The sequence below is a fragment of the Mycolicibacterium mageritense genome (genome assembly GCF_010727475.1).
Lineage (GTDB): Bacteria > Actinomycetota > Actinomycetes > Mycobacteriales > Mycobacteriaceae > Mycobacterium > Mycobacterium mageritense.
The window spans coordinates 6,187,162-6,244,204 of sequence record NZ_AP022567.1; the positions used below are offsets into that span (position 1 = coordinate 6,187,162).

The 57,043-nt window shown below is 68.5% G+C and carries 54 protein-coding genes (2 of these 54 running past the window's edge); 39 read left to right on the forward strand and 15 right to left on the reverse strand.

Features of this window, described 5'->3' with window-relative positions; genetic code table 11:
• Positions 1–98, forward strand: the 3' end of a protein-coding gene (carB, locus tag G6N67_RS29850) for a carbamoyl-phosphate synthase large subunit (RefSeq protein WP_036441427.1). It extends 3,244 nt beyond the left edge of the window; only the last 98 of its 3,342 coding nucleotides appear in the window; the start codon falls outside the window, past its left edge; it ends in the stop codon at positions 96–98.
• Positions 99–100: 2 nt separating this feature from the next.
• A complete protein-coding gene (gene pyrF, locus G6N67_RS29855) occupies positions 101–910 on the forward strand; it encodes an orotidine-5'-phosphate decarboxylase (RefSeq protein WP_036441430.1) in 810 nt (269 codons plus the stop codon).
• On the opposite strand, the gene G6N67_RS29860 is transcribed toward pyrF, so the two are convergent.
• Together G6N67_RS29860 and G6N67_RS29865 are read right to left on the reverse strand one after the other, a co-directional pair.
• On the reverse strand, positions 898–1,950 hold the full coding sequence (locus G6N67_RS29860; RefSeq protein ID WP_163642334.1) for a DUF2330 domain-containing protein: 1,053 nt from the start codon (positions 1,948–1,950) through the stop codon (positions 898–900). The two genes, pyrF and G6N67_RS29860, sit on opposite strands and share 13 nt — an antisense overlap.
• Before the next feature lie 135 nt (positions 1,951–2,085).
• Positions 2,086–2,601, reverse strand: coding sequence for a hypothetical protein (locus G6N67_RS29865; protein WP_163642336.1), 516 nt, complete (start codon positions 2,599–2,601; stop codon positions 2,086–2,088).
• Between the two features lie 547 nt (positions 2,602–3,148).
• On the opposite strand from G6N67_RS29865, the gene mihF reads away from it, so the two are divergent.
• The 5 genes from mihF (at position 3,149) to metK (ending at position 7,070) form a co-directional block, all read left to right on the forward strand.
• Positions 3,149–3,466: an integration host factor, actinobacterial type gene (mihF, locus tag G6N67_RS29870; RefSeq protein WP_003894434.1), complete on the forward strand. Its 318-nt coding sequence runs from the start codon at positions 3,149–3,151 to the stop codon at positions 3,464–3,466.
• Positions 3,467–3,476: 10 nt separating this feature from the next.
• On the forward strand, positions 3,477–4,061 hold the full coding sequence (gmk, locus tag G6N67_RS29875) for a guanylate kinase (RefSeq protein WP_036441441.1): 585 nt from the start codon (positions 3,477–3,479) through the stop codon (positions 4,059–4,061).
• Between the two features lie 95 nt (positions 4,062–4,156).
• Positions 4,157–4,480, forward strand: a complete 324-nt coding sequence (rpoZ, locus tag G6N67_RS29880) for a DNA-directed RNA polymerase subunit omega (RefSeq protein ID WP_036441443.1) — start codon at positions 4,157–4,159, stop codon at positions 4,478–4,480.
• 16 nt (positions 4,481–4,496) lie between these two features.
• Complete coding sequence (coaBC, locus tag G6N67_RS29885) at positions 4,497–5,741, forward strand: bifunctional phosphopantothenoylcysteine decarboxylase/phosphopantothenate--cysteine ligase CoaBC (protein WP_036441445.1); 1,245 nt, start codon at positions 4,497–4,499, stop codon at positions 5,739–5,741.
• Between the two features lie 129 nt (positions 5,742–5,870).
• Positions 5,871–7,070 (forward strand): methionine adenosyltransferase, encoded by a 1,200-nt coding sequence (gene metK / locus G6N67_RS29890; RefSeq protein WP_036442228.1) that lies wholly within the window; start codon positions 5,871–5,873, stop codon positions 7,068–7,070.
• Positions 7,071–7,160: 90 nt separating this feature from the next.
• Here metK and G6N67_RS29895 read toward each other — a convergent pair whose 3' ends face one another.
• A complete protein-coding gene (locus G6N67_RS29895) occupies positions 7,161–7,763 on the reverse strand; it encodes a TetR/AcrR family transcriptional regulator (protein ID WP_036441448.1) in 603 nt (200 codons plus the stop codon).
• A 99-nt stretch (positions 7,764–7,862) separates the two neighbouring features.
• Here G6N67_RS29895 and G6N67_RS29900 point away from each other — a divergent pair, with 99 nt between their 5' ends.
• The gene (locus tag G6N67_RS29900; RefSeq protein WP_036441451.1) at positions 7,863–8,336 is read left to right on the forward strand and encodes an SRPBCC family protein; all 474 of its coding nucleotides are present in this window, start codon (positions 7,863–7,865) and stop codon (positions 8,334–8,336) included.
• Positions 8,337–8,340: 4 nt separating this feature from the next.
• Here G6N67_RS29900 and G6N67_RS29905 read toward each other — a convergent pair whose 3' ends face one another.
• Positions 8,341–9,816: a flavin-containing monooxygenase gene (locus G6N67_RS29905; protein WP_230023631.1), complete on the reverse strand. Its 1,476-nt coding sequence runs from the start codon at positions 9,814–9,816 to the stop codon at positions 8,341–8,343.
• Complete coding sequence (locus tag G6N67_RS29910) at positions 9,813–11,201, reverse strand: cytochrome P450 (protein ID WP_036441457.1); 1,389 nt, start codon at positions 11,199–11,201, stop codon at positions 9,813–9,815. Before G6N67_RS29910 ends, G6N67_RS29905 begins: the two co-directional genes overlap by 4 nt.
• Positions 11,202–11,271: 70 nt before the next feature.
• Here G6N67_RS29910 and G6N67_RS29915 point away from each other — a divergent pair, with 70 nt between their 5' ends.
• From G6N67_RS29915 to G6N67_RS29925, 3 genes are all read left to right on the forward strand, one after another.
• On the forward strand, positions 11,272–12,312 hold the full coding sequence (locus tag G6N67_RS29915; RefSeq protein ID WP_036441459.1) for an AraC family transcriptional regulator: 1,041 nt from the start codon (positions 11,272–11,274) through the stop codon (positions 12,310–12,312).
• 102 nt (positions 12,313–12,414) lie between these two features.
• Positions 12,415–13,503, forward strand: coding sequence for a catalase family peroxidase (locus tag G6N67_RS29920; protein WP_081812822.1), 1,089 nt, complete (start codon positions 12,415–12,417; stop codon positions 13,501–13,503).
• Positions 13,500–14,066 carry a cytochrome b gene (locus G6N67_RS29925; protein ID WP_036441462.1) on the forward strand — a complete coding sequence of 189 codons (567 nt, stop codon included), beginning with the start codon at positions 13,500–13,502 and terminating at the stop codon, positions 14,064–14,066. The genes G6N67_RS29920 and G6N67_RS29925 overlap by 4 nt, the downstream gene beginning before the upstream one ends.
• Here G6N67_RS29925 and G6N67_RS29930 read toward each other — a convergent pair.
• A complete protein-coding gene (locus G6N67_RS29930; protein ID WP_036441464.1) occupies positions 14,055–14,996 on the reverse strand; it encodes an alpha/beta hydrolase in 942 nt (313 codons plus the stop codon). The two genes, G6N67_RS29925 and G6N67_RS29930, sit on opposite strands and share 12 nt — an antisense overlap.
• Between G6N67_RS29930 and G6N67_RS29935 the strand changes: the two genes are divergently transcribed.
• From G6N67_RS29935 to ribD, 8 genes are read left to right on the forward strand one after another with little or no spacing between them, the layout of a single operon-like run.
• Positions 14,965–15,717: a lysoplasmalogenase gene (locus G6N67_RS29935; protein WP_081812851.1), complete on the forward strand. Its 753-nt coding sequence runs from the start codon at positions 14,965–14,967 to the stop codon at positions 15,715–15,717. The two genes, G6N67_RS29930 and G6N67_RS29935, sit on opposite strands and share 32 nt — an antisense overlap.
• Positions 15,714–17,714, forward strand: coding sequence for a primosomal protein N' (locus G6N67_RS29940; RefSeq protein ID WP_036441467.1), 2,001 nt, complete (start codon positions 15,714–15,716; stop codon positions 17,712–17,714). Before G6N67_RS29935 ends, G6N67_RS29940 begins: the two co-directional genes overlap by 4 nt.
• 46 nt (positions 17,715–17,760) lie before the next feature.
• A complete protein-coding gene (locus G6N67_RS29945) occupies positions 17,761–19,569 on the forward strand; it encodes a DUF2207 domain-containing protein (protein WP_163642338.1) in 1,809 nt (602 codons plus the stop codon).
• The gene (locus G6N67_RS29950; RefSeq protein WP_036441474.1) at positions 19,563–20,099 is read left to right on the forward strand and encodes a LemA family protein; all 537 of its coding nucleotides are present in this window, start codon (positions 19,563–19,565) and stop codon (positions 20,097–20,099) included. Before G6N67_RS29945 ends, G6N67_RS29950 begins: the two co-directional genes overlap by 7 nt.
• A gap of 31 nt (positions 20,100–20,130) precedes the next feature.
• Positions 20,131–21,060: a methionyl-tRNA formyltransferase gene (gene fmt, locus G6N67_RS29955; RefSeq protein ID WP_036441476.1), complete on the forward strand. Its 930-nt coding sequence runs from the start codon at positions 20,131–20,133 to the stop codon at positions 21,058–21,060.
• Complete coding sequence (locus tag G6N67_RS29960) at positions 21,057–22,448, forward strand: RsmB/NOP family class I SAM-dependent RNA methyltransferase (protein WP_036441479.1); 1,392 nt, start codon at positions 21,057–21,059, stop codon at positions 22,446–22,448. The genes fmt and G6N67_RS29960 overlap by 4 nt, the downstream gene beginning before the upstream one ends.
• Before the next feature lie 5 nt (positions 22,449–22,453).
• Positions 22,454–23,131, forward strand: coding sequence for a ribulose-phosphate 3-epimerase (gene rpe, locus G6N67_RS29965; RefSeq protein ID WP_036442234.1), 678 nt, complete (start codon positions 22,454–22,456; stop codon positions 23,129–23,131).
• Between the two features lie 20 nt (positions 23,132–23,151).
• On the forward strand, positions 23,152–24,153 hold the full coding sequence (gene ribD / locus G6N67_RS29970) for a bifunctional diaminohydroxyphosphoribosylaminopyrimidine deaminase/5-amino-6-(5-phosphoribosylamino)uracil reductase RibD (protein ID WP_051579286.1): 1,002 nt from the start codon (positions 23,152–23,154) through the stop codon (positions 24,151–24,153).
• Here ribD and G6N67_RS29975 read toward each other — a convergent pair.
• From G6N67_RS29975 to G6N67_RS29990, 4 genes are all read right to left on the reverse strand, one after another.
• Positions 24,150–25,139: an ABC transporter ATP-binding protein gene (locus G6N67_RS29975; RefSeq protein WP_036441486.1), complete on the reverse strand. Its 990-nt coding sequence runs from the start codon at positions 25,137–25,139 to the stop codon at positions 24,150–24,152. The genes ribD and G6N67_RS29975 overlap by 4 nt on opposite strands.
• Before the next feature lie 2 nt (positions 25,140–25,141).
• Positions 25,142–26,191, reverse strand: a complete 1,050-nt coding sequence (locus tag G6N67_RS29980; protein WP_036441489.1) for an ABC transporter permease — start codon at positions 26,189–26,191, stop codon at positions 25,142–25,144.
• A 386-nt stretch (positions 26,192–26,577) separates the two neighbouring features.
• Positions 26,578–28,167: an MFS transporter gene (locus G6N67_RS29985; RefSeq protein ID WP_051579253.1), complete on the reverse strand. Its 1,590-nt coding sequence runs from the start codon at positions 28,165–28,167 to the stop codon at positions 26,578–26,580.
• The gene (locus tag G6N67_RS29990) at positions 28,167–28,877 is read right to left on the reverse strand and encodes an LppX_LprAFG lipoprotein (protein ID WP_036441492.1); all 711 of its coding nucleotides are present in this window, start codon (positions 28,875–28,877) and stop codon (positions 28,167–28,169) included. Before G6N67_RS29990 ends, G6N67_RS29985 begins: the two co-directional genes overlap by 1 nt.
• 72 nt (positions 28,878–28,949) lie before the next feature.
• On the opposite strand from G6N67_RS29990, the gene G6N67_RS29995 reads away from it, so the two are divergent.
• From G6N67_RS29995 to G6N67_RS30010, 4 genes are all read left to right on the forward strand, one after another.
• Positions 28,950–29,549, forward strand: a complete 600-nt coding sequence (locus tag G6N67_RS29995; protein ID WP_036441496.1) for a riboflavin synthase — start codon at positions 28,950–28,952, stop codon at positions 29,547–29,549.
• Between the two features lie 93 nt (positions 29,550–29,642).
• Entirely contained in the window at positions 29,643–30,974 is a 1,332-nt protein-coding gene (locus G6N67_RS30000) for a bifunctional 3,4-dihydroxy-2-butanone-4-phosphate synthase/GTP cyclohydrolase II (RefSeq protein WP_036441498.1), read from the forward strand.
• Entirely contained in the window at positions 30,971–31,453 is a 483-nt protein-coding gene (ribH, locus tag G6N67_RS30005) for a 6,7-dimethyl-8-ribityllumazine synthase (protein WP_036441501.1), read from the forward strand. Before G6N67_RS30000 ends, ribH begins: the two co-directional genes overlap by 4 nt.
• 8 nt (positions 31,454–31,461) lie before the next feature.
• Positions 31,462–31,914: a PH domain-containing protein gene (locus G6N67_RS30010; protein ID WP_036441505.1), complete on the forward strand. Its 453-nt coding sequence runs from the start codon at positions 31,462–31,464 to the stop codon at positions 31,912–31,914.
• Here the strand turns inward: G6N67_RS30010 and G6N67_RS30015 are convergent.
• Positions 31,907–32,380, reverse strand: a complete 474-nt coding sequence (locus tag G6N67_RS30015) for a GNAT family N-acetyltransferase (protein WP_036441507.1) — start codon at positions 32,378–32,380, stop codon at positions 31,907–31,909. The two genes, G6N67_RS30010 and G6N67_RS30015, sit on opposite strands and share 8 nt — an antisense overlap.
• Complete coding sequence (ggt, locus tag G6N67_RS30020; protein ID WP_051579254.1) at positions 32,377–34,332, reverse strand: gamma-glutamyltransferase; 1,956 nt, start codon at positions 34,330–34,332, stop codon at positions 32,377–32,379. The genes G6N67_RS30015 and ggt overlap by 4 nt, the downstream gene beginning before the upstream one ends.
• Positions 34,333–34,401: 69 nt before the next feature.
• Between ggt and uvrC the strand changes: the two genes are divergently transcribed.
• The 5 genes from uvrC to G6N67_RS30045 are packed head-to-tail and all read left to right on the forward strand — an operon-like array spanning position 34,402 to position 40,893.
• Entirely contained in the window at positions 34,402–36,426 is a 2,025-nt protein-coding gene (uvrC, locus tag G6N67_RS30025) for an excinuclease ABC subunit UvrC (protein WP_036441510.1), read from the forward strand.
• Positions 36,427–36,472: 46 nt separating this feature from the next.
• Entirely contained in the window at positions 36,473–37,381 is a 909-nt protein-coding gene (gene rapZ / locus G6N67_RS30030; RefSeq protein WP_036441513.1) for an RNase adapter RapZ, read from the forward strand.
• Complete coding sequence (locus G6N67_RS30035) at positions 37,378–38,466, forward strand: gluconeogenesis factor YvcK family protein (RefSeq protein WP_036441516.1); 1,089 nt, start codon at positions 37,378–37,380, stop codon at positions 38,464–38,466. Before rapZ ends, G6N67_RS30035 begins: the two co-directional genes overlap by 4 nt.
• A complete protein-coding gene (whiA, locus tag G6N67_RS30040; RefSeq protein ID WP_081812854.1) occupies positions 38,463–39,440 on the forward strand; it encodes a DNA-binding protein WhiA in 978 nt (325 codons plus the stop codon). Before G6N67_RS30035 ends, whiA begins: the two co-directional genes overlap by 4 nt.
• A gap of 10 nt (positions 39,441–39,450) precedes the next feature.
• On the forward strand, positions 39,451–40,893 hold the full coding sequence (locus tag G6N67_RS30045; protein WP_051579255.1) for a DKNYY domain-containing protein: 1,443 nt from the start codon (positions 39,451–39,453) through the stop codon (positions 40,891–40,893).
• A 44-nt stretch (positions 40,894–40,937) separates the two neighbouring features.
• Here the strand turns inward: G6N67_RS30045 and G6N67_RS30050 are convergent, their stop codons facing one another.
• The gene (locus G6N67_RS30050) at positions 40,938–42,560 is read right to left on the reverse strand and encodes an SLC13 family permease (protein WP_235684070.1); all 1,623 of its coding nucleotides are present in this window, start codon (positions 42,558–42,560) and stop codon (positions 40,938–40,940) included.
• Positions 42,561–42,662: 102 nt separating this feature from the next.
• On the opposite strand from G6N67_RS30050, the gene G6N67_RS30055 reads away from it, so the two are divergent.
• The 3 genes from G6N67_RS30055 to G6N67_RS30065 are packed head-to-tail and all read left to right on the forward strand — an operon-like array spanning position 42,663 to position 45,602.
• The gene (locus G6N67_RS30055) at positions 42,663–43,310 is read left to right on the forward strand and encodes a TetR/AcrR family transcriptional regulator (protein WP_036442242.1); all 648 of its coding nucleotides are present in this window, start codon (positions 42,663–42,665) and stop codon (positions 43,308–43,310) included.
• Between the two features lie 5 nt (positions 43,311–43,315).
• Entirely contained in the window at positions 43,316–44,230 is a 915-nt protein-coding gene (locus G6N67_RS30060; RefSeq protein ID WP_036441522.1) for a sterol desaturase family protein, read from the forward strand.
• 10 nt (positions 44,231–44,240) lie between these two features.
• The gene (locus G6N67_RS30065; protein WP_036441525.1) at positions 44,241–45,602 is read left to right on the forward strand and encodes a TIGR01777 family oxidoreductase; all 1,362 of its coding nucleotides are present in this window, start codon (positions 44,241–44,243) and stop codon (positions 45,600–45,602) included.
• On the opposite strand, the gene G6N67_RS30070 is transcribed toward G6N67_RS30065, so the two are convergent.
• Entirely contained in the window at positions 45,599–46,264 is a 666-nt protein-coding gene (locus G6N67_RS30070) for a TetR family transcriptional regulator (RefSeq protein ID WP_179976762.1), read from the reverse strand. The genes G6N67_RS30065 and G6N67_RS30070 overlap by 4 nt on opposite strands.
• Positions 46,265–46,399: 135 nt before the next feature.
• Between G6N67_RS30070 and G6N67_RS30075 the strand changes: the two genes are divergently transcribed.
• The 8 genes from G6N67_RS30075 (at position 46,400) to ppc (ending at position 56,752) form a co-directional block, all read left to right on the forward strand.
• On the forward strand, positions 46,400–46,822 hold the full coding sequence (locus tag G6N67_RS30075) for an MmpS family transport accessory protein (RefSeq protein WP_110798692.1): 423 nt from the start codon (positions 46,400–46,402) through the stop codon (positions 46,820–46,822).
• Positions 46,819–49,725: an MMPL/RND family transporter gene (locus G6N67_RS30080; RefSeq protein WP_081812825.1), complete on the forward strand. Its 2,907-nt coding sequence runs from the start codon at positions 46,819–46,821 to the stop codon at positions 49,723–49,725. The genes G6N67_RS30075 and G6N67_RS30080 overlap by 4 nt, the downstream gene beginning before the upstream one ends.
• A 25-nt stretch (positions 49,726–49,750) precedes the next feature.
• A complete protein-coding gene (locus tag G6N67_RS30085; protein ID WP_036441531.1) occupies positions 49,751–50,464 on the forward strand; it encodes an ABC transporter substrate-binding protein in 714 nt (237 codons plus the stop codon).
• Between the two features lie 100 nt (positions 50,465–50,564).
• The gene (gene gap / locus G6N67_RS30090) at positions 50,565–51,587 is read left to right on the forward strand and encodes a type I glyceraldehyde-3-phosphate dehydrogenase (protein WP_036429771.1); all 1,023 of its coding nucleotides are present in this window, start codon (positions 50,565–50,567) and stop codon (positions 51,585–51,587) included.
• A gap of 5 nt (positions 51,588–51,592) precedes the next feature.
• Complete coding sequence (locus tag G6N67_RS30095; protein ID WP_036441533.1) at positions 51,593–52,819, forward strand: phosphoglycerate kinase; 1,227 nt, start codon at positions 51,593–51,595, stop codon at positions 52,817–52,819.
• A gap of 3 nt (positions 52,820–52,822) precedes the next feature.
• The gene (gene tpiA, locus G6N67_RS30100) at positions 52,823–53,608 is read left to right on the forward strand and encodes a triose-phosphate isomerase (RefSeq protein ID WP_036441536.1); all 786 of its coding nucleotides are present in this window, start codon (positions 52,823–52,825) and stop codon (positions 53,606–53,608) included.
• 44 nt (positions 53,609–53,652) lie between these two features.
• On the forward strand, positions 53,653–53,886 hold the full coding sequence (secG, locus tag G6N67_RS30105; RefSeq protein ID WP_019348649.1) for a preprotein translocase subunit SecG: 234 nt from the start codon (positions 53,653–53,655) through the stop codon (positions 53,884–53,886).
• Positions 53,887–53,962: 76 nt separating this feature from the next.
• Positions 53,963–56,752, forward strand: a complete 2,790-nt coding sequence (ppc, locus tag G6N67_RS30110; protein WP_036441544.1) for a phosphoenolpyruvate carboxylase — start codon at positions 53,963–53,965, stop codon at positions 56,750–56,752.
• Between the two features lie 9 nt (positions 56,753–56,761).
• Here the strand turns inward: ppc and G6N67_RS30115 are convergent, their stop codons facing one another.
• On the reverse strand, positions 56,762–57,043 hold the end of the coding sequence (locus G6N67_RS30115; RefSeq protein WP_036441547.1) for an MATE family efflux transporter. It continues 1,083 nt past the right edge of the window; the window shows 282 of its 1,365 coding nt (coding positions 1,084–1,365); the start codon falls outside the window, past its right edge; its stop codon occupies positions 56,762–56,764.

Here is a 57,043-nt window from a genome sequence, read left to right on the forward strand (position 1 = left end):
GCGCCTCGGCGGCTGTGCAGGGTATCGAGGCAGGCATCCGCGGTGACATCGGCGTGATGAGCCTGCAGGAACTGCACAGCGCCCTGGAAACAGGTTAGTCATGGCCGGGTTCGGGGATCGGCTGGTCGAGGCGGTGGCGACGCGCGGGCCGTTGTGCCCCGGGATCGATCCCCACCCCGAGTTGTTGCGAGCCTGGGATCTCGACGTCGACGCGGATGGCCTGCGGCGGTTCTGCGACATCTGTGTCGAGGCGTTCGCCGACTTCGCGATCGTCAAACCCCAGGTGGCGTTCTTCGAGGCGTACGGCTCGGCCGGTTACGTGGTGCTCGAGGACACCATCGGGGCACTGCGCGACGCCGGTGTGCTGGTGCTCGCCGACGCCAAACGAGGCGACATCGGGTCGACCATGGCCGCCTATGCCGCGGCGTGGGCCGGCGACTCGCCGTTGGCGGCCGATGCCGTGACGGCCTCGCCATACCTCGGGTTCGGTTCGCTGCAGCCGCTGCTGGACACCGCTGCGGCCCACGGCCGCGGGGTGTTCGTCCTGGCCGCGACGTCCAATCCGGAAGGCGCCAGTGTGCAGCGCGCCCTCGCGGGGGAGCGGACCGTGGCGCAGTCGATCGTCGACGCCGTGGCCGAAGTCAACCTGGCGAGTGCGGCGGCGGGTTCGGTCGGTGTCGTCGTCGGCGCCACCGTGACCGACCCGCCCGACCTGCACGCCCTGGGCGGTCCGGTGCTGGTGCCCGGGGTAGGCGCGCAGGGCGGCCGTCCGGAGGCGCTCGGCGGCCTCGGCGGTGCCAAGCAACTGCTGCCCGCGGTCTCGCGTGAGGTGTTGCGTGCCGGACCCGATGTCGCGGCACTTCGCGCAGAAGCGGAGCGGTTCCGGGACGCGGTCGCCTACCTGGCCTGACGCCGGACCCGCCACAGGGTGATGCCGATGGTTGCGGCGATGAACACCGTAGGGATGGCGATCAGCAGTGCCGCGCCGGTGACATTGCCCCGGTCGCGTTCGCGGTAGATCACCTGCCGGTACTCGGTGTCGGCGGCCGCGGGCGCGAAGGCGTAATCGCCTGTGATGGCCACCGGATCGTCGATCTGGTTGCTCCACCGGGTCAGGAACGCGCCGTCGCCGACAAACGGTGCGAGCGCCGGCGACACCTGCGCCGGGGCCAGCGCACCCGCGAATCGGAGCGTCGGAGTGTTCCCGGCAACCGGGACGGCGCTGGGATCCATCCGATGGTCGGCGAGCACATAGAGGTCGATGCTCTGGGGCGTCGAGGCCGACCGGGACAGCCGCATGGGATACACCGCCCGCTCGGACGCGAACGTCAGCCGCAGAGGTTGCAGGGTGCCGGTGAGCCCGTCGTCAGGAGTGTCTGCTGCGAGCTGGACCGCGACGATCTCCCATCGGTCGGCCAGATAGGGCGCCAGGTTCTGGTCGAGGCCCGGAGGATGCGGAAAACCATGGCCGGCCAGCCAGCCGGCCAGGGCCGCGGGATCGTCGGCCGCGAGCCTGGTCACGTCGAACGGGCCGATGCGCTGCTGGTCTAGCACGCTGACCCCGCCGCCCGGCGCGGCGGCGTCGGTGACGGGGCCGGCGCCCATGGCGAGCCATTTGAAACTCGGCCACCACGAGTCGCGATATTCGATCCGGGGCGCGGTGAGCCGCGCGAGCTCGTCGAACGCCGCGCCGTCGCCCAGCGTGACCTCGGCGGCCGACGGCACCGGCATGATCCACGCGGCCTTATCCGAACTGCCGCGGACGCCGAACGACATCAGGATGTCCTCGGTCGTGCCGTTCCAGGCGATCAGCGCGCGTTCGTCGACCACGGCCGGCCCCGGCTGGTCGGGTATGTAGGCACCGCATCCGCACGCCCACGCGGGTGCCGCGACGTTGGTCGCCAACCCCGCGAGCACCAGCACGATCACGGCGACGAGCGGCCGAAGCATGGAGTACAGCTTAGGTTGCGCCGCACCGGCCGCAGCGCACCAAAATCGGGCCGCCATCTCGCGGCCCGATCTCCGGTGCGCTCCGGTGGGTGTTCAATGCTGTTGATTACCAAGAGCATTGATGGGAGATCGCAACTACAGCGGAATCCAGATGCCCAGGAACCAGAAGCCCCAACCGTTGAAGTCCGGATTGAAGATGGGCGTCACCCAGCTGCCGTTGTAGTTGAACGGCTGATGGTCGAACCGGCCCTGGTCGATGCCGCGCCACGCGAGATCCGGGGGTGGTGGGCCCCACTGCCCGGGCCCGCCCGGTCCACCCGGTCCACCCGGCCCGCCCGGTCCACCCGGCCCGCCCGGACCACCCGGCCTGTCGGGGCGTCCGAAGCCGCCTGGCCCGCCGTCGGGATGTCCCGGTCCACCGGGTCCGCCCGGACCCGCATCGGGGCGTCCGGGGCCTCCTGGGCCTCCTCCCGGGGCACCTGGGCCTCCGCCCGGACCGCCGGGGCCGCCCGGTCCGCCGGGGCCCTGGCAGTTTCCGAAACCGCACGGAGGTCCGGGTTCGGCATTCGCGAAGCCCACGCCCGCGGTCAGCGACGCGGCTCCGACGGCGACTGCGGCTACAGAGGCGCAGGTCAGACGCTTGATGTTCATTCCAGCTTCCCTTCGAGAGGGTCAATGTCACGGTTGGCTCCCGACCTGCAGCAGGCTATTTAGCTGAGCTGTGTATCGGCTATGCGGCGGTTATGCAGGGGTTAGGCGCCGTGTCGAGCACCCGCACAGCCGATGCGTGGCCGGCGCCTCAGCGGACTGTCCGCTGACGTTTGTGTCACCGTCCCGACACGCCCGACACGCCGTGACCAGCGAAAATTTTCTCGCCGGCCCGCTTCGGGCCGCCCGTGAGGCGCCGCACGGGAGTGCCCGGGTGTGTGGAGGCGTGTGAGAACCGTTGCGAAATGCATTGACATGCAGGGATATCCGCCGCGGCGGGGCGGCCGGGCCTCGATCGTGCCGGATTTCCGGCGGTCCGCGGTGGGCCGCCGGAGCCCACTACACGCTGGGCTTTTAGCGCCGTAACCAGGGGGTGGGGTTAGCTTTCGTCAGCCTGCGTGGGTACGGTCGTCGTCGCTGGCTGGTTTGCGTTCCAGCCGAACAAAACAAGTGATGGCCGAAGAGAAATCGCCAGGAGACGGAGGAACCCGTGGCCCTTCCCCAGTTGACCGACGAACAGCGCGCGGCAGCGTTGGAGAAGGCTGCTGCCGCACGTCGAGCGCGAGCCGAGCTCAAAGACCGGCTCAAGCGTGGCGGCACCAACCTCAAGCAGGTGCTCACCGACGCCGAGACCGATGAGGTCTTGGGCAAGATGAAGGTCTCCGCGTTGCTGGAGGCCCTGCCCAAGGTCGGCAAGGTCAAGGCACAGGAGATCATGACCGAGCTGGAGATCGCCCCGACCCGCCGCCTGCGCGGACTCGGTGATCGTCAGCGCAAGGCCCTGCTGGAAAAGTTCGACCAGTCCTAAGGCGCCCAGGTTGAGCGCCGGCCGAGGGGTCGGACACACGGCGCGTGTCGTGGTGTTGTCCGGCCCCTCTGCCGTCGGGAAGTCCACCGTGGTGAGGTGTCTGCGGGAGCGGCTTCCCGACCTGTATTTCTCCGTCTCGGTGACCACCAGGGCGCCGCGGCCGGGAGAGGTCGACGGCGTCGACTACACGTTCGTGACCGCCGAGCGGTTCCAGCAGCTCATCGACCGAGGCGAGCTGCTGGAGTGGGCGGAAATCCACGGTGGCCTGCACCGGTCGGGCACCCCGGCGCAGCCGGTGCGCGAGGCCACCAAGGCCGGGCACCCGGTGCTGATCGAGGTCGATCTGGCCGGCGCCAGAGCCGTCAAGAAGGCGATGCCCGAGGTGATCTCGGTCTTCCTGGCGCCGCCGAGCTGGGACGAGTTGGTCGCGCGGCTGTCCGGCCGCGGCACCGAATCGCCGGAGGTCATGACCCGCAGGCTTGAGACCGCACGGGTCGAAATGGCCGCGCAGGGAGACTTTGACCAGGTCGTGGTGAACCGCCAGTTGGATTCAGCATGCGCCGAATTGGTATCCTTGCTGGTGGGCAGTAACTGACTCCGGCTTCAGAGCCGATTTTGATCTGCTCGGGTCCGCGAGCCACCCGCCAGTAATCCAGAAGCATTCACGCATAACCGCCAGGAGACTTTTTCGTGAGCACCCCGCACGCCGATGCGCAGCTGGCCGCTGCGGACGACTTGGGCATCGAATCGTCCGCCGTCAGCGCCTACGACACGCCGCTGGGCATCACCAACCCGCCCATCGACGAGTTGCTGGACCGCGCGTCGAGCAAGTACGCGCTGGTGATCTACGCCGCCAAGCGCGCGCGCCAGATCAACGATTACTACAACCAGCTCGGTGACGGGATCCTCGAATACGTCGGCCCGCTGGTCGAGCCCGGCCTCCAGGAGAAGCCGCTGTCGATCGCGATGCGGGAGATCCACGAGGATCTCCTCGAGCACACCGAGGGCGAATAGCCAGGCCGGCCGGCTCGTGAGCGCGCGTAAGCGAATCGTCGTCGGTGTGGCCGGCGGCATTGCCGCCTACAAGGCGTGCACCGTGGTCCGCCAGCTCACCGAGGCCGGCCACAGTGTCCGCGTCGTTCCCACGGAATCCGCGCTGCAGTTCATCGGCGCCGCCACCTTCGAAGCACTGTCCGGCAACCCGGTCCACACCGGGGTGTTCACCGACGTGCACGAGGTGCCCCATGTCCGCATCGGGCAGGAGGCCGATCTCGTCGTCGTCGCACCGGCCACCGCCGACCTGCTGGCACGGGCCGTCGCCGGCCGCGCCGACGACCTGCTCACCGCGACGCTGCTGACCGCGCGATGTCCGGTGCTGTTCGCACCGGCCATGCACACCGAGATGTGGTTCCACCCGGCCACTGTCGACAACGTCGCCACTCTGCGGCGGCGCGGCGCGGTCGTGCTGGAGCCTGCCGCGGGCCGGCTGACCGGCTCGGACAGCGGCGCGGGCCGGCTTCCGGAAGCCGAAGAGATCACCACGCTGGCGCATCTGCTGCTCGATCGGGGCGACGCGCTGCCCTACGACCTGTCCGGCGTCAAGGTTCTGGTGACGGCGGGCGGCACTCGCGAACCCATCGATCCCGTGCGGTTCATCGGCAACCGCAGCTCGGGCAAGCAGGGCTACGCCATGGCCCGCGTGATGGCCCAGCGCGGCGCCGAGGTCACCCTCATTGCCGGCAACACCGCGGGCCTGATCGACCCGGCCGGCGTCGAGGTCGTGCACATCGGGTCGGCGTCACAACTGCGCGATGCGGTGTCCAAACATGCGCCCGCTGCCAATGTGCTCGTGATGGCGGCGGCCGTCGCCGATTTCCGTCCCGCCCACGTGGCCACCAGCAAGATCAAGAAGGGCGCGTCCGAACCCAGTTCGATCGATCTGGTCCGCAACGACGACGTGCTGGCCGGCGCGGTGCGTGCGCGCGCCGACGGGCAATTGCCAAATATGCGTGCGATCGTCGGTTTCGCGGCGGAGACCGGCGATGCGAACGGCGATGTGCTGTTCCACGCCAGGGCGAAGCTGCAGCGCAAAGGCTGTGACCTGCTCGTGGTGAACGCCGTGGGGGAGAACCGGGCCTTCGAGGTCGACCACAACGACGGATGGTTGCTGAGTTCCGACGGTGCCGAAGTTGCGCTGGAGCACGGATCGAAGACGCTGATGGCGACCCGTATCGTGGACTCGATCGCGGCTTTCCTGCGCAACCGCGACGCCTGAGCGGGCGTCCGAATTTTCGGTGCGGGTAAGCCTTGCGCAACGGCGTCCCAGACGCTTGGGTGCAAACTGGGCAGAGATATGATTCGCCTAACTAAGTTTTTCAGAGGTTGAACGGAAAGGATGCGGACCGTGAGCGAAGGTCGCCTGTTTACCAGTGAGTCGGTAACCGAAGGGCACCCCGACAAGATCTGTGACGCGATCAGCGACTCTGTGCTCGACGCGCTGCTGGAGCAGGATCCGAAGTCGCGGGTCGCGGTGGAGACGCTGGTCACCACCGGTCAGGTGCATGTCGCAGGCGAGGTCACCACCTCGGCCTACGCCGACATCCCCAAGATCGTGCGCGACCGCATCCTGGAGATCGGCTACGACTCGTCGACCAAGGGTTTCGACGGCGCGTCGTGCGGTGTCAACATCGCCATCGGTTCGCAGTCCCCGGACATCGCCCAGGGCGTCGACACCGCGCACGAGGCACGCGTCGAGGGCGCCGGTGATCCGCTCGACGCGCAGGGCGCGGGCGATCAGGGACTGATGTTCGGCTACGCCATCAGCGACACGCCCGAGCTCATGCCGCTGCCCATCGCGCTGGCCCACCGGCTGGCCCGGCGGCTGACCGAGGTCCGCAAGAGCGGCGTGCTCGACTACCTGCGCCCCGACGGCAAGACTCAGGTCACCATCCAGTACGACGGCAAGACCCCGGTCCGCCTCGACACCGTGGTGCTCTCGACCCAGCACGCCGAGGGCATCGATCTGGATGCCACGCTGACCCCGGACATCCGCGAGAAGGTCGTCAACACGGTCCTCAACGACCTCGGCCACGACTCGCTCGACACCTCCGACTACCGCCTGCTGGTCAACCCGACCGGCAAGTTCGTGCTCGGCGGGCCGATGGGCGACGCCGGTCTGACCGGTCGCAAGATCATCGTCGACACCTACGGCGGCTGGGCCCGTCACGGCGGCGGCGCGTTCTCCGGCAAGGATCCGTCAAAGGTGGACCGCTCGGCCGCGTACGCGATGCGCTGGGTGGCCAAGAACGTCGTCGCCGCGGGCCTGGCGGAGCGCGTCGAGGTGCAGGTCGCCTACGCGATCGGCAAGGCCGCCCCGGTCGGCCTGTTCGTCGAGACCTTCGGCACCGAGACCGTCGACCCGGCCCGCATCGAGAAGGCCATCAGCAGCGTGTTCGACCTGCGGCCCGGCGCGATCATCCGCGACCTGGACCTGCTGCGCCCGATCTACGCGCAGACCGCGGCCTACGGGCACTTCGGCCGCACAGATGTCGAACTGCCGTGGGAACAGCTGAACAAGGTCGACGACCTGAAGGCCTCGGTCTAACTTTCCCTGCGCGAGCAGACGCAAATGCCCCCGCACGCCCGGCGTGTCGGGGGCATTTGCGTCTGCTCGGCGGGTGGTCGATACCGCTGATCACACCTGCCGGTAGCGCTGGACGACGCCGCCCGCGAGTGCGCGTGCCCACTCAAGTCCGTCATCGGTGCCGAACAGCTCGCGCCGGCTGTTGCCGGCGCACAGGTAGGCGTCGACCCGGAAGGCGTCTTCGGCAGGATCGGGTGAACCAGCTACGGAGAACTCGTTTTCCAGCAGATCGAGCCACTCCCGCTTCAGGTTTCGCACCGCGTCGGCCACGGGCCCGGTGCGATGCCCGAACTCGACCGATGTCGCCGTCACGAAGCAGCCGCCGGGGAACACCTCGGCGCGCAGATACGCCGACCACGAATCGAGCAGGGCGTCGAGCCGCGCGGTCCCGGGCTGAGAGCTCAGTGCCGGACGGATGACGACGTCGATGTAGACCCGGCGCGCCTCGGCCACGGCGGCCAGCTGGATCGCCTCCCGGTTGCCGAAGACCGTGAGGATTCCGCTCTTGCTCACCCCGGTCGACGCGGACAAACCACCCACGGTGATTCCGTCCAGGCCGTGGGTGGTGGCGATGTCTGCGGCGGCACGCGCGACCAGCCGCCGGGTGGCGTCACCGCGCGCCCGCCGCCCGTCAGCTGCGGGTAAAGCGCTCATCGGTTCACAGTAGTCACACCGTGGACGTGGGCGGCCCGGTCGCGTACGGTCAGCGCGGACACTAAATGCGACCGATCGGTCGTATAGATTGGAGTAGTGATGGCCACCACCTTCAAAGCCCTACTGGAACGCCGGATCACCGTCGATGCGACGCCGTCGGTGGTGTGGGGCATCGTCCGGGACGTCCGACGCATGCCGGAGTGGAGCCCGCAGGTGGTGTCGGTGAAGATGCGCGACCCAGACGGCGACATCCGGCTCGGATCCGCGTTTACCAACCTCAACCGCCAAGACGAGCTTGAGTGGATCACGCACGGCGAGGTGGTGCGGTACGTGCCCGGAGAAGAGATCGCGTTCCGAATCGCCGAGAACTACACGATCTGGTCGTTCTCGATCAGCCCGTATGGCGACGACGGCACCGTGCTCACGCAACGGCGCGAGACCCCCGACGGGATATCGCAACTTTCCCTCGAACTGACCGAGTCGCACCTGGGTGGACAGCAGGCCTTCACCGAACTGTTGGAAGCCGGAATGGAACGGACCCTCAGCGCCGTCAAGGCATGCGCTGAGTCCTGAACGGTTACGAGGTGAACGCGTAGTCGTCCAGCGGGAAGCTGCGGCTGCGCCAGTACGCCTCGAGCGTGGTGGCGGGTCGCAGTGGCACGTCGCCGTTGCGGTCGAAGTAGTAACTGTTGGCCAGTGAGCAGCTGTCCTGCCAGAAGATCTGGCGGTGCCGCTTGCGCATCATCTCGGCGAAGTACCGGTCGTTGGCCTCCTGGCGTACCTCGACCCGCCGAGCGGCACGCCGGTCGGCCTGCGCGATGCACCGCACCAGGTGGTGGGTCTGCGCCTCGATCAGAGCGAAGTACGAGGATCCGACGTAGCCGTACGGGCCCATCACGGTGAAGTAGTTCGGGAATCCGGGGATGCTGACGCCTTCGTAGGCCTGCATCCGGTTCTGTTCCCAGAACGAGCTCAGCGTCTGCCCGCCGGGCCCGGTGATGTCGAACGTCATGGCGTCGACGTCCATCACCTTGAACCCTGTGGCCAGGATCAGCACGTCCACATCGCGAGTTTGGCCGTCGCGGGTGGCGACGCCCGATCCGGTGATCTTGTCGATGGGCTCGGTGACGAGTGTGACGTTGTCGCGGTTGAACGTCGACAGGTAGGTGTTGTGGAAACCGGGCCGTTTGCACCCGACGGCGTAGCGCGGCGTGAGCTTGTCGCGCACCGCCGGGTCACGGACCTCGCGGCGCAGGTACGCCCGCCCCACGGCGTCGGCCCGTTTGGCGAACGGGTTGATCGTGAAGTACTGCGCGGCCAGCGGAAAGGTGAACTCGACATATGCCTGGCTGATCAGGCGGTGCACGGTCCGCCCGGCCGGGATGCGCATGGCCCAGCGCGCCGCGGTGGGCAGGGGCACGTCGAACTTCGGGAAACACCAGATGGGTGTGCGCTGAAAAACGGTGAGCTGCTCGACAATCGGGGCGATCTCGGGAATCACCTGGACCGCCGTGGCGCCGGTGCCGATGATCGCCACCCGCTTGCCGGTCAGATCCTGGGTGTGATCCCAGCGTGCGGTGTGCATCGTCAGGCCCGCGAAGGAATCCACACCGTCGATGTCGGGCAGCTTCGGGATGGTGAGCACACCGCCGGCGTTGACCAGAAACCGCGTCGTGAGCACTTCGCCGGACGACAGTTCGACACGCCAGACGTCCGCACCGTCGTCGAACACCGCGCCGGAAACCTCGGTGTTGAACCGGATCCGGGACCGTAGATCGTATTTGTCGACGCACCGCTCGGCGTAGGCGCGCAGTTCGCGTCCTGGCGCGTACGTGCGTGACCAGTCGGGCGACTGTTCGAACGAGAACTGGTACGAGAACGACGGAATATCCACGGCGACACCGGGATAGCGATTCCAGTACCACGTGCCGCCGACTCCGTCACCGGCTTCCACGACGAGGTAGTCGCGCAGCCCGGCCTTGTCCAGGTTCACCGCCGTGCCGATACCGGAGAATCCGGCACCCACGATCAGGGTGTGGTAGTCGGGCATCAAGCCGCCTTCCTGCTGTGCGCGACGACGTGGACGCCGCGCTTGGGTCGGAGAGTCAACGTGGCTTCGAGTTCGACGGGATGGCCGGGCTGCAGGTCGAACCGGAACCGTTGGCTCATGATCGCGGCGATCAGCACCATCTCGATGAGCGCGAAGCTCTGCCCGATGCAGATGCGCCGCCCACCGCCGAACGGCAGGTACGCCGACCGGGGCCGGTCCGGAGCGGGGGTGAGGAACCGTGTCGGATCGAATGTTTCGGGCTCGGGCCACCAGCGCGGGTCGTGGTGGATGTGGTGGATGGGGATGATCACCGTGCTGCCGCGGCGGATGTGGTGTGAGCCGGCCGGACCGTCGACGACGTCGTCTGCGATGGTCTCGCGGGCGATGATCCACACCGCCGAGAAGTACCGTTGCGCCTCCTGCACACACGCGGTCGTCCACGGCAGCCGGGGCAGGTCATCGGCGTCCGGACGGCGACCGGCCAACACGTCGTCGATCTCGATGAACATGCGGTCGCGTGAGTCAGGATGCAGCGCAAGCAGATACCAGAACCACGACATCGCGTTGGCCGTCGTCTCGTGGCCGGCGAGCATGAAGGTCAGTGCCTCGTCGCGGATCCGCTTACGCGGCCAGCTGCCGTCGTCTGCGCGGAACAGCACGTTGAGCAGGTCGTTCGCATCGGTGGGGTGGGCCGCGCGGTCGTCGATCACGGCGTTGACCGCGTCGTCGAGCGCGAGCGCGATCTTCTGGCCCTCGCGCAACGGTGGCGGCAGCGGAATGCCTGCGAACGTGCACCACGTGATGGCGTCATACACCCGGGGCGGCAGCAGTCCCCACAGGCCGATGCGTTCGAGTCTCTCGGCCCGGCGCAGCCCGCGGGTCGCCAAGTCGTGCATGCTGTGCACGAGCGGCCCGAAATCCTGGCTGAACAGCGCGTTGGCCACGACTCGCAGCGTCGTCTCGACCATGGTCTCGTGCATGTCGAATTCCACGCCGTCACCACGTGCGGCCAGGTCGTCGATCATCTGCTCGATGGGTGCACGCATCAGGTCGACCAGCCCGTTGAGGTGACGGCGCGCGAAGGTCGGATTCAGCGCGGCCCGGTGCATCGCCCAGGAGTCGCCCTCGTCGGTGAGCAGGTTGATGCCTGCGGCGGCCCGGATGGGTTCGTAGTCGTCGGACTTCACATAGCGCAGCCGGCCGGCATGCAGGACGTGGTCGACGTAGTCAGGGTGCTCCAGCACGACGAAACGCCTTCCCCCGCAGCGGAACCGGGTGATGTCCCGACCTCGGCAGCGGCCGAGGAAAGACTCTCCCGCATCGAACCCGACCGTGATGGCCTCGCGGGTCATGTCCCACGTGTTCAGCCGCGCCGATGGTGCCGCCATAGATTTACGGTATTTCGGACAGCGGGCACAGGGAATGGGATTATCGGACACGGAGTTGGGAGTTTGGGACATGACGCCGACGGCATGGTCGCCCGATCTGCGGCGCCCGGTCTACACGACCCGGGTGTTGTGCGAGGTCGCCGAAGAGCGCGGCATTCCCACGGCCGAGATTCTCGCGGGCACCGGGATCGAGCCGGGGGATCTCCACAACCCCGACGCGCTCGTCACGGCGTCGGACGAGATCGTCGCCGTGCGCCGCGTGCTCGCCGCGGTGCCCGACGCCACGGGGCTCGGGATCGACGTCGGCAGCAGGTTCCGGCTCACCCATCTCGGCCTGTTCGGCTTCGCGGCGATGTCGTGCGCGACGTTCCGTGAGCTGTTCGGCATTTCGATGCGGTACTTCGCGCTGACGATGCTGAACATCGGCATCAAGCTGTTCGAAGGTGCGGACAGCTGCCTGCTGGAGTTCGAGGTCGATCACCTGCCCGCGGACGTCCAGGTCTTCTTCCTCGAGCGTGACGTGGCCGGAATTGTCATGACGACAAGAGAATTCGCGCTTCCGGTGATCACGCGGTACGCCGACCAGGTGCGCGTCGAGGCCAGCCTGGATCCCGATGCGGTCTCGGGACTCCTGGCGTTGCTGCCGGTGGTGGACCGGACGTTCGGGCGCACGTACAACCGGCTGCATTTCCCGCGGGCCATGTTCGACGAGCCGCTGCCCGCGGCTGACAGGCACACCCTGCAGATGTGCGTCGCGCAGTGCGAGGTCTTGATGCAGCGCCACGAGAGACGCCGCGGCATCACAGCCGTGGTGCGCAGCAAGCTTTTTCGTGACTCCGGTGCATTTCCGGCGTTGCCGGATGTGGCCGCCGAACTCGACATGCATCCACGGACTCTGCGCCGCAGGCTCGCCGAAGAGAACACGTCGTTTCGCGATCTGGTGAACGAGGCGCGGTCCGCGCTGGCGGTCGACCTGCTGTGCAACGTCGGGCTCACGGTCGAGGAGGTGTCGCGCCGCCTCGGCTACACCGAGACCTCGACATTCTGTCACGCGTTCAAGCGTTGGCACGGCATGCCGCCCAGCGCCTTCACGGGCAAGAGCCGAATGTGACGCCTTGGTGACGTGTGCGCATGAGCCGGCCGTTTGAACGGCGCAGCGCTACAGCTCGTTCCACACTGGGCAGAGTGCAGACGCGGAGAGGATGCGACCACGATGGGATCCGACGACGACGCACCCGCAGGCATCCGGGCGGCGCTGAGCCGCAGGGGAGCGCTGATCGGGCTCGCCGCGGTCGGCGGCGTCGCGGTTGCCGGCGTCGGCGGTCTGGCCGAGGCGGCGGCGTGGCTGCGGCCCGACGCGCTCACCCCGGACCGGTTCACCGACCGGTTCGAGCAGGTGGCCGGCCGCCACGACGGATTCCGCCGCAACCATGCCAAGGGCCTTGCCGCGACCGGAACATTCACCAGCACGGGTGCGGCCGCCGCGATCAGCAAGGCCGCGGTGTTCCGCGAGGGCACGGTGCCGGTCGTCGGCCGGTTCTCGCTGTCCGGTGGCCTGCCCGACCAACCCGACAAGCCCGACACCGTACGCGGGCTCGGGCTGATGTTCCTGCTGCCGGACGGTGAACAGTGGCGCACCGCGATGGTCAACATTCCGGTGTTCCCGGACCGCACACCGCAAGGCTTCTACGAGCGCCTGCTCGCGTCGCGCCCCCAACCCGACACCGGCAAGCCGGACCCGCAGGCCATGGCGGAGTTCCTGGCCCGGCACCCCGAGACGTCCGCCGCGATGAAGATCATCAAACAGAACCCACCGAGCCTGGGGTTCGCCGACAGCACGTTTCGCGGGCTCAACGCTTTTCGCGCCACCAACGACCAGGGCCACACCACCGCCATCCGCTGGGCGGCGGTTCCTGTGCAGGCCGCACGGCCGGTCTCGGGTACGGACCGCAACGCTCTGTTCGACGCGCTCATCGACACGGTGGCGCGCGGCCCCGTGAGCTGGAAACTCGTGATCACCGTCGCCGACCCGGCAGATCCCACGCACGACGCGACCATCGCCTGGCCACCCGATCGCCCCACGATCGAGGCGGGCACCGTCACGATCGAGGCAGTCCACACCGAAGCGCCGGGCAATGCCCGTGACATCAACTTCGACCCGCTGGTCCTGCCAGCCGGACTGGGGCCGTCGGACGATCCGCTGCCGCGGGCACGATCGGCGGTCTACGCGCGCTCGTTCAACCGCAGGGCCCGAGAACCCAAGTCGCCCAGCGCCGTCGTGGTCCCGGGCGGTGCGCAATGAAGGCAGCGTCCACGCGATTCACGGTGCTGTCGAGGCTGCTGCACTGGTCCTCGGCCGTCATGGTCATCGCCCAGTTCTTCATCGGCGTCACCATGATCGCCGCGCTGAGTTACTACCCGCTGCTGCTGGCGATCCACCGGCCGCTGGGCATCGCCATCCTGGTGTTCACGGCCGTGCGACTCGTCAACCGCCTCACCCACAAGCTGCCGCCGTTCCTGGCCACGATGGGTCCGGTCGAGCGCCGGGTGTCGAGCTACTCCGAGTACCTGCTGTACGCGCTGCTCCTGCTGCAGCCGCTGATCGGCTGGGCCATGCTGTCGGCCGCGCAGTCACCCGTCGTGCTGGTCGGGGCCATCCACCTCCCGGCGATCGCCCCGCACAACCTCACGCTCTACGCAGTGCTGCGCACGTGCCACAGTGTGGCCGCCTACCTGTTGTTCGCGGCCTTCACCGCCCACATCCTGGCGGTGCTGTTCCACACGCTCGTGCTGCGTGACGGCATCATCGACCGAATGGCGCTGTGGCCCAAACGAAGCCGGGCCGCCGAGCGCTCAGCTCCGTAGCGCGTCGCGCAGCGCCGCCAGGCCGCGGTCGAACGCCTCGGTCGCGGCGGGCACCACACCCGAGTACCCGAGGTAGCCGTGCACGAGCGTCTCGGCGTTGTGCAGTTCGACGGGGACACCAGCCGCGGTCAACAGCTCGGCGTACCGGGCGCCGTCGTCACGTAGCGGGTCATGGCCCGCGGTGGCGATGTACGCGGGCGGCAGGCCGGACAGATCCGTGGCACGCGCGGGCACCAGGGTGGCCGGGGGATCGGCGAGATCGACATGCCCCGCGTACCACTTCGAGAAGCCCTTGACCGCATCGAGGCCCAGGATCGGGGCTTCGGCGTTCTCCCGGAACGACGGCAGTGTGGTGTCCCACGTGGTGGCCGGGTACCAGAGCAGCTGAAACCGGATGTGCGGCCCGCCGGCGTCGCGCGCGAGCTGCGCCACGACCGCGGACAGATTGCCGCCGGCAGAGTCGCCCGCGACCGCCATCCGGTCGGCGTCGGCCCCGAGCTCGGCGGCGTGGCCGGCCACCCACTGCGTGGCCGCCCAGACGTCGTCGACGGCGGCCGGATACGGGTGCTCGGGCGCCAGCCGGTAGTCCACCGAGACCACGACGGCTCCCGCACCGACCGCGTGCCTGCGTGCCGTGCCGTCGTAGCTGTCCAGGTCGCCGACCGACCAGCCGCCGCCGTGGATGAACACCACGACGGGCAGGATCTCGCCGTCGGCGGCCGGGGGCCGATAGATCCGCACCGGGACCGGCCCGGCCGGTCCGTCGATCGTGCGGTTCTCGGCCACGACCTCGGGATGGATCTCGCGCCGCGGCAGTTCACTGAACTTCCGTCGAGCCTCGTCGACGCCGTCGGCGGTCGAGAGTTGGAAGGGAACGACCTGCAGTACCTTCTGCAGGATGGCATCGACAGCCGGTTTAGCAACAGACACCCCGTCACCGTACGCACACCGCGCGACGGTGCGGCTGTGGGTGGCCGCTGCGGTCGTCGCGGCCGGCTACGGGGTGTTCCTGATCGCCACCGCGACGCGGTTGCCCGCAGGCGCCGATCTGACGGGGCAATTCGCCCTGCAGCCCGCGGTCAAGGCGCTGGCCGCGGTGCTCCTGGCGGCGGCGGCCGTGCCGCACCCGATCGTGCGGGAACGGCGCTGGCTGGTCGGGGCCCTGGTGTGCTCGGCGGCCGGCGACTTCTTGCTGGCGATGCCGTGGTGGGAGCCGTCGTTCGTGCTGGGCCTGGCCGCGTTCCTGCTCGCCCACCTGTGCTTCCTGACGGCCCTGTGGCCGCTGGCCCGGCGGTCCGCACCGCGGCTGGTCGCGGTCGCGCTGACGGTCGTGGCGTGCGTGGCGCTCCTGACGTGGTTCTGGCCGCGACTCGTCGAGCAGGGGATGGTTGTGCCGGTGGTGGCCTACATCGCGGTGCTGGGGGCGATGGTGTGTACGGCCCTGCTGGCCCGGCTGCCGACGCCGTGGACCGCACTGGGCGCGGTGTGTTTCGCGGTGTCGGACGCCATGATCGGCATCAGCGAGTTCGTGCGCGGTGACCAGTTGCTTGCCGTCGAGATCTGGTGGGCGTACGCGACGTCGCTGCTGCTGATCACCGCGGGCCTGTTCTTCGGCCGCGCGTCGGGACCGTCTGCTACATCTGCCACGTGACCACCACTCGTCAGGCAGCCGAGCACGAGCCGATTGCGCGTGTGCTGCCGATGCTGTCGGTGCCGCATCTGGACCGCGAGTTCGACTATCTGGTGTCGGCCGAACAGTCCGACGATGCGCAGCCCGGGGTCCGGGTGCGGGTGCGTTTCCACGGTCGGCTCGTCGACGCCTATGTGCTGGAACGCCGTTCCGACACCGATCACGCCGGCAAGCTCGGCTGGCTCGATCGCGTGGTCTCGCCGCAACCCGTCCTCACGGCCGACGTGCGCAGGCTCGTGGATGCGGTGGCGGCGCGCTACGCGGGAACCCGCGCCGACGTGCTGCGCCTCGCGGTGCCGCCCCGGCACGCCACGGTCGAGAAGAAGCCGCCGGTTGAGCCGGAACCGTTGACCGCCGAGCCGATCGACACCTCCGGGTGGGCCCGCTACAACCGCGGCGAGCAGTTCGTGGCCGCCCTGGGCGAGCGCCGCGCGGCCCGCGCGGTGTGGCAGGCGCTGCCCGGCGAACACTGGGCGCAGCGCCTGGCCGAGGCCGCGGCCGTGACCGCGCATGCCGGTCAGGGCGTGCTCGCGGTCATGCCCGACCAACGTGACGTCGACGAGCTGTATCGGGCCGCGGTCGCCCACCTCCCGGCCGCGCGCGTGGTGGCGCTTTCGGCGGGACTGGGCCCCGCGGAACGGTACCGGCGCTGGCTCGCGGTGCTGCGTGGGCACGCCCGGGTCGTGATCGGTACGCGCAGTGCGGTATTCGCCCCGGTGTCCGATCTGGGCCTGCTGCTGGTGTGGGACGACGGCGACGACAACCTCGCCGAGCCCCGCGCACCCTATCCGCACGCCCGCGAGGTGGCGATGCTGCGGGCGCATCAATTGCGTTGCGCGGCAATGATCGGCGGCTACTCCCGCACGGCCGAGGCGCAGGCTCTGGTCCGGACCCGCTGGGCCCACGACCTGGTCGCCGCGCGGCCGACGGTGCGCGCGGCGGCACCACGCGTCGTCGCAGTGGAGGACAGCGGCTACGCGCAGGAGCGGGATCCGGCCGCGCACAGTGCCCGGCTGCCGTCGATGGCGTTGCACGCCGCGCGCTCGGCTCTGCAGGCCGAGCTCCCGGTGCTCATCCAGGTGCCCCGGCGGGGGTACGTACCCGCACTCGCCTGTGCGCGCTGCCGGGCCGTGACCCGGTGCAGGCACTGCACGGGTCCGCTGTCATTCCCGGACCGGGACTCCGCGGCACCCGAGTGCCGCTGGTGTGGGCGCGCCGAGCCGGCCCTGCGCTGTGCGCGCTGCGGATCGGACGCGGTCCGGGCCGTCGTGGTCGGCGCACGGCGCACGGCCGAGGAGTTGGGCCGGGCGTTTGCGGGCACCAGTGTGATCACCTCGGGCGGCGACGCCGTCGTCGATGCGGTGGATGGCGGCCCTGCCCTGGTCGTCGCAACGCCAGGTGCCGAACCGGCCGCCGAGGGCGGGTACGGCGCGGCGCTGCTGCTCGACTGCTGGGCGTTGTTGGGCCGCCAGGATCTGCGTGCCGCCGAGGACACCTTGCGACGCTGGATGGCCGCCGCGGCCCTGGTCCGCCCACGCAGTGCCGGCGGCGTGGTGGCCGTGGTGGCCGAATCGGTCATTCCCACAGTGCAGGCGCTGATCCGGTGGGATCCCGTCGGCCATGCCGACGCCGAACTCGACAGTCGCGGCGAGGTGGGCCTGCCACCCGCGGTGCACATGGCCGCGGTCGACGGCGCGCCCGGTGCCGTCGAGGCGCTGCTGGAAACGGCCCAATTACCGGAATCCGCCGAACAACTCGGACCGGTCGACCTGCCGCACGGGGCGCGCCGCCCGCCCGGCGTGGCGGCCGACGCCCCGGTGAACCGGATGCTGGTCCGGGTGCCGCGCGACGGCGGCCTCGCCCTCGCCGCTGCGTTGCGGCGGGCAACGGCCGTGTTGAGTGCCCGCCGCGACGAGGAGCCATCTCGAGTGCAGATCGACCCGTTGCACATAGGCTGAGCGGATCCCTCCGTCGGGGCAGAGCGGTGGCGAACTGGAGGCGGCGATGCTGCGAGTGCTCGTCTGGTCGTTCACCTTGGCGCTCATCCCGGTTGGGCTGCTGTGGCCCGTGGTGGCGACGGGCGGAACCGAGGCGGACGTAGTCGACGATCCGGTCGTGATCACCGAGTACCAGGCGGATTTCACGGTCGACTCGGCCGGGCAGCTCGCCGCCGTCGAGACCATCACGGCCGATTTCCCCAGCGGCCGCCACGGGTTGTTCCGCTACTGGGACGTGGCCAACCAGAACAATCCGCGGGTACGCCAGCAGCCTGAGATCGTGTCGATCGAACTCGACGGTGCACCCGCGCCATACCAGCTGCAGTGGGCCGGCGACAAGCGCTTCCGGGTCGCCAAGATCGGCGATCCGTACGAGACGCTGGACTACGGCAGCCACGTCTTCGAGATCCGTTACACGATCCCCGGCGTGCTGGATCCGGGCCGGATCGGCGCCGACAAGCAGTTCGCGGCGTCGACGGGCGAACCCGACTCCGTGTCCGCCTTCTACTGGAACGCCATTGCGCCGTCGTGGAACAACGCCATCGGCCGCGCGGACATCTCGATCACGCTGCCCGCCGCGGTCACCGGGGCCGAATGCAGCGTCGGGTTCGGCGTCGGCGAAGCGTGCGAGGATCTCACGGTCGCCGACAACACCGTCCGGCTCACCGCGACGGACCTGCCGCCGCGGACCCCGGTCAGCGTGCGCGCGGGCGTCGACATCGCGACGCCTGCGCAGGTCACCCTGCCGTGGCCATACACCTGGGACCGGATCCTCGGCCGATCGCTTGCCACCGTCATGTGGGTAGCGGGGTTGACCGTGCTCCTCGGGGCCATCGCATACCTGTGGTCGCGCAGCACGGTCGAACCGGCACCCGGTTTCCCGTTGCAGTACGCGCCGCCCGAGGGCCTCGGCCCGGTGCAGGCCGAGTACATCCGCACCGAGACGGTCCCCAAAAACGGGCTCACCGCGACGCTGTTCCATCTCGCCGAGCACAAACTCATCGAGCTCAAGCAGGTCAACGAGAAGCAGTGGAACGTCCGGGGTCTCGCCGCTCCCGGGGCGTGGGCCGACGTCGACCCGGTGGGTGTCGCGGTCGGATCTGCGCTGAAAGTCATGCAGCCCGGTGCGGTGTTCGAGGCCAAGCACACCGTGAAGTCGGGCCAGAGACTCAACAAGGCCAAGACCGATATGACTGCCGCCGTGCAGAAGTGGGCGTTCGACGGCGGCTTGCTGGTCAAACGCCGCAGAGAACTCTGGCTGAGGCCGGCCAACGCGTTCGCGTTCGTGGCCGCGATCAGTGCGTTCCTGTTGGTGTTCGGGATCTCGGCCACCATGTGGGGGCTGCCGTTCGCGGTCTACTTCGTGCTGTCGGCCGGCTCGTGGCGCGACGGCATCGGGACACGGCGTACCGCGGCCGGACGTGAATTATGGTCGCGCGTCGGCGGATTCCACCGGATTCTGGCCACCGACTCGGCCGAGACCAGGTTCGACTTCGCCGGGCGCAAAGACCTGTACACGGCCTACATCCCGTACGCGGTGGCGGCCGGCGCTGCCGCGGTGTGGGCCAAGAAATACCAGGACACAGTGGGTGCTGTTGCGCCCCAACCTGGTTGGTACGGCACATCGTCGGACGGCGGCTGGGGGCTGACCGGTGGGTCCGCAGGCGCGGACTTCGACAGTTTCGAATCGGCGCTGTCGTCGTCGATCAGCGCTTACACCGCATCGCAGTCGTCGTCTTCGTCCTCGTCGGGCGGCGGCTCCAGCGGTGGCGGCGGAGGCGGCGGCGGTGGCGGGGGAGGAGGCGGATCATGGTGAGACTGCTGTTGGTCGTGGTGCTGGTGCTGGCGGTGCTCGTGCTGATCGGGTTCGTGACGGGCTACAACAGGCTGCGGCGGGCCGATGTGGCGGTGTCGGAGGCGCTCAGCGGCGTCGACGTGGAACTCACGCGGCGGGCCGCACTGATCCCCGGACTGGTGCACACCGTGCAGTCGTTCGCGACGCACGAGAAGGCCATCCTGGACCGGGCCAGCGCGGCGCGGGCCGCCCTCGCCGCGGCGACGGGCGGACAATCGGTGGCCCGGCGCAGTGCGGCCGAGCACGATCTGGACACCGCCCTTGCCGGCGTGCTGGCCCTGGGATCGAGCTATCCGCAGCTCAGTTCCTCCAACAACTTCCTGAACCTGCAGGAGAACCTGGCCGAAACCGAGAACAAGCTGGCCTTCGCGCGGCAGTACTACAACGACGCCGTCGCGACCCTCAACCGTTTGGTGGGCACCATCCCGTGGATGTACGTCGCGGGATTGGCCGGGGTGTCCGAGCGCGAGTACTACCAGACGCCTCGCTGACCACGCGGTGGCACTTCCATAGACTGGCTCGGTGCGACTCGTCTTTGCCGGAACTCCGGAGCCCGCGCTCGCCTCGCTGCGCAGGCTCATCGAATCGCCGCGCCACGATGTGGTGGCGGTGCTGACCCGGCCCGACGCCGCCGCGGGGCGCCGCGGCAAACCCGCACCGTCACCGGTCGCCCAGCTGGCCCTCGACCAGGGCATCCCGGTGCTGCGCCCGGAGCGACCCAACAGCGACGAGTTCGTCGCCGAGCTCACCGAGCTGGCGCCCGAGTGCTGTGCCGTGGTCGCATACGGCGCGCTGCTCAGCGAGCGACTGCTGGCGGTGCCCCGACACGGCTGGGTCAACCTGCATTTCTCGCTGCTGCCGGCCTGGCGCGGTGCGGCGCCCGTGCAGGCCGCCATCGCGGCGGGCGACGAGGTCACGGGTGCGACCACGTTCCAGATCGAGCCCGCGCTGGATTCCGGCCCCGTGTACGGCGTGGTCACCGAAACCGTGCGGCCCTCCGACACCGCGGGTGATCTGCTTGAGCGGCTTGCGGTTTCGGGTGCCGCCCTGCTCGAGTCGACCATGGACGGCATCGCCGACGGGGCCCTGACCGCGGTGCCGCAACCTGCCGAAGGCATCACCGTCGCGCCCAAGATCACCGTGGAGTCCGCGCGGGTGCGATGGGAGCTGCCCGCGCATGTCGTCGACCGACGCATCCGAGCGGTCACACCCAACCCGGGCGCCTGGACCATGATCGGCGACCTGCGGGTCAAGGTCGGTCCCGTCACGGTCGACGACACGGCAGACCCGTTGCCGCCCGGCGTCATTCAGGCAGACCGCAAAGCCGTGCGGATCGGCACCGGCTCTCATCCGGTGCGGCTCGGCCTGGTGCAACCCCCGGGGAAGAAACCGATGAACGCCGCCGACTGGGCTCGCGGCGCCCGGCTCGACGAAGACGTGCGGGCCTCATGACCAGGCCGCCGCAGAACCGGAAACGTGCGCCCCGGCGCAAGCAGCTCGACCCGGCCCGCCGCGCGGCGTTCGACGTGCTGCGTGCGGTCTCCGAACGCGACTCGTATGCCAACCTGGCCCTGCCCGCGCTGCTGCGCGAACGCGGAATCGAGGGCAGGGACGCGGCTTTCGCGACCGAACTGACCTACGGAACGTGCCGCACCAGGGGCCTGCTGGACGCAGTCATCAGCAAGGCCGCGGGGCGTCCGACGGAACGCATCGACCCGGTGCTGCTCGACCTGCTGCGGTTGGGCGCATATCAGCTGCTGCGCACCAGGGTCGAGCCCCACGCCGCGGTGTCCACCACGGTCGAGCAGGCTGCCATCGAATTCGACTCCGCGCGTGCGGGTTTCGTCAACGGAGTGCTGCGGACCATCGCGGGCCGCGACGAGCAGTCGTGGATCGCCGAGCTGGCCCCGGCCCGTGACGCGGACCCGGTCGGCCACGCCGCGTTCAGCCACGCCCATCCCCGCTGGATCGCGCAGGCGTTCACCGATGCGCTGGGCGCCGACGCCGGACAACTCGAGCAGCTGCTGGCCAGCGACGACGAGCGGCCCGAGGTGCACCTGGCGGCCCGGCCCGCCGCGCTGACCGCCGAGGAACTGGCCGCGGCAACGGGCGGCACCGTGGGCCGCTACTCGCCCTACGCGGTGCACCTGCCCGGCGGCGACCCGGGCCAGATCGCCGCGGTGCGCGAAGGCCACGCCCAGGTGCAGGACGAGGGCAGTCAGCTGGTGGCGCGCGCGCTGACGCTGGCCGAGCTCGACGGACCCGACACCGGACGCTGGCTGGATCTGTGCGCGGGGCCCGGTGGCAAGACCGCGTTGCTGGCCTCGATCGGTGCCGCATCCGGTGCCCGCGTCGTCGCTGTCGAGCCGGGCGAGCGCCGCGCCGAACTGGTCGAGCAGAACACGCGGGGACTCGACGTCGAGGTCCACCGGGTCGACGGCCGCGAATCCGGCCTCGAGCCGGGCTTCGACCGGGTTCTGGTCGACGCGCCGTGTACGGGTCTCGGCGCGCTGCGCCGCCGCCCTGAGGCGCGGTGGCGGCGCCAGCCCGGAGACGTGCCCGCGCTGGTGAAGCTGCAGAAGGAGCTGCTGGCGGCCGCGATCAAGCTCACGCGCCCGGGCGGCGTCGTCCTCTATGCGACCTGCTCGCCGCACCTGGCCGAGACGGTCGGTGTGGTCGCCGATGCCATCCGCCGGCACCCGGTCACCGCGCTGGACACCCGGCCACTGTTCGCGCCCGCCGACGATATCGGCGCCGGGCCGCACGTTCAGCTGTGGCCGCACCGGCACGGCACGGATGCGATGTTCGCGGCGGCGCTGAAAGTCGGGAAAGTAGGGTGAGCGCCATGGCAGAACCCCTCATCGCGCCGTCCATCCTGTCCGCGGACTTCGCGCGCCTCGCCGACGAGATCGCCGCCGTGGCCGGATCGGACTGGTTGCACGTCGACGTGATGGACAACCACTTCGTGCCCAACCTCACGCTGGGCCTGCCGGTGGTGGAGTCGCTGCTCAAGGTCACCGACATCCCCATGGACTGCCACCTCATGATCGACGAGCCCGAGCGCTGGGCGCCCGGCTATGCCGAGGCCGGCGCCTACAACGTCACGTTCCACGCCGAGGCGACCGACAACCCGGTGGGTGTTGCCCGCGACATCCGTGCGGCGGGCGCCAAGGCCGGCCTTTCGGTCAAGCCCGGCACGCCACTCGAGCCGTACCTGGAGATCCTGCGCGAATTCGACACCCTGCTGGTGATGTCGGTCGAGCCGGGCTTCGGCGGCCAGAAGTTCATCCCCGAGGTGCTGGCCAAGGTGGGCACGGCCCGCCGGCTGGTCGATTCAGGCGAGCTGACGGTCGTCGTCGAGATCGACGGCGGCATCAACGCCGACACCATCGAAGCCGCCGCCGAGGCGGGCGTGGACTGCTTCGTGGCGGGCTCGGCCGTGTACAGCGCCGCCGACCCGGCCGCCGCCGTGAAGTCGCTGCGTCAGCAGGCTGCGACCGCGTCTCGGCACCTGTCGCTGTGACGGTTGCGCCCGAGGCCGCCATGCGGCTTGCGGTCGAGCAGGCCGATTCGGTCAAGGGTGCGACGTATCCCAACCCGCCGGTCGGCGCGGTCATCCTGGATCGCGACGGCCAGATCGCCGGTGTCGGGGCGACGCAGCCGGCCGGTGGCCCGCACGCCGAGGTGATGGCGCTGCGGCAGGCGGGGCCACGCGCGGCCGGCGGCACGGCCGTGGTCACCCTGGAACCGTGCAACCACCACGGGCGCACCCCGCCCTGTGTGGACGCCCTGCTCGACGCGGGTGTCGCTGCCGTGATCTATGCGGTCGCCGACCCCAATCCTGTTGCGGCGGGCGGTTCTTCACGCCTGGCGGAGGCGGGCGTGAAGGTGACCGCAGGCGTGTCGGCCGACGCGGTCACCCGAGGTCCGCTACGCGAGTGGCTGCACAAGCAACGCACTGGCCTGCCCCACGTCACGTGGAAGTATGCGACCAGCGTGGACGGCCGCAGCGCCGCCGCCGACGGCTCGAGCCAATGGATCACGAGCCCGGCCGCGCGCAGCGACGTGCACCGCATCCGGGCCGCAGCCGACGCGATCGTCGTCGGCACGGGGACGGTGTTCGCCGACGATCCCGCGCTCACCGCGCGGCTGGCGGACGGCACGCTGGCCGAGCGGCAACCGCTGCGCGTGGTGGTCGGGGAGCGCGACGTGTCGTCGGATGCCAAGGTGCTCAACGATGATTCGCGCACCATGATCATCCGCACGCACGATCCGCACGAGGTGCTCAGATCGCTGTCCGACCGCACCGACATCCTGCTGGAAGGTGGGCCGACCCTGGCCGGAGCCTTCCTGCGGGCCGGCGTGATCGACCGCATCGTCGCCTACGTGGCACCGATCCTGCTCGGTGGCCCCATCACCGCCGTCGACGACGTCGGTGTGCCCAACATCGCGCACGCGCAGCGCTGGCAGTTCGACGGTATCGACCCGATCGGACCCGACGTACGGCTGAGCCTCGTGCCCGCGGCACCCGGACGGGACGATTAGTCCGCCAGGCTGCGGTGTTCGATGAGGCCCCGCAGCCCGGTCGGGCCCAGCAGCTGCCGGAACGCCTGCACCGTATAGCCGATCACGGTGGCGTCGGTGTGCGCGCGGGCCGTGGCCGAGCGGGGCAGGCCGAACAACGGACCCATCTCCCCGAAATAGTCTCCGGCGGTCGAGATCCGCACGGTTTCCTCTCCACCGCTTGCCAATTCGCGGGAGATCGCGATCTCGCCGGCGGCCACCACGTAGATGAGATCACCCATGGAGCCCTGCGCGAACAACACGTCCCCGGCCCGCAACCGCACGGTTTCCGGGCCCTCGTGCGTCTCGGTCACATGCGGCACCAACTCGACCACCTGATCGGCGAGCGGCAGGATGCGGGTGTCGTGCGTCGCGACGACCACCACCCGGTCACCTTCGGCGAGTTCCCGGATGAGCCTCAGCACTTCCTCCACCTGGATGAAATCGAGATGCGCGGTCGGTTCGTCCGCGAGGATCAACGGCGGATCGAGGGCGATCGCCCGCGCCACCGCGACGCGCTGCTGTTGCCCGCCACTCAGATCGCCGGGCCGGTGACGCATCCGATGCTCCAGGCCCACTCGCGTCAAGAGTTGCTCGGCCCGCCTGCGGGCGTCCTGCCAGAACATGCCCGCCGCGTGCATCGGCACCATCACGTTCTCCAGCGCGGTGAGGCTGGGCACCAGATTGAACGCCTGGAACACGATGCCGACCGTGTCGCGGCGATAGGCCGACAGCTCGCGGCTGCCCAGCGCCGTGACGTCGATGTCGCCGAATTCGATGCGCCCGGCCGCAGGTTTCAGAATGCCGCCCAGACACGACAACAACGTGGTCTTGCCACATCCGCTGGGGCCCAACAGGATCGCCAACGAGCCCGCTTCGACGTCGAGATCGAGCCCGTCGATCGGCCGGACCGCGTATCCGCCGCTCGAATACTCGACGACGAGATCCTTGATCCGCAGATCGGCCATCGTCACGGCCCCCCGAACGCGACAGCGGGATCGACGCTCACGGCCCGGCGCAGGCCGGCGATGCTGGCCAGCAGGCCGATCAGCACGGCGACCAGGGGCAGCGCCGTGAACGCGACGGTCGGCACATCGCAGCGCATCGGAAACAACGGCCCGAGCAGAACCGACAGCACGCTGCCCAGCAGTGCCGCGAGCACCGCGACGAGAACGGCCTGCATCGCGAGGCCGGCCAGGATCGAGCGGGTGGCCACCCCGACGGCCTTGAACACCGCGAAGTCGCGCGTGCGTTCCAGCGCGGACAGGTAGACCACCGACCCGACGATCATCGCGGCCACCGCCCACAGCAACCCCGCCATGAGCGTCATCGCCTGGTTCGCGCCGCGCAACGGCCGCACCATGTCGTCGACCGCGCCGTTGCGGTCCACCACGCGGTAGCCGTCGGGTACCTGGGTTGGGTTGCCGCGCAGCCCGATCGAGGAGATCAGCGGCTGGCCGGAGAACAGCAGTTGCTGCGCGCCCGGCACCGTGAGATACACGTTGGCCTGGCCGGCGAGTGCGGTGGAATCGTCGACCAGGCCGACGATGTGGAGCCGGCTCGCGCCGATGTCGAGGTCGGAGCCGACGTTGCGCCCCATGGTCGTCGACACCGCGACGTCGTGGGGTGTCGCGGGGGACTGGCCACTGATCATCGCGGGCATCCCCGGGCCGTGCTCGGGCACGCCGAACACGTTGACGTTGCGTGGTGAGGATCCGTCCGGGATCGTCGAACTTCCGTATACCAGTGGCACTGCGGCGGTCACGCCGGGAAGGCGCTGGGCCCGTTGGACTTCCGGCATCGGCAGCGGTGCCGACCCCAGGAACGGGCCGGCCGCTCCGGCCTTGATCAGAAACGCGTCGAGGCCCAGTGCGTCGACGCTGCGCTGCGCCTCGACCCGAAAGCCGTTCGCCAGCCCGGTCAAAACCAGGGTCATCGCGAACACCAGGCCCGTGCCGACCACCGCGATGGCGAACCGGCGGCGCCGCCACTGCAGGTCGCGCAACGCCGCCATCAGCATGTCGACGCCTCCGCCATGGGCAGGAGATTACCGATCTGTCCCGCGGCAGGAGGTGAATCGCCCAGCCCGAATGAGGCCGCCGTCACGATCTTGAAACCGCATCGCGGGGCGGTGCCCCGGTACTCTGGTACCAGAAAGCGGAGTCGCCGAGGACTCGGACAGCAAACGCGCTGATCACCGAAGCACCTGGTGTCTGTGCGCGCGAGCAAAGGACAATACCGTGACCACCCTGCAGGATTGGCTCAGCATCTCCCCGGTATCGACGCGAACAGTCAAAACCCTGGTGTGTGCTCCGTTGCGCATCGTCCGGCCGGCCAGACGCCCGGCGCCCCCGCAGGGGCCGCCGTGCATCCGGCCGGGTGTCGAACGGTGCTGACGCCCAGCGGTTAAGGCAGGCGGTGCCGGCCAGGCTCGACGACGAATGCCCCCGGTGTGTGGTCGTCGTCGTCCGGTAGTTCCTCAGCGTGTTCGTGGCGCCCGCTGATCAGCAGTCCGAGCAGTGCGCCCACGACGCAGACGACTGCCGCGCTGAGGAAGATGTCGCCGTACATCATCACGTAGGCCTCGCGATAGCGGGCCGCCTGAGCGGCCAAGCGCTCGACCAGTGACATGTTGGCGTTGGCATGCGCGACGGCGAGCGTGGCCAGATGTTGATTGAACCGGTAGAAGCCCCACGCGCCCAAGGCTGCGATGCCGATCAGCATGCCGATCATGCGCGACACCACGACCGCGGCCGACGCGATGCCGTGTTCGGCCGACGGAACCGCCCGCAGCGCCGCCGACGTCAGCGGGCCGATCACGAGGCCAAGGCCGAGACCGACGATGGCCAGATCGGTGTCGAGCACGGGGAGCGTGAACAGGCCGAGGTTGTGCCGGTCGGCCAAGACGTTCACCGACCACTGCGAGACCAGGACGAAACCGCCCGCCGCGATCAGCAGGCCGCCGAACACCACGAGCCGGTCGCCGAGCTTGGTGGCCACCCAGCCGCCGATGAGGGCGCCGATCGGCAGTGCGATCAGGAACCGCAACAGTAGGAATGCCGAGTGGTTCTGGTCCTGGCCCAGCACGCCCTGCCCGAACAGTTCGACGTTGACCAGCGTGACCATCAACGCCGCGCCGGCGCACAGGGACGCGGCGAGGGCGGCCAGGAACGGGCGGAACCGGACACCTGCGGGATCGATCAGCCGGGTCTTGGCGACCTTCTCCCACGCGAAGAACGCCACGGTCGCCACGGCAGCGCCGATGAGCACCGGAACACCCCAGGATGGCAGCACCTGCTTGCCGTCGGGTTCCGGGTTGTAGAGCCCGACGACCGTGAGGCCCAGCGCGATCGCGAGCAGCACGCCGCCGATGACGTCGACCTTCTCGGGCGGCTGGTCCTTGTTCTTCGGCGGCAGGCTGAAGTGGATCATCACCATCGCGATCACGGCCAACGGCACGTTGACCCAGAAGACCGCCTGCCAGTGGTTGAACAGCCAGACCAGGGCGATGCCGTACATCGGGCCGAGCACCGCGCCCAATTCCTGGGCGGCGCCGACCCCGCCGAGCACTCCGGCGCGGTTACGGGCCGACCACAGATCGGCTGCCAGCGCCAGCGTCACGGGCAGCAGGGCACCACTGGCCGAGCCCTGGATGAGCCGGCCGATGACCAGCACGGTCAGGTCGGTGGACAACGCCGTGACGATCGAGCCGACGGCGAAACCGGCCAGCCCGACCTGGATCAGCATCTTGCGGCCGAACCGGTCCGACGCGCGCCCCAACAGCGGCATCGCGGCGATGTAGCCCAGCAGATAGCCCGTGATGATCGGGGTGACGCGCTGGATCTGATTGACCGCGATCCCGACGTCTCGCATGATGTCGACGATGATCGTGATCACGACATAGGTGTCGAGCGCGCCGAGCAGCACGGCGAGGCTGCCCGCGCTGATCGCGATCGTGCGGTTTCCGCGGGATGTCACTGCGGATGTGGTGCTCATCAGGCCGCGGGCTTGGCGACGGTGACCTGCTTGCCCCAATCCGAGAGCGTCATCGTGATGCTGTTGCCCTCACTGGGGGTGATCTGCGCCTGCACCAGGGCGTTGTCGCCGTCTTCCTTGATCCATGCGGCCGCGGGCATCGCCTCGGCGGCGTTGAGCTGCGGCGCGATCTTGTTGACCGCGTCGGCGCTGACCTTGCCGGTGACCTTCACGGCCTCGGCTCCGCCGACGTCCTCGCGGCCCTCGGCCTTGGCGTCGGTGAAGTTGTCGAGCAGGTTGGCCAGGCCGGTGTCGGGGTTCAGGATGGCCGAGATGTCGTAGATGTTCTTGGCGTTGCCGTAGTTCGACAGCGGATCGCCCGGCGTGAGCGCCGCCCACAGATCGCCGTCGGCAACCACGAACTTCACGTCGGAGGCCTGGGTGCCGAGGAACGTGATGTCGGCGGTGCCCTGGGCGGCGACCGCGGGCGCGTTGGTCAGGTCACCGTCGAGCTTCGAGACGGGCAGGCCCGCGATCTTGCCCTGCACCGTGAGCAGCAGGTGAACGCTCTGCTGAGTTTTCGTGGTGGCACTGGAATTCTTGAGCAGTGTCGCGCCGTCGGGCAGGGGTGCGCTGTTCTTCTCGGCCGACGAACATCCGGCGATCAGCGTGACGGCTGCGAAAATAATTGCGAGCAAGGACTGTACTGCGAAGCGTGGGCGCGTCTGCATGATTGCATCGTAGAGGCTCGCCTAAGCCGACAGTTTTCTGTGAGTGGCGGGTGACTGAATAGTCTGGTTGCCGTGTTCACCGGAATCGTTGAAGAGCTGGGTGTACTGGTCGACAAAGAAGAGCTGACCGACGCCGCAAGATTGACCATCCGCGGGCCCGTCGTCACTGCCGATGCCGGGCACGGCGATTCGATCGCGGTGAACGGCGTGTGTCTCACGGTCGTCGACGTGCTGCCCGACGGTGCGTTCACGGCCGATGTGATGGGTGAGACGCTCAACCGCTCCAGCCTGGGCGGCGTCGGTGTCGGCAGCCAGGTCAATCTGGAACGCGCCGCGGCGGTCAACAGCCGGCTGGGCGGCCACATCGTCCAGGGCCATGTCGACGGAACCGGTCACGTGATTTCGCGCACGCCGTCCGAGCACTGGGAAGTGGTGCGCATCGGCCTGCCCTCAGCGTTGGCCCGGTACGTCGTGGAGAAGGGCTCGATCACGGTCGACGGCGTGTCGCTGACCGTGTCGGCGGTCGGTGACGACTGGTTCGAGGTGTCGCTGATCCCCACCACGCGTGAGCTCACCACACTGGGCCGGGCCGCGGTGGGAACGACGGTCAATCTCGAGGTGGACATCATCGCGAAATATGTCGAGCGCCTGATGGGCAGTCCCGGTCAGTAAAGGCAGGCAATAACCACCGGGTTTCGGTGGTTCATACTGGAGTCGACTACGTGGTTCCACAGGTGGAACCTGGGGACAGGCAAGGTGGCAACTATGACCAGGCTCGATTCCGTCGAGAGGGCGATAGCCGACATCGCGGCGGGCAAGGCTGTTGTCGTCATTGACGACGAGGACCGCGAAAACGAGGGCGATCTCATCTTCGCGGCCGAAAAGGCCACACCCGAGCTGGTCGCGTTCATGGTGCGTTACACGTCGGGGTATCTGTGCGTGCCGCTCGACGGCGAGATCTGCGACCGGCTGGGCCTGTTGCCGATGTACGCGGTCAACCAGGACAAGCACGGTACCGCATACACCGTCACCGTCGACGCGAAAAAGGATGTGGGAACGGGCATCTCGGCATCCGATCGCGCGACCACCATGCGCGCCCTCGCCGATCCCGGTTCGATCGCCGACGACTTCACCAAGCCCGGTCACGTTGTTCCCCTGCGCGCCAAGGACGGTGGGGTGCTGCGCAGGCCCGGGCACACCGAGGCCGCGGTGGACCTGGCTCGGCTCGCCGGGTTGCAGCCCGCGGGCGCGATCTGCGAGATCGTCAGCCAGAAGGACGAAGGCGCCATGGCGCAGACCGATGAGCTGCGGGTCTTCGCCGACGACCATGACCTCGCGCTCATCTCGATCGCTGACCTGATCGAGTGGCGCCGCAAGCACGAGAAGCACATCGAACGCATCGCCGAGGCGCGGATCCCGACGCGGCACGGCGAATTCCGCGCGGTCGGCTACAAGAGCATCTACGAGGACGTCGAGCACGTCGCACTGGTGCGCGGCGAGATCGCCGGACCGCACAGCGACGGCGACGATGTCCTGGTGCGCGTGCACTCCGAGTGCCTCACGGGCGACGTGTTCGGATCCCGGCGGTGCGACTGCGGTCCGCAACTCGATGCCGCAATGGCCATGGTGGCCAAGGAAGGCCGTGGCGTGGTGCTCTACATGCGCGGGCACGAGGGCCGCGGTATCGGCCTGATGCACAAACTGCAGGCCTATCAGTTGCAGGATGCCGGCGAGGACACCGTCGACGCCAATCTCAAACTCGGCCTGCCCGCCGATGCGCGGGATTACGGCATCGGCGCCCAGATCCTGGTGGATCTCGGCATCCGGTCCATGCGCCTGCTCACCAACAATCCCGCCAAGCGCGTGGGTCTGGACGGTTACGGCCTGCACATCATCGAGCGGGTTCCGTTGCCCGTGCGCGCCAACGCCGAGAACATCCGCTACCTGATGACCAAGCGCGACCGCATGGGCCACGATCTGGCCGGGCTCGACGACTACGACGAAGCGGTGAACATGGACGATTACGACGAGGCCGCGTATCTGCTCGGCGATCGCAGGCCCGCGAGTGCGACCGATGCGGGAGAGGCGCACCAATGAGTGGAGGCGCAGGCGTTCCTGATCTGCCCCAACTCGACGCATCGGATCTCACACTCGGCATCGTCTGCAGCACCTGGCACAGCACGGTGTGTGACGCGCTGCTGGCGGGGGCACGCAAGGTGGCCGCTGACGCGGGCATCGCCGAGCCCACGGTGGTGCGCGTGCTCGGTGCGATCGAAATCCCGGTCGTGGCGCAGGCTTTGGCAGAGACCCATGATGCCGTGGTGGCGCTCGGCGTGGTGATCCGCGGCGAGACACCGCATTTCGACTATGTGTGTGACGCCGTCACGCAAGGGCTCACACGGGTGTCACTGGACGCGTCCACTCCGGTGGCCAACGGTGTGCTGACCACCAACACCGAGCAGCAAGCGCTGGCCCGGGCCGGGCTGCCCACCTCGAGCGAGGACAAGGGTGCGCAGGCCGCCGCGGCGGCGTTGTCCACGGCCCTGACGTTGCGCGACCTGCGCAGCCGGGTGTGACCGCGCGTATGGCCGAAAGAGCTTGGGACATCGAGATCCGGCCTTACCGCACCCCGATCTTCGCGTATGGCGCGGCGGCGATCATCGTGGCGCTGCACGTCACGGTCGGCGCGTTGTTGAAGATCAAGTCCACGGGCGTGGTGTTCCAGACGGCCGATCAGGTGGCCATCGCGCTGCTGGGGGTGATCATCGCGGGTGCGGTGCTGATGTTCGCCAGGCCGCGATTGCGGATCGGCGCCGCAGGCGTGTCGGTGCGAAATCTGTTCGGATACCGGCTGATTCCGTGGAGCGACGTCGTGGGGCTCTCGTTCCCGCGCGGTGCCCGCTGGGCCCGCGTCGACCTGCCCGACGACGAGTACATCCCGGTGATGGCGATTCAGGCGATCGACAAGGAGCGGGCCGTCGACGCGATGGACCGTGCGCGTCAGCTGCTCGACCGCTACCGTCGGGGCCTCAGCTGACAGTCAGCACCATCGCCAATTCCGGTTGGGATCCGGGTGTTTCGACGCCCGACACCGTGAACCCCATACTCTCGTAGACGCCGCGGGCCACGGTGTTGCCGGTGGCGACCCGGAGCCGCACGGTGTGGGCACTGCGCCGCCGGGCCCACTCGACGGCGGCGTCGATCAGCAGTCGGGCCAGCCCGAATCCGCGCGCGGCGGGGTCGAGCCACAGTGAGTAGAGGTAGACCGTGTCGCGGCTTTCCGGTTGGGCGGCGATCAGCCCGACCGGCCGCTCCCGCAGGAATGCCGCGAACTGGGCGTGCTCGCGCAGTCGGCGCCGCCACTGCGCGGCCGTGAACGCCGATTCCTGACGGTATTGCGGATCGCGGGGGCCCAGCGAATCGGCAAGGGCACGCAGTCGAATCGCGCAGAACAGTCGCCAGTCGGCCTCGGTGAGCCGTCTCACCTGTGCGGTGTCGGTCAAGCGGGGTCGCCCATCACCAATCCCTCGCGGCGCGGGTCGGCGCCCCCGGACCAGCCCTCGGGTGGGGTGCGCACAATCGCTGAAAGGCCGCTGGACTGGTCGGAGAGGTTGACGCGGTGACCGAGCTTCCGGAGGCCCTGGACGAGCGGATCGTGCGCGCCGTCGTCGGACGTGTCGATGACGGGATGCTCGCCGCCGACGTTGGTGTCGGGCGTGTTGGCCGCGCCGAAATCGACCATGGAGACGGCCTGCTGCGGATCCAGCCCCCAATCCACTATGCCGACAATCGTTTTGACCACGAACTGAATGATGACAGATCCGCCGGGGGAGCCGAGCACCGCGAATAGCGGGCCCCTTGCGCCGGGGGGCGCGCCTGCCGGCGCGTCGAAGAGGAGGGTGGGTGCCATGGTGCTGCGCGGCCGCTTGCCCGGTTCGACCCGGTTGGCCACGGGCGTGCCCTGCGGGCTGACCGGCTCCGCGGCGAAGTCGGTGAGCTGGTTGTTCAGCACAAAGCCGTCGACCATGTGGAACGAGCCGAAGGCTGACTCGACCGTGGTGGTCAGGGCGGCCGCGTTGCCGTAGCTGTCGACGATGCTGATGTGGCTGGTGCCGTGCTCCGGTAGATCAGGCGCGGTGACCGGTGGCCCGAACGCGCCGGGCTGCGCGGTGCCCATGGTGTGCTGTTCGGAGATCAACGCGGCGCGACCGGTCAGGTAGGCGCTGCCGAGCAGGGTATCGGGCGAGCCGCCGGGCAGCGGGACGAAGTCGGTGTCGGCGACATACCGGTCGCGGTCGGCGTAGGCGAGCCGTTCGGCCTCGGCGACGAGATGGACGCCCATGACGTCGGGCCGCCCGCCGTTGCGGTCGAGGTCGTCCGGTCGATGGTCGCTCATGACGAAATGCTCGAGCACGCCCAGCGTCGCGGCGACCGCGATGCCGCCGGAGGATGGTGGCGGCATGCCACAGACTTCCCGGCCGCGGTACGTGGTGCACAGTGGTTCGCGTTGCTTGACGGTGTATCCGGCGAGATCCTGTTCGGTCATCAGGCTCGGCGTACGGTCACCGGTGGTGTCGGCCGCCGCAGCCACGATCGCCTTGGCGATGTCACCGCTGTAGAACGCCTGGGCCCCGTCGGATGCGATGGCGCTCAACGTCTTCGAATAAGCCGGGTTGGTCACGCGGGTGCCCACCGCTTTGGGGCTGCCGTCCGGGTTCAGGAAGTAGGCCGCCGCGGCCGGGTCGACCTTGAGCTGCGGCGCGGCGTCGGCGATGGCCGAAGCCAGCCGCGGGCTGATGTCGAAGCCCCGGTCGGCCATCGAGACAGCCGGACCGAACAGCTCGTTCCAGGTTTTCTTGCCGAACTGCCGGTGCACGTCGTCGAGCAGTCGGACGATGCCGGGCACCCCGATCGAGCGGCCCGAAGCCCTGGCATCGGGCTTGGGCTTGTTGTGGTCGGTGTCGGAGATCCAGCGCAGGTAGTTCTCGGTGGCCGCGGCCGGGGCGGTCTCGCGACCGTCGTAGGCGCGCACGGCGCCGGCGGCCGCGTCGTAATACAGCAGGAAGCCGCCCCCGCCGATGCCCGAGGCTTGCGGCTCGACCAGTCCCAGCACGGCCTGCGCGGTCACCAGGGCGTCGGCGGCCGTGCCGCCGTCCCGCAGCACCCGGCACGCCGCTTCGGTGGCCAGTGGGTTGGCGGTGGCCACCGCGTACTTTCCGGTGTGCACCGCGGTCATGTCGCTGCGGTAGCCCGTCGCGACCTCGGGGTGGATCGACAGATCGCGGGTCGTCGTCGGTGCCGCCGCGGCGGGCGGTGCGGACGTCTTGGGTGACGGGGTGCCGTTGGACGCGATCTCGCACGCGCCCGGCGCCGTGGTGGCGCGCCGCTGTCCGTCGTCGCCGCATCCGGCAAGGATCAGCGCGACGCCACTGAGCAGGGCGATGACCGATCGCATGGACGTCCTCACCCGCACCCCTCCGACGGTAGCCGAGATCGGTCGGATCGCGGCAGTAACCTGGAAACCGTGCCCGATCCAGCGACGTATCGCCCGGCGCCCGGATCGATTCCGGTGGAGCCCGGCGTCTACCGCTTCCGCGACCCTCACGGCAGGGTCATCTACGTCGGTAAAGCCAAGAGTCTGCGCAGCAGGCTGACTTCGTACTTCGCCGACATCGCCGGCCTGGCGCCGCGCACCAGGCAGATGGTGACGACTGCGGGCAGCGTCGAGTGGACGGTGGTCGGCACCGAAGTCGAGGCGCTGCAGCTGGAGTACAACTGGATCAAGGAGTTCGATCCTCGGTTCAACATCCGGTATCGCGACGACAAGTCCTACCCGGTGCTGGCGGTCACCCTCAACGAGGAGTACCCGCGGCTCATGGTCTATCGCGGGCCACGCCGCAAGGGGGTGCGGTACTTCGGGCCGTACTCGCACGCGTGGGCCATCCGCGAGACGCTCGACCTGCTCACCCGGGTGTTTCCGGCGCGGACGTGTTCGGCGGGAGTATTCAAGCGGCACAGGCAGATCGACCGGCCGTGCCTGTTGGGCTACATCGACAAGTGCTCGGCGCCGTGCGTCGGTCGGGTCACCGCGGCCGAGCATCGCGAGATCGTGCTGGACTTCTGTGACTTCCTCGCAGGCAAGACCGACCGGCTGGTCCGCGACATGGAGCAGCAGATGGCCGCGGCCGCCGAGGAACTCGATTTCGAACGGGCGGCGCGGCTGCGGGACAACATCTCCGCGCTCAAACGAGCGCTCGAGAAGCAGGCCGTCGTGTTCGGTGACGGCACCGACGCCGACGTGGTGGCCTTCGCCGACGACGAGCTCGAGGCAGCGGTGCAGGTGTTCCACGTGCGTGGCGGGCGAGTCCGCGGCCAGCGTGGCTGGATCGTCGAAAAGTCGGGTGACCCAGAACAATCCGGCCAGGAACAGCTGGTCGAGCAGTTCCTCACCCAGTTCTACGGCGACCAGGCCGAGCTCGACGGGGCTGCCGACGAGGCGACCAATCCCGTGCCGCGCGAGGTGCTTGTCCCGGTGTTGCCGCCCAACGCCGACCAGCTGGCGACCTGGCTGAGCGGGCTGCGGGGTTCGCGGGTGAGCCTGCGGGTTCCGGTGCGCGGCGACAAGCGCGCGCTGGCCGAGACCGTCGGGCGCAACGCGCAGGAGGCACTCGCGCAGCACAAACTCAAGCGCGCCGGCGACTTTAACGCGAGATCGGAAGCCCTGCAGAGCATTCAGGACGGTCTGGGCCTGGCCGATGCCCCGCTGCGCATCGAATGCGTCGACATCAGCCACGTGCAGGGCACCGACGTGGTGGCCTCCCTGGTGGTGTTCGAGGACGGGCTGCCGCGTAAGTCCGACTACCGGCACTACGCCATCCGGGAGGCGGCCGGCGAAGGCCGGTCCGACGATGTGGCCTCGATCGCAGAGGTGACCCGGCGGAGATTTCTGCGACACGTCGCCGATGCGCAGCCGGACCCGGCGGCCGAGCAGCGTCCGCGACGGTTCGCCTATCCACCGAACCTGTTCGTGGTGGACGGTGGCGCACCCCAGGTCAACGCCGCTGCGACGGTGCTCGAGGAACTCGGGGTCGACGATGTCGCGGTGATCGGGTTGGCCAAACGCCTCGAGGAGGTGTGGGTGCCCGGTGAGCCCGATCCGGTGATCTTCCCGCGCAACAGTGAAGGGTTGTACCTGTTGCAGCGCGTGCGTGACGAGGCGCACCGGTTCGCCATCTCGTATCACCGCAGCAAGCGCTCGAAACGCATGACCGCTTCGGCGCTGGACTCGGTGCGCGGCTTGGGGGAGCACCGGCGCAAGGCGTTGGTCACCCACTTCGGATCGGTGGCACGGCTCAAGGAGGCGACGGTCGAGGAGATCACCGCGTTGCCCGGAATCGGGGTGGCGACTGCCAAGGCCGTGTTGCAGGCGCTGACCGGCGAGCCGCAGACCGAGCCCGGCACCGAGCCGCCGGCCGAACCGGGCGGTCAGGCGCCGGATTCGGAAGCGTCGGAATCGGTAATCAACGATGATCAACGCACGGGGTCGTGATGACAGGGTCGGGAGTGAGCGTTAGTGGACGTCAGGCGGTTGTGACATGACCGGACAATTGCATGACGACAACCCGGACCCGGATGCGCCGTCGGGCATCGACGTCGTCCTGGTGACCGGTTTGTCGGGCGCGGGCCGGGGGACCGCGGCCAAGGTGCTTGAGGATCTGGGCTGGTATGTCGCCGACAACCTGCCGCCGGAGCTGATCGCCCGGATGGTCGAGCTGGGCTTGGCCGCCGGTTCGCAGATCACCCAGCTCGCCGTGGTGATGGATGTGCGGTCGCGTGGCTTCACGGGCGACCTGGACTGGGTTCGCAACGAGCTCGCCGCGCGGGGTATCACGCCGCGCGTGCTGTTCCTCGAGGCGTCCGACGACATCCTGGTGCGCAGGTATGAGCAGAACCGCCGCAGCCACCCGCTGCAGGGCAATCAGACCCTGGCCGAGGGGATTGCCGCCGAACGCGCGATGCTGGCGCCGATCCGGGCCGTGGCCGATCTGGTCATCGACACCTCCACGCTGCCGGTGCCGGCCCTGCGCGGGAGCATCGAACGGGCCTTCGGCAACGAGACCGTGGCGCACACCAACGTCACAGTGGAGTCGTTCGGCTACAAGTACGGGCTGCCGATGGATGCCGACACGGTGATGGATGTGCGATTCCTGCCCAACCCGCACTGGGTCGACGAACTGCGCCCGCACACCGGCCAGCACCCTGGCGTGCGTGACTACGTGCTGGGGCAACCAGGTGCCGTCGATTTCGTCGACACCTACCATCGGCTGTTGGACGTCGTCATCGACGGATACCGCCGGGAGGGGAAGCGCTATATGACTGTCGCCATCGGCTGCACCGGTGGTAAGCATCGCAGTGTCGCGATCGCCGAGGCACTCGCCGAGCGGTTGCAGCACGGTGACGGACTGACGGTGCGGGTGCTGCACCGGGATCTGGGTCGCGAATGACGCCGGCACGCGAGGACGACAATTCACCCAAGCGCATCGTCGCCCTCGGCGGGGGGCACGGGCTCTATGCCACGCTGTCGGCGGCGCGCCGGCTCACGCCGCACGTGACCGCGGTGGTCACCGTCGCCGACGACGGCGGTTCGTCGGGGCGGCTGCGTGGCGAGCTCGACGTGGTGCCCCCGGGCGATCTGCGAATGGCGCTGGCGGCGTTGGCATCTGACAGTCCGCATGGCCGGCTGTGGGCGACCATCATTCAGCATCGGTTCAGCGGCAGCGGCGCGTTGGCCGGCCATCCCATCGGCAACTTGATGCTGGCAGGGCTCAACGAGGTGCTGGCCGATCCGGTGGCCGCGCTCGACGAACTCGGCCGGATCCTGGGTGTCAAGGGCCGGGTGCTGCCGATGTGCCCCATCGCGCTGCAGATCGAGGCCGACGTCGCAGGCCTGGAGTCCGACCCGAGGATGAGCCGCGTGATCCGCGGCCAGGTGGCCATCGCGACCACTCCCGGCAAGGTGCGGCGCGTGCGGTTGCTTCCCGCCAATCCGCCTGCCACGCGGCAGGCGGTCGAGGCGATCATGGCCGCGGACCTGGTGGTGCTCGGTCCCGGGTCGTGGTTCACCAGTGTGATCCCGCACGTCCTGGTGCCCGAACTCGCGGCGGCCCTCAAGCACACGCCCGCGCGACGTGCGCTGGTGCTCAACCTCGCGGCCGAACCCGGGGAGACCGCGGGCTTCTCGTCCGAGCGGCACATCCACGTGTTGGCCCAGCATGCGCCCGACTTCACGGTGCATGACATCATCGTGGACGCCAGCTGCGTGCCCAGCGACCGGGAACGTGAGCAGCTCATTCGTACCGCGAACATCCTGCAGGCTCAGGTCGAGTTTGCTGACGTGTCCCGACCTGGTACACCTTTACATGACCCGGCGAGGTTGGCCGCGGCCTTGGAAGGCGTCCGGTTGCGGGCCGCGGTACCCGGCCGCGCGGCGCAGGAGCCCACCGTTCCTACGCCCGCGGCCACGTCGGTTGACGTCGGGTATCAGGAGCCGACACCGAACAGATCGAGAGGGGACGATCCGTGGCGATGACAGCCGAGGTGAAAGACGAGCTGAGCCGGCTCGTGGTGAACTCGGTGAGCGCTCGCCGCGCCGAGGTGGCCTCGCTGCTGCGGTTTGCCGGCGGGTTGCACATCGTCGCGGGGCGCGTCGTGGTCGAGGCCGAGGTGGATCTCGGGATCATCGCGCGTCGCCTGCGCAAGGACATCTACGACCTCTATGGCTACAACGCGGTCGTCCACGTGCTGTCGGCCAGCGGCATCCGCAAGAACACGCGCTATGTGGTGCGGGTGGCCGCCGACGGGGAAGCGCTCGCACGCCAAACCGGTTTGCTGGACCTGCGTGGCCGCCCGGTGCGCGGCCTGCCCGCGCAGGTCGTGGGCGGCAGTGTGGGCGACGCCGAGGCGGCCTGGCGTGGCGCGTTCCTGGCCCACGGATCGCTGACCGAGCCCGGGCGCTCGTCGGCACTCGAAGTGAGCTGCCCCGGGCCTGAGGCGGCATTGGCGTTGGTGGGCGCCGCGCGGCGGTTGGGTGTCAGCGCGAAGGCCCGCGAGGTGCGGGGCAGTGACCGCGTTGTGGTGCGCGACGGTGAGGCCATCGGTGCGTTGCTGACCAGGATGGGCGCCCAGGACACCAGGTTGACCTGGGAGGAGCGCCGGATGCGCCGTGAGGTGCGCGCGACGGCCAACCGGTTGGCGAACTTCGACGACGCGAACCTGCGCCGGTCGGCGCGAGCCGCGGTGGCGGCGGCGGCCCGTGTGGAGCGGGCACTGGACATTCTCGGTGACGGTGTGCCCGACCATCTGGCGGCCGCAGGCAAGCTGCGGGTCGAACACCGGCAGGCTTCGTTGGAGGAGTTGGGCCGGCTGGCCGATCCGCCCATGACGAAAGATGCTGTGGCGGGCCGGATCAGGCGGCTGTTGTCCATGGCCGACCGCAAGGCGAAGCAGGACGGTATCCCCGACACCGAGTCGGCCGTGACGCCGGACCTGCTCGACGACGCGTGACCGTGCGGCGATGACCCTGCCCGTCGTCGCCGTCGACGGACGGGTCGTGTTCGTCGAGGACGGCGCGGCCGCGCCCGTCGGCGGCGGTATCGCGGCCGACGGGTTTTCCGTGGTTCACCTGTTTCGCCGCGGATGGCTGTGGTTCGGATACCTGCGCGACTCGCAGGGGGTCTGGTGGTTCGACGGCAAGCGGCGCGGAGCCACGTTGGTGACCGCCGACGCGGACGGTTTCCGGGTGGTCGACGACGACTACGGTCTGGATTCCGAGCACGTCTACCTCGAGGCAAGGCCGATTCCCGGCGCCGATCCGGCGAGTTTCGAGATGCTGGCCGACACACCCTATTTCGCCAGGGATCGAGCCCGCCTGTATGTCAAAGGCGGGCAGCACTTCTTCTGGTTCGACGAGGTCGACGCGGCGTCGCTCATCGCGAACGGCCAATACGTGACCGACCGCGATCATCTGTTCCACCACTCCGCTGGCCTGACCTATGCCAATCAGGACAAGGAAACCGCTACTGTCACACACCGTTCGGACAATGAGCACGACATGCTGTTGGTGGACTGGCTGCGCAAGCACCATTCCGGTACGGCCGGGTGGTGGCACGCGGACTATGACAGGGCGCCCACGGGCGCACGGCCACTGGCCCACGACTGGCATCGCACCGCGGACGCGGTGTTCTTCGCCGAGCGCACGGGGTTCGGTGGGGAAGCTCGGCTGACCTGGAACCTGGTTCGGGGCGCCGACCCGGCGACGTTCACGGTGTTGGACGAGGTGCACGGTCGCGATGCGAGCGGCGTGTTCTGCCGGTGGCGCCGCGTCCGCGCCGCGGAGCCCGAGTCGTTCCGCGTGCTCGGCGGGCGATTCGGTGTCGACGCTGACCGCGTGTACTTCAACGGGTACGCGGTCGCCGGAGCCGATCCGGGCACCTTCACGGCGATTCCGGCGGTCGTGGAGTTCGGCAAGGATCGGAAGCGGTTGTTCCGCAGGGACTTTACCCGGACCACCCAGCCGTTCGGACCTCCGGACGAGGTGCTGGTGGCGGTGGGCGGCGCCGACCCTGACACGTTCCAGGTGTTCGGTGATCGCGGCGTGTGGGCAGCCGATGCCACCACCGTCTACCTGCGTGGCGCACCGAAGCGCAAGCTCGACGCCGCGAGTTTTCGGTTTCTGGGGGAGACGCCCACCAACTGCTGGGCGTGCGACCGCAACGGCCTCTACCGCTCGAACGGATCACTTGTGGTCGCCGGGGTGGAGGGCGCCTCGTTCGTCAAACTCGACGACCACTGGGGCACCGACGGTGCCGTCGTCTTCTCGTTTGTCACCGGTGCCGTCCAGAAGGCGGCCGATGCCGCGACCTTCCGGGTCGTCGACCCGGACGGCGGCGCAGAGGACCGCGATGCCTGCTACCGGATCGAGAACGGCTCCGTGCGAAAGCGCAAGCGCACCAATTAGGTCGGCTCACACAGACAGCAACGCCCACCCCACTGCGAACGCGGTCAGCACCGAAACGGCGGTGAGCGGGATGCCGAACCGGACGAACGTCGCGTCGAATAGCCGCCGGGCCGCATCACCATCAGGTTCGATTGGTGGCTGAACGGGTTCAGGAACGTGAACGAGATGCACGTGCCCACGAGGATCAGCAGCAGCACCGGATCCAACCCGGTGGTGCCTGCGATGGTCAGGACGACCGGGGTCAGGATCGCCGCGGCAGCCGCGTTGGTGACGATGTTGGTCAACACCGTGGTCCCCACCGCGATGACGAGGACCACCAGGGCGGTGTTGTCGCCGGACAGGCTCAGGATGGCAGCCGAGATGTGGCTGCCCAGACCGCTGTTGACGACGATGGTGCCGAGGCCGATCGACCCCGCGATGATCGCGAGGATGTTCCAGTTGAGCGCCCGGACCGCCGATCGGGGCGTCAGCACGCGCGTGAGCACCATGAGCACCGCGCCGGCCACGGCGATGAGTTCGACCGGGGCCAGCCCGAACGATCCGGCTGTGACGACTCCGGCCAGAATTGCGAGGGCGATCCAGGTCTTACCGGTCTGCGGTGCCTTGTCGGTGGCCTGCTGCCACAACGCGACCAGCGGATTGTCGGCCAGTACTTCGACGGAGCCCGCCGTCACCAGGCACAGGGCGCCCGGATCGGCATGGGCGTCGCGCAGGCGCTTGCTGGTCTGCGCGGCGATCACGGTGATGTCCTCGTTCTCCTCCAGGTCACGCACTGTCGCATCTTCGTTGCCTGCGACCGCGACGAGGTAGAGCCGCTGCGGCGACAACCCGAATCGTGGGCTGCCCCAGAGCATGCGCACGCCCGCCTCGGTCGCGCGGTAGACCAGCACGTCGTCCTCCGCCAGCACGGAATCGGCGGCGATCGGCTTGCCCCAGCGCAAGATCTCCTGAAGCTGAAACTCGGCGGTGGCGCGGATGCCGAGTTCGGCTGCGGTGCGACCGACGGCATTGGCCTTCGCGGAGACGGGAATCTCGGTCTGCCAGGTGAGGTCACGCTCGGTGATCTCGGGGCCACCGCGCAACATGCGCGATGACGTCACCAGCAGCGCGATCCAGCCGGCGAGGGCAACCGGAACCGCGACCGGCACGAAGGAGAACATCGACATCTCGACTCTCGACGGTGCTGCGAGGGCCGCGATGAGGAGGTTGGAGCTCGTGCCGATCAGGGTCGCGGAGCCGGCCAGCGTGGTCGCGTGGGCGATCGGCAGAAGGACACCGCGAGCCGGTACGCCTGACTGTTGTTGCAGCTCCTTCGCGGCGGGGATGAGCATCGCCACGATCGGGGTGGTGTTGATGAGGGCCGAGACGAAGCCGACCGGGGGGATGAGGCGCAGCAATGCCTGGCTGGAGGTATGCACTCCGGACAGGAGCCGGTAGGTCACCCGGGACACGACGCCCGTGTGCAGGACACCTTTGGCGATCACCAGCATCGCCGCGATGGTGATCACGCCCGCGTTGCTCAGGCCACCGAAAAGCTCGCTGGGCGTGGCTATTCCGAGCAGACCCGCAGCCACCAGAGCGCAGATCAGGGCGAGGACAGCAGGAGCTCTACCGGTGGTCATCGCGACGAGCGTGGCGACGACGATGACCGCAGCGACGAGTGCCATGCACAGGATTCTCGACTACGGGCACCGGTTGGGCCGTGTTCACAGCCTTTTCATAACCAACATTATTCAGATAACGGTTACTATCTGAATGTGGGTGATGATGTGACTGAAGACGATAGAAAGCCCCAGCGGTTGACGCGCGCCGAGAACCGCGCCCGAACTCGCGCGCTGTTGTTGGACGCAGCGGCGCGCACATTCGCGCGCAAGGGCTACGCCGCGGCCTCGGTCGAGGAGATCGCGGCGACCGCCGGGTTCTCGGTCGGTGCGGTGTACTCGAACTTCTCGGGCAAGGAGCAACTGTTCTCCGAACTGATGGCCGACCGCGCGACCGGACGCATCGGTGAAGTGGTCGAGACGCTTTCCGGCGACCATACGGCCGGCGCCGCCGGCCCGCTGCGTGCCCTGGGCCGGATGCTCATCGAGATCGCCGACAAGGACATCGAGTTCGAGGCGATCCAATCGGAGTTCTGGTTGCATGCGGTGCGCAACCCCGAGGTGATGCAGATCCTGGTCGATCGTTCGGCGAAAACGCTCGCGTCGCTGCGCGAGATCCTGACCGAAGCGCTGGAGCGCAACAATGTCGACGCGAGCGTCTCGCCGGACGCGTTCGCAGTCGTGGTACTGGCCCTCTTCCAGGGCCTGATCCGGCAACGGCGCATCGACCCGGGGCGGGTGCCCGAAGAGCTGTTCGGGCAGGCGCTGGCCTGGCAGCTCGCGGGCATGCCCAAGGCAGCTTCGGGGAAGGCGTAGCCACGATGGACGACGCCTTGCGAATCGGGCTGTACGCCCTGCCTGCTTTCTTCCTGCTCATGGCCATCGAGTTCGTGTCCTATCGCTTCGACAAGGACGCCCCGGGCCCCTCCCGCGCCCGGGCGGGCATCTCGTGGCGGGACAGTGCCACGAGCCTGTCGATCTACGTGATCGGCCACCACGTCCGGCCGCTGGAGCGGTTCATCGAGCTGCCGATCGTCGCAGTCGCGGCTGCCTTTGCGCCACTGCATCTTTCACCATCGAACTGGTGGGTGTGGGTCATCGCGATCGTGTCGGCCGACTTGGCCTATTACGCCAAACATCGGATGTCACACCGGGTCCGGTTGTTCTGGGCCGCGCACAGCGTCCACCACTCGAGCCGGCATTTCAACCTATCCACGGCCGTGCGGCTGTCCTGGCTCATCCCGGGGTCGTTTCTCAGTTCGGTCGTGTACGTGCCGTTGGCGCTGATCGGTATCCCGGTCTGGTTGATCTTCCTCGCCCAGGCGATCGTGCTGCTGTATCAGTTCCCGATCCACACCGAACGCATCGACCGGTTGCCGCGCGTCATCGAGTACGTGTTCAACACGCCCTCGCACCACCGGGTGCATCACGGCGCCAACAATCCGTACCTGGACAAGAACTACGCGGGCATCTTCATCGTGTGGGACCGCATGTTCGGCAGCTTCGCGGCCGAGGACGAGCCGGTCCGTTACGGGCTGACCAAGAACATCGACACCTACAACCCCGTCAAGGTCAACTACCACGAGTTCGCCGCCATGGTCCGCGACGTCTGGCAGGCCACGACGTGGCGCGGCCGCATCGGATATCTGCTGCGGCCGCCGGGCTGGCGCGAGCACGATGGCGCCGCAACGGACGGCGCGCCCGAAACACCCGCGACAGTGCAAGCGTCGCACTAGGGTTCAGCCAATGGAGCGGCAGTTCTCGGCGACCATCGAGGCACCGCGTGACGAGGTGTTCGCCTGGCATGCGCGTCCCGGCGCGTTCGAGCGGTTGTCACCGCCGTGGCAGCCGATACGCATCGTCAGCGAAGCGGGATCGCTGGCCGACGGCCGGGCCCGGCTCGCGCTGCCGGGCGGGCTGCGCTGGGTGGCTCAGCATGATCCGCAATCCTATGACCCGCCAGGGCGTTTCGTGGATCGCGTCAGCAGTGACGGGATCGCGTCGCTACCCGTGCGCGCACTCGTGCCGTGGACTCACACGCACGAGTTCGAAGACGCAGGGGATGGCCGGACCCGAATGATCGATCGGGTGCACACGCCGGTGCCGGCACGCGCGTTGAGGCCGATGTTCGCCTACCGGCATCGCCAGTTGGCCGACGACCTCGCGGCACACCGAGAAGCTCGTGCGCGAGGCCTGCGGCCGATGACGGTCGCGATCACGGGCTCGTCCGGCCTCGTCGGTTCGGCATTGTCGGCGTTCCTCACCACCGGGGGACACCGCGTGATCAGGCTCGTGCGGAGGCCGGAAGCGAAACCCGAAGAGCGGCAGTGGGATCCGGATGATCCCGGTCCGGACCTGCTGGCCGGCGTAGATGCGCTCGTCCACTTGGCGGGTGCCTCGATCGCCGGCCGGTTCAGTCCCGCGCACAAGCGGGCAGTGCGCGAGAGCCGCGTCGGCCCGACGCGACGACTCGCCGAACTCGCCGCCCGCACCGACGGCGGCCCGTCGGTTCTTGTCTGTGCCTCCGCGATCGGGTTCTACGGCAACGACACCGGTGATCACGCCGTGACCGAGGTCGGTGACCAGGGGGACGGCTTCCTCGCCGACGTCGTGGCCGACTGGGAGGCCGCGAGTGCCCCGGCCATGGAGGCCGGGGTGCGGGTCGTGCAGGTGCGCACCGGCATCGTGCAGTCACCCCGCGGTGGCGTGCTGGGTGCGCAATATCCGCTGTTTGCGCTCGGCCTCGGCGGCCGGATCGGCGGCGGCGCGCAGTGGCTGTCATGGATCGGCATCGACGATCTCGTCGACGTTTACCACCGGGCACTATGGGACGGTGATCTGGCCGGTGCGGTCAATGCCGTTGCCCCCGAAGCGGTCCGCAACATCGAGTACACCCGTGTGCTCGGCCGGGTGTTGCGCAGGCCCACCGTGCTGCCGGTGCCCATGCTCGGGCCCCGGCTGCTGCTGGGCGCCGAAGGGGCCCGGGAACTGGCGTGCGCCAGCCAACGCGTGGCGCCGGCCAGGCTTGAGCGGGCCGGGCATCGCTTTCGCCAACCCACGTTGGAAGGCGCATTGCGGCACGTGCTCGGCCGCACACACGGCGGTTAGGACGCCGACTCGACGAGCCCCACGCACATCGCGGTCAGCAACCGCGTGAGCGTCGGGACGAACTCGAAGTCGAACTCGGGCGGGACGGCCGGTTCGGTGGCGTAGGCGTCGACCAGGTCGGCGGGCGGATGTACCACCTGCCAGAGGGTGCCGGCCAGCGCGGTGGCCGAGGACAACACGTCGGCCGCGCCCTGGCGCCCCAGCGCGGGCAGCGCGCGTTCGATTGCCTCGGCCAGTGAGATCACCGCCGGATAGGACTGGCGTTTGACCTTGATGACCTGCTCGGGTTGCACCTCGTGTTCGAGATGCAAAGGGAGATAAGCCAACAGGTCGCAGAACAGGGGATCGTCGGCGAGCCCGGCCACCAGGGCCTCGGCTACGCGCCGGGGCGACATCGGTCCCGGCCCGGCCAGGCTCGCACACACCGCCGCCGACCAGCGGCCCCACCCCTCGGCGGCCAGGTGCAGCAGGATGTCCTTGTGCGAGTCAAAGTATCGCCGCACTGCCGAATGATGAACTCCCGCACGGTCGGCGACCGCGGTGAGCGTTACGGCGGCGACGCCCGACTCCAGTGCCAGTGACCGCGCTGCCTCCATCAGTGCGGCCGCCCGTGCCCGCTTGGTCTCCGCGGTGCGGGCGCGCTTGAAGGTGAGCGGTTCCACGCGGCCGACCATAACCGAAGGTATGTGCGTTGTGGGCGGTCCGAACGGCGGTAGCCACCGTTACGCACATCGTGTGCGTTAGCATCTTTGGGCAGCCAACCCTAAGTTGAAGGGGAATCGACAATTCTCAGAGTCCTGAAGCGGGCGTGGATACCGCTGGTGATGGTGGGCGTCATCGGCATCGGCGGATTCGCTGTGGCGAAGGTCCGCGGCATCTTCGGCTCCCAGCAGCTACCCACCTATGCCGGCAGCATGTCCGACGACACCAAGAACGTGTCGGACCCCAAACGCGTCGTCTACGAGGTCTTCGGACCGCCCGGTGCGGTCGCCGACGTCAACTACGTCGACGACGACGGCGAACCGAATCAGGTCAACGGGGTCACCCTGCCGTGGGCGATCGAGATCGTCACCAATGCGCCGTCGATGACGGGAAACGTGCTGGCGCAGGGCACCGGCGATTTCATCGGCTGCCGCATCTCCTCCGACGGTGAAGTCAAAGACGAACGGACTGCGAACGACGTGACCGCCTACATCTACTGCTTTGCGAAGTCCGTATGAGCACCCACCCGCACCGCGACATCACGCAACCGACCTTCCTCGCGCGGTGGATCCGCCGGCTGTCGATCCCGATCATCCTGGGCTGGCTGGCCGTCGTCGCGGTGATGAACGTCACCGTGCCGCAGCTCGAACAGGTCGGCAAAGAGAACGCGGTGTCACTGAGCCCGCACAATGCGCCCTCGATGCAGGCCATGACCAACATGGGCCGGCTGTTCGGCGAATCCGACTCCGACAGCGTCGCGATGATCGTCCTCGAGGGCGACGGTGAACTCGGCGACGACGCACACGCGTACTACGACTCGTTGATGGACCGGCTGAAGGCCGATACCAAACACGTTCAGCACATTCAGGATTTCTGGGGCGACCCACTGACCGAGGCCTCGGCGCAGAGCACCGACGGCAAGGCCGTCTACGTGCAGCTCAACCTCGCGGGAAACATGGGTGAGGCCCTGGCCAACGAGTCGATCGACGCGGTGCGCGCGATCACCGACGAGCTACCCCCACCGCCGGGGATCAAGGTGTTCGTCACCGGGCCCGCCGCGCTGCAGGCCGACCTCAACCACGCCGGCGACGGCAGCATGGTCAAGATCACGGTGCTCACCTTCGCGGTGATCATCACGATGCTGCTGTTCTTCTACCGGTCGATCATCACGGTCGTGCTGCTGCTGGCGATGGTCGGCGTCCAACTCGCGGTGGCGCGCGGCGTCGTCGCGCTGCTCGCGCACCACCACATCATCGGCCTGTCGACCTTCGCGGTGAACATGCTGGTGTCGCTGTCGATCGCGGCGGGCACCGACTACGCGATATTCCTCATCGGCCGCTATCAGGAGGCCCGCACCAAAGGCCTCGACAAAGACGCCGCCTATTACGAGATGTTCCACGGCACAGCACATGTCGTGCTGGGCTCGGGTCTGACGATCGCGGGGGCCACGTACTGCCTCACCTTCACCCGGATGCCGTACTTCCAGACCCTCGGCGTGCCCAGCGCGGTCGGCATCGTCGCCGGCGTGCTCGTCGCCCTCACACTCGGGCCGGCGATCGTGACCATCGGCAGCCGGTTCGGCCTGTTCGAACCCAAGCGCGCCATGCGAATTCGCGCGTGGCGGCGGATCGGCACCGCGGTGGTCCGCTGGCCGGGGCCCATCCTCGCGGCGACGTTCGCGCTCGCGATGATCGGCCTTGCGGCGCTGCCCGGCTACCAGACCAGTTACGACGACCGCAAGTACATCCCGCAGAACATCCCCGCCAACGAGGGCTTCCAAGCCGCCGACCGACACTTCAGCCAGGCCAGGATGAACCCCGAGGTGCTGCTCATCGAGGCCGATCACGACCTGCGCAACTCGGCCGATTTCCTCGTCATCGACAAGGTAGCCAAGGCGGTCTTCCGGGTTCCCGGCATCGCGCGCGTGCAGACCATCACGCGGCCCGAGGGCACCCCCATCGAGCACACCTCGATCCCGTTCCTCATCAGCATGCAGGGCGTCGGCCAGATGCAGAACATGAAGCTCATGAAGGACCGCATGGCCGACATGAAGACGCAGGCCGACGAGATGGGGAAGACGGTCGCGACCATGAAGACCATGTACGGGTTGATGACCCAGCTCACCGGGGTCACACACGACATGGTCGGCCAGATGACCCAGCTGCAGGGCACCGTGCACGAAATGCGGGACAACATCGCCGATTTCGACGATTTCTTCCGCCCCATCCGCAATTACTTCTACTGGGAGCCGCACTGCTTCGACATCCCGGTGTGTCACTCGATGCGCTCGGTGTTCGACACCATCGACGGCATCGACGAGATGACCGACACGATGGACAAGATGATGGTCAACATGGGCCAGATGGACGCGCTGATGCCGCAGATGCTCGCGCAGTTCGGTCCGATGATCGAGACCATGGAAAGCATGCAGCAGATGATGCTGACCACGTACGCCACCATGTCGGGCTTCTACAACCAGATGGACGAGTTGAGCAAGGACTCGACCGCGATGGGCAAGGCCTTCGACACCGCCAAGAACGACGATTCGTTCTATCTGCCGCCCGAGGTTTTCGACAACCCCGACTTCAAGCGCGGCATGGAATCGTTCCTGTCGCCGGACGGCAAGTCGATCCGGATGATCATCTCGCACCGCGGCGAGTCCTCGACGCCCGAGGCGCTGGCCCGGGTCGAGCCCATCAAGGTCGCGGCGATCGAGGCCGTCAAGGCCACACCCCTTGAGGACGCCCGGATTTCGCTGGGCGGCACCGCCGCGACGTTCAAGGACATGGCCGACGGCTCGAAATACGACCTGCTGATCGCGGGCATCGCGTCGTTGTGCCTGATCTTCCTGATCATGCTGCTGATCACGCGTGCCCTGGTGGCCTCGATGGTGATCGTCGGCACGGTGCTGCTGTCGCTGGGCGCCTCCTTCGGCCTGTCGGTGCTGATCTGGCAGTACATCGTCGGGATCGACCTGCACTGGATGGTGCTCGCGATGTCGGTGATCGTGCTGCTGGCGGTCGGTTCGGATTACAACCTGCTGTTGGTGTCGCGGTTCAAGGAGGAGATACCCGGCGGGTTGAAGACCGGCATCATCCGCGCCATGGGCGGCACCGGGAGTGTGGTGACGGCCGCGGGCATGGTGTTCGCGCTGACCATGGCGGCGATGGTGGTCAGCGACCTGCGGGTACTGGGCCAGGTGGGCACCACGATCGGGCTGGGCCTGATGTTCGACACGCTCGTGGTGCGGTCGTTCATGATGCCCGCGACAGCGACGCTGCTCGGCCGGTGGTTCTGGTGGCCCATGAACGTGCTGCGCCTGCGGCAACATCAGCGGGCGGTCCCGTCGCGGCGCGAGCCGGTCGCGGTGGGCGCCTCATACGACGATCCGACGGCCGAGCTGCCGAAGCATCGTCAGTAGGGCGCGACCGGGCTACCGTGAGCCCATGAGCACCCTGCGGGCAGGTATCGCCGTGCCGGATCCGCCGTTCAACAGCATGCCGGCCGGGGGACTGGATCTCGACCTGATCGCCGCGATCGCCGAGAAGCTCGATCGCACACTGCAACTCGTCGAGTACCCGGGCGACGACTTCGAGGGGATCTTCGACGGCCTCTCCGCCGGTTCGTACGACTGCGTGATCGCGGGCACCACGGTGACCCCGGAGCGGCAGCGCAAGGCCGCGTTCGTGCCGCCGTACCTGATCTCGGGGCAGGGCCTCGCGGTCGACACCAACCGGTTGCCACACGTGCGGTCCGTCGACGATCTCGCCGGGCTGACCATCGGCGTGCAGCACGACAACACCAGCCGGCCGATCGCCGAGCGCCTTGTGGCCGAGGGCCGCGCCGGCCGGGTCCGGGTGTACGGCTACGGTGCCATCCGGGAGGCGCTGCACGACCTCAGCACGGGTGGCTGCGACGCCGTCATCAAGCTCGCCCCGGTGCTCACCGAACTCGTCAAGGCGCTGCCCGCGGGTGTCGACGTGGTGCAGCGCAAGCTCTCCATCGAGGAGATCGCGATCGCGGTGGCGCCGAGAGCCACCGCGTTGCTCGACGGGATCACCGCTGCCCAGGCCGATTTGGAGGCCGACGGCACACTGCAGCAGATTCGCCGGAAATGGCTCGGCAACCCGTTCACCGACCAGCATCTGGCCGGGCTTTGACCGCCCATCTGACCAGGCCGCACGCAGTGGCACCCACACCACTAGGCTGGCCATCGAGCAGTAACCGGCGACTTTCCCCTCAGACACTAAGGAGAAACACGTGACCATCCGGGTAGGCGTTAACGGCTTCGGCCGCATCGGGCGCAACTTCTACCGCGCCCTGGCAACTCAGAAGGCCGAGGGCAAGAACACCGACATCGAGATCGTGGCCGTCAACGACCTCACCGACAACGCCACCCTGGCCCACCTGCTGAAGTTCGACTCGATCCTGGGCCGCCTGCCCCAGGATGTCAGCCTGGAGGGTGACGACACCATCGTCATCGGCGACACCAAGATCAAGTCGCTCGAAGTCAAGGAAGGGCCCGCCGCCCTGCCGTGGGGTGACCTGGGTGTCGACGTCGTCGTCGAGTCGACCGGCATCTTCACCAACGCCGCCAAGGCCAAGGGCCACCTCGACGCGGGCGCCAAGAAGGTCATCATCTCCGCGCCAGCCACCGATGAGGACATCACCATCGTGCTGGGCGTCAACGAAGACAAGTACGACGGCAGCCAGAACATCATCTCGAACGCGTCGTGCACCACCAACTGCCTCGGCCCGCTGGCCAAGGTGCTCAACGACGAGTTCGGCATCGTCAAGGGCCTGATGACCACCATCCACGCCTACACGCAGGATCAGAATCTGCAGGACGGCCCGCACAAGGATCTGCGCCGTGCCCGCGCGGCCGCGCTCAACATCGTGCCGACGTCGACCGGTGCCGCCAAGGCCATCGGCCTGGTGCTGCCCGAGCTCAAGGGCAAGCTGGACGGCTACGCCCTGCGCGTGCCGATCCCCACGGGTTCGGTCACCGACCTGACCGCCGAGTTGACCAAGTCGGCCACGGTCGCCGAGATCAACGCCGCGTTCCAGGCCGCGGCCGAGGGCCCGCTCAAGGGCATCCTGAAGTACTACGACGCGCCGATCGTGTCGAGCGACATCGTGACCGACCCGCACAGCTCGCTGTTCGACTCGGGGCTGACCAAGGTCATCGACAACCAGGCCAAGGTCGTCTCCTGGTACGACAACGAGTGGGGCTACTCCAACCGCCTCGCCGATCTGGTCGCGCTCGTCGGCAAGTCGCTCTAGCCCTCATGGCTGTCGCGACCCTTTCTGACCTGTTAGCCGAGGGCGTGGAAGGTCGGGGCGTTTTGGTCCGCTCCGACCTCAACGTTCCCCTCGACGACGACGGCAACATCACTGACCCGGGCCGCATCATCGCGTCGGTCCCGACGCTGCAGGCGCTGGCCGAAGCCGGCGCCAAGGTTGTCGTGACCGCGCACCTCGGGCGCCCCAAGGGTGGGCCGGATCCCAAGTTCTCGCTGGCCCCGGTTGCCGCAGCGCTGGGGGAGAAGCTCGGCCGTCACGTGCAGCTCGCCGGTGACGTCGTCGGCACCGACGCGCTGGCGCGCGCCGAGGGCCTGACCGACGGCGACGTGTTGTTGCTGGAGAACGTCCGGTTCGACCCGCGCGAGACCAGCAAGGACGACGCCGAGCGGCTGGCCCTGGCCAAGGCGCTGGCCGGTCTGATCGAGGGGGCCGACGGTTCGCCGGGCGCCTTCGTCTCCGACGGCTTCGGCGTCGTGCACCGCAAGCAGGCGTCCGTGTACGACGTGGCGACCCTGCTGCCGCACTACGCGGGCACGCTGGTGGACGCCGAGGTCAAGGTGCTGGAGCAACTGACGAGCTCGACCGAGCGGCCCTACGCCGTGGTGCTCGGCGGCTCCAAGGTGTCCGACAAGCTCGCGGTCATCGAGAACCTCGCCACCAAGGCCGACAGCCTGATCATCGGCGGTGGCATGTGCTTCACCTTCCTTGCCGCGCAAGGAGTTTCGGTGGGAACCTCGCTTTTGCAGGAGGAGATGATCGACACCTGCAAGCGCCTGCTGGACACCTACGCCGACGTCATCCACCTGCCCGTCGACATCGTGGTGGCCGACAAGTTCGCCGCCGACGCGGAGCCGGAGACCGTGGCCTCGGACCGCATCCCGGACGGCAAGATGGGCCTCGACATCGGCCCCGAATCGGTCAAGCGGTTCACGGCGCTGCTGTCGAACGCCAAGACCGTGTTCTGGAACGGCCCGATGGGTGTCTTCGAGTTCCCAGCCTTCTCGGCGGGCACAAAGGGCGTCGCCGAAGCCATCATCGGTGCCACCGAAAAGGGTGCGTTCAGCGTGGTCGGCGGCGGCGATTCGGCGGCGGCCGTGCGCCAGCTCGGTTTGCCCGAGGACGGTTTTTCACACATTTCCACCGGCGGCGGAGCGTCGCTGGAATACCTTGAGGGCAAAACCCTGCCCGGTATCGAAATCCTGGAGTCCTGACATATGGCGCGTAAGCCGCTGATCGCCGGCAACTGGAAGATGAACCTCAACCACTTCGAGGCCATCGCGCTGGTGCAGAAGATCGCATTTGCCTTGCCGGACAAGTACTTCGACAAGGTCGACGTCACGGTCATCCCGCCGTTCACCGACCTGCGCAGTGTGCAGACGCTGGTCGACGGGGACAAGCTGCGGCTGACCTACGGCGCGCAGGATCTGTCGCAGCACGACTCCGGTGCCTTCACCGGTGACATCAGCGGCGCGTTCCTGGCGAAGCTGGGCTGCAGCTTCGTCGTCGTCGGGCACTCCGAGCGGCGCACGTACCACCACGAGGACGACGCGCTGGTGGCCGCCAAGGCCGCCGCCGCGTTCAAGCACGGCATCACACCCATCATCTGCATCGGCGAGCAGCTCGAGGTGCGCGAGGCCGGCAACCACGTCGAGTACAACGTGAACTCGCTGCGCGGATCACTGGCCGGGCTGAGCAAAGAGCAGATCGGCCAGGCCGTCATCGCCTACGAGCCGGTGTGGGCCATCGGCACGGGCCGGGTGGCCAGCGCGGCCGACGCGCAGGAGGTCTGCAAGGCCATCCGCGACGAGCTCGGCAACCTCTCGTCGCCCGAGCTGGCGGCCGGGGTCCGGGTGCTCTACGGCGGTTCGGTCAACGCCAAGAACGTCGGTGAAATCGTGGCGCAGGGCGACGTCGACGGTGCCCTCGTCGGCGGTGCGTCGCTCGACGGCGAGCAGTTCGCGACGTTGTCGGCCATCGCCGCCGGTGGGCCGCTGCCGTAACCCCGGGCGGAAAGCACGTGGTCTGACCAGGTAGTCTTGCGGCCATGGAATTGGCGCTGCAGATTACCCTGGTCGTGACCAGTGTGCTGGTCGTGCTCCTGGTCCTGCTGCACCGGGCCAAGGGCGGCGGTCTGTCCACCCTGTTCGGCGGCGGGGTTCAGTCCAGCCTGTCCGGCTCCACCGTGGTCGAGAAGAACCTCGACCGGCTCACGCTGTTCGTCACCGGCATCTGGCTGGTGTCGATCGTCGGCGTCGCGCTGCTGATCAAGTACAGCTAGCCGCCCACCCACCTCGCGAGCCGGCGGAGCTGCCGGCCGCCGTGCGGCACGCTCATGCGGCACCGATACTGAAGCAATGGTTGACAGGACCGACACCACGCTGGCGCCGATCGGCTCGGTGTATCGCACCCACGTCGGACGCGAAGCCACCGAACCGATGCGTGAGGACATCCGCCTGCTCGGTGCGATCCTCGGTGACACCATCCGCGTCCAGAACGGCGAGGACGTGTTCGATCTCGTCGAGCGCGCACGCGTGGAGTCCTTCCGGGTCCGCCGCTCCGAGATCGATCGAGCCGAACTGGCAGGCCTGTTCCGTGACGTCGATGTACACGAGGCCATTCCCGTCATCCGGGCGTTCACGCATTTCGCGCTGTTGGCCAACGTAGCCGAGGACATCCACCGGGAACGGCGTCGCGCGGTGCACGTCGCGGCCGGGGAGTCCCCGCAGGACAGCAGCCTGGCCGCCACGTACCGCAAGCTCGACGGCGCCGATCTCGAACCGCGTGCGGTCGCCGATGCGCTCGCGGGCGCGCTGGTGTCACCGGTCATCACCGCACACCCCACCGAAACCCGGCGCCGCACCGTATTCGACACCCAGCACCGCATCACCGAGCTGATGCGTCTGCGGATGCACGGGCAGACCCACACGCCGGACGGCCGGGACATCGAGACCGAGCTGCGCCGCCACATCCTCACGCTGTGGCAGACCGCTCTGGTACGGCTGTCCCGGTTGAAGATCTCCGACGAGATCGAAACCGGCCTCCGGTACTACCCGGCTGCGTTCTTCGAGGTCATCCCGCAGGTGAACGCCGAGGTCCGCAGTGCACTGCAGGCCCGCTGGCCTGATGCGGGGCTGCTCCGAGAGCCGATCCTGCGCCCGGGTTCGTGGATCGGCGGTGATCGCGACGGCAATCCCAACGTGACCGCCGATGTGGTGCGGTTGGCCACCGGTCGGGCCGCCTACACCGCGTTCGCGCATTACTTCGAACAGATCACCGCGCTCGAAGAGGAGCTGTCGATGTCGGCGCGGCTCGTGCGCGTCACCCCGGAACTCGACGCGCTCGCGGCCACCTGCAACGAACCGGCGCGAGCCGACGAGCCCTACCGCCGTGCGCTCCGGGTCATCCATTCGAGATTGACCTCGACGGCGCTGCAGATCCTCGACGAGCAGCCCGAACACGAACTCGACCTCGGCCTGCCGGCATACGGGACACCGGCCGAACTGCTGGCCGATCTCGACGTCGTCGACGCTTCGTTGCGCGGCAACGGCAGCGCGGTGCTCGCCGACGACCGGCTGGCCCGGCTGCGGGAAGCGGTGCGCGTCTTCGGGTTTCATCTGTCCGGGCTCGACATGCGGCAGAACTCGGAGGTGCACGAGCAGGTCGTCGCCGAACTGCTGGCCTGGGCCGGCGTCCATCCCGACTACGCATCGCTGCCCGAGGACGAGCGGGTCGCGCTGCTGGCGGCCGAGATCGCCGTGCGGCGGCCGCTGATCGGTGACCAGGCCGAGCTATCGGATCTGGCGCGCAAAGAGCTGGCCATCGTGGCCGCCGCGGCGCGTGCGGTCAAGGTCTTCGGGCCGCAGGCCGTGCCCAACTACATCATCTCGATGTGCCAGTCGGTCTCGGATCTGCTCGAAGCCGCGGTACTGCTCAAAGAGGCCGGGCTGCTCGATGTTCCGAAGGCGCACTGTCCCGTCGGAATCGTGCCGTTGTTCGAGACGATCGACGATCTGCAGCGGGGTTCGGCGATCTTGGAGGCCGCGCTGGCCCTGCCCGAGTACCGGGCGATGGTCACCGCACGCGGCGACCACCAGGAAGTGATGCTGGGCTACTCCGACTCCAACAAGGACGGCGGATACCTGGCCGCCAACTGGGCGCTCTACCGGGCCGAACTCGACCTGGTCGAATCGGCCCGGAAGACCGGAATCCGGTTGCGGCTCTTCCACGGTCGCGGTGGCACGGTCGGCCGCGGTGGCGGCCCGAGCTACGACGCGATCCTCGCGCAGCCACCCGGCGCCGTGAAGGGCTCGCTGCGGATCACCGAGCAGGGTGAGGTGATCGCCGCCAAGTACGCGGAGCCGCGCATCGCCCATCGCAACCTGGAGACCCTGCTGGCCGCGACCCTCGAATCCACTCTGCTCGACATGGAAGGGTTGGGTGACCTCGCCGAGAGTGCGTACGAGGTGCTCGACGAGCTGGCCGCGCGGGCTCAACGCGCGTACGCCGAACTTGTGCACGAGACAACGGGATTCGTCGAATACTTCAAGGCCTCCACTCCGGTCAGCGAGATCGGTGCGCTCAACATCGGCAGCAGGCCGACCTCGCGTAAACCCACCACCTCGATCGCGGACCTGCGCGCCATCCCATGGGTGCTGGCCTGGAGCCAGTCACGGGTGATGCTGCCCGGCTGGTACGGCACCGGAACGGCGTTCGCGGACTGGATCGCCGACGGCGACGGCCGGCTCGAAATACTGCAGGATCTCTATCGTCGCTGGCCGTTCTTCGCCACCGTGCTGTCGAACATGGCCCAGGTGCTGGCGAAGGCCGACATGGGGCTGGCCGCGCGGTATTCCGAACTGGTCGACGACGAAGAACTGCGGGCCCGGGTCTTCGACAAGATCGTTGCCGAGTACGACCGCACCATCGCGATGCACCGGCTCATCACGGGCCAGGACGACCTGCTGGCAGACAATCCCGCGCTCGCGCGGTCGGTGTTCAACCGCTTCCCGTACCTTGAGCCGCTCAATCACCTGCAGGTCGAGCTGCTGCGCAGGTACCGCGCGGGGGACACCGACGAGTTGGTGCAGCGCGGCATCCTGCTGACCATGAGCGGGCTGGCCACCGCGCTGCGCAACAGCGGTTAGCCCGGCCGATCAGACCGCTATCGCGTCGGCAAGCCTGCGCCGGAAGGTCAGCAAGAGCAGGCCGGCCGCGGTGGTCAATCCTGCCGACAGTCCGAGCCACATGCCGACGGTCTTGAGGTCTGCGACGTAGGCGAGCAACAGCCCGACGGGTAGCCCGACCGCCCAATAGCCCAGGAGTGTGATCCACAAGCTCGACGAGGTGTCATGGAGGCCGCGGAGCAGTCCGATTCCGATGTTCTGTGCCGAGTCGACGAACTGCTGGAACGCCGCCACCACCAGCAGCGCCAGCGC

Excerpts from the sequence above, each read along its gene's own strand:
- pyrF (WP_036441430.1), top strand. The coding sequence starts at position 101 with ATGGCCGGGTTCGGGGATCGGCTGGTCGAGGCGGTGGCGACGCGCGGG.
- G6N67_RS29860 (WP_163642334.1), bottom strand. The coding sequence starts at position 1,950 with ATGCTTCGGCCGCTCGTCGCCGTGATCGTGCTGGTGCTCGCGGGGTTG.
- G6N67_RS29865 (WP_163642336.1), bottom strand. The coding sequence starts at position 2,601 with ATGAACATCAAGCGTCTGACCTGCGCCTCTGTAGCCGCAGTCGCCGTC.
- G6N67_RS29895 (WP_036441448.1), bottom strand. The coding sequence starts at position 7,763 with ATGAGCGCTTTACCCGCAGCTGACGGGCGGCGGGCGCGCGGTGACGCC.
- G6N67_RS29900 (WP_036441451.1), top strand. The coding sequence starts at position 7,863 with ATGGCCACCACCTTCAAAGCCCTACTGGAACGCCGGATCACCGTCGAT.
- G6N67_RS29910 (WP_036441457.1), bottom strand. The coding sequence starts at position 11,201 with ATGGCGGCACCATCGGCGCGGCTGAACACGTGGGACATGACCCGCGAG.
- G6N67_RS29915 (WP_036441459.1), top strand. The coding sequence starts at position 11,272 with ATGACGCCGACGGCATGGTCGCCCGATCTGCGGCGCCCGGTCTACACG.
- G6N67_RS29920 (WP_081812822.1), top strand. The coding sequence starts at position 12,415 with ATGGGATCCGACGACGACGCACCCGCAGGCATCCGGGCGGCGCTGAGC.
- G6N67_RS29925 (WP_036441462.1), top strand. The coding sequence starts at position 13,500 with ATGAAGGCAGCGTCCACGCGATTCACGGTGCTGTCGAGGCTGCTGCAC.
- G6N67_RS29935 (WP_081812851.1), top strand. The coding sequence starts at position 14,965 with ATGGCATCGACAGCCGGTTTAGCAACAGACACCCCGTCACCGTACGCA.
- G6N67_RS29945 (WP_163642338.1), top strand. The coding sequence starts at position 17,761 with ATGCTGCGAGTGCTCGTCTGGTCGTTCACCTTGGCGCTCATCCCGGTT.
- G6N67_RS29950 (WP_036441474.1), top strand. The coding sequence starts at position 19,563 with ATGGTGAGACTGCTGTTGGTCGTGGTGCTGGTGCTGGCGGTGCTCGTG.
- G6N67_RS29960 (WP_036441479.1), top strand. The coding sequence starts at position 21,057 with ATGACCAGGCCGCCGCAGAACCGGAAACGTGCGCCCCGGCGCAAGCAG.
- rpe (WP_036442234.1), top strand. The coding sequence starts at position 22,454 with ATGGCAGAACCCCTCATCGCGCCGTCCATCCTGTCCGCGGACTTCGCG.
- ribD (WP_051579286.1), top strand. The coding sequence starts at position 23,152 with ATGCGGCTTGCGGTCGAGCAGGCCGATTCGGTCAAGGGTGCGACGTAT.
- G6N67_RS29975 (WP_036441486.1), bottom strand. The coding sequence starts at position 25,139 with ATGGCCGATCTGCGGATCAAGGATCTCGTCGTCGAGTATTCGAGCGGC.
- G6N67_RS29980 (WP_036441489.1), bottom strand. The coding sequence starts at position 26,191 with ATGCTGATGGCGGCGTTGCGCGACCTGCAGTGGCGGCGCCGCCGGTTC.
- G6N67_RS29985 (WP_051579253.1), bottom strand. The coding sequence starts at position 28,167 with ATGAGCACCACATCCGCAGTGACATCCCGCGGAAACCGCACGATCGCG.
- G6N67_RS29990 (WP_036441492.1), bottom strand. The coding sequence starts at position 28,877 with ATGCAGACGCGCCCACGCTTCGCAGTACAGTCCTTGCTCGCAATTATT.
- G6N67_RS30000 (WP_036441498.1), top strand. The coding sequence starts at position 29,643 with ATGACCAGGCTCGATTCCGTCGAGAGGGCGATAGCCGACATCGCGGCG.
- ribH (WP_036441501.1), top strand. The coding sequence starts at position 30,971 with ATGAGTGGAGGCGCAGGCGTTCCTGATCTGCCCCAACTCGACGCATCG.
- G6N67_RS30010 (WP_036441505.1), top strand. The coding sequence starts at position 31,462 with ATGGCCGAAAGAGCTTGGGACATCGAGATCCGGCCTTACCGCACCCCG.
- ggt (WP_051579254.1), bottom strand. The coding sequence starts at position 34,332 with ATGCGATCGGTCATCGCCCTGCTCAGTGGCGTCGCGCTGATCCTTGCC.
- rapZ (WP_036441513.1), top strand. The coding sequence starts at position 36,473 with ATGACCGGACAATTGCATGACGACAACCCGGACCCGGATGCGCCGTCG.
- G6N67_RS30035 (WP_036441516.1), top strand. The coding sequence starts at position 37,378 with ATGACGCCGGCACGCGAGGACGACAATTCACCCAAGCGCATCGTCGCC.
- whiA (WP_081812854.1), top strand. The coding sequence starts at position 38,463 with ATGACAGCCGAGGTGAAAGACGAGCTGAGCCGGCTCGTGGTGAACTCG.
- G6N67_RS30045 (WP_051579255.1), top strand. The coding sequence starts at position 39,451 with ATGACCCTGCCCGTCGTCGCCGTCGACGGACGGGTCGTGTTCGTCGAG.
- G6N67_RS30050 (WP_235684070.1), bottom strand. The coding sequence starts at position 42,560 with ATGGCACTCGTCGCTGCGGTCATCGTCGTCGCCACGCTCGTCGCGATG.
- G6N67_RS30060 (WP_036441522.1), top strand. The coding sequence starts at position 43,316 with ATGGACGACGCCTTGCGAATCGGGCTGTACGCCCTGCCTGCTTTCTTC.
- G6N67_RS30065 (WP_036441525.1), top strand. The coding sequence starts at position 44,241 with ATGGAGCGGCAGTTCTCGGCGACCATCGAGGCACCGCGTGACGAGGTG.
- G6N67_RS30080 (WP_081812825.1), top strand. The coding sequence starts at position 46,819 with ATGAGCACCCACCCGCACCGCGACATCACGCAACCGACCTTCCTCGCG.
- G6N67_RS30085 (WP_036441531.1), top strand. The coding sequence starts at position 49,751 with ATGAGCACCCTGCGGGCAGGTATCGCCGTGCCGGATCCGCCGTTCAAC.
- G6N67_RS30095 (WP_036441533.1), top strand. The coding sequence starts at position 51,593 with ATGGCTGTCGCGACCCTTTCTGACCTGTTAGCCGAGGGCGTGGAAGGT.
- tpiA (WP_036441536.1), top strand. The coding sequence starts at position 52,823 with ATGGCGCGTAAGCCGCTGATCGCCGGCAACTGGAAGATGAACCTCAAC.
- secG (WP_019348649.1), top strand. The coding sequence starts at position 53,653 with ATGGAATTGGCGCTGCAGATTACCCTGGTCGTGACCAGTGTGCTGGTC.
- ppc (WP_036441544.1), top strand. The coding sequence starts at position 53,963 with ATGGTTGACAGGACCGACACCACGCTGGCGCCGATCGGCTCGGTGTAT.